Source organism: Paenarthrobacter aromaticivorans (genome assembly GCF_019038615.1).
Lineage (GTDB): Bacteria > Actinomycetota > Actinomycetes > Actinomycetales > Micrococcaceae > Arthrobacter > Arthrobacter aromaticivorans.
Genome location: NZ_JAHOPC010000001.1, coordinates 400,252 through 457,212 on the forward strand (window position 1 = coordinate 400,252; position 56,961 = coordinate 457,212).

Below are 56,961 nucleotides of genomic sequence, written 5' to 3' on the forward strand. Positions count from 1 at the left end.
AGAAGGAGAAGATACGGATGTAGCGGGCACCGAGGGCGTGGGCTGCGTTTGCCGCCCGACGGAGTCGCTCCACCTCGTGTTCCACAGGCAGCGTGACGTCCACCTTGCCGATGGGTGAAGCGATGGCGGACACTCCCATGCCCGCTGCGTCGAGGAGTTTTTTGAGCTCTCCAAGTTGCTCGTCATTGAGGTCCACGATGTTGATACCCCATGCACTGCGGACCTCGATGTGGTTGGCGCCCAAGGCCTGAAGTACCGCGATCTGCAGCACGGGGTCGTCGTCGATTTCGTCACCGAAGCCCGAAAGCGTCCATTCGACTGTTGCTGAACCGGTCATTGCTATTTGACTCCTCCGGCGGTAAGTCCGCCCACTAGGTAACGCTGGAAAATCAGGTACAGGATCACGACCGGAGCTGCGCACACGAGCGAAGCCGCCATCATTTGGCCGTACAGCGGGATGGCCCCACCTTCCTGGGATGCTCCGAAGATCTGCAGTGCGACGGCGGCTGTCTGGCTATCGGGGCGGGTCATGACTGAGGCGAACAGGACATCGTTCCAGCCCAGGAGGAAGGCAAAGATTCCAGAGACCACGATTCCGGGCCAGCTGAGTGGAAGGATGATGCGGACCAGTACGCCAAGGTTGCTGGCGCCGTCGATCCTTGCAGCCTCTTCCAACTCGCGCGGCAAGCCGCGCAGGTACGTGACCATCACCCAGGTTGAGAACGGCATGGCGAAAGTGAGGTAGGTAATGAACAGGCCCCACTGTGTTCCGATGACCTGGACGCCGAGGTAGCTGGCCGCTGACGAGAAGAGAACGAACACCGGCAGAACCATGAGCGTGCCGGGCACGGACTGCAGCGCCAACAGGCCACGCAGGATACTGAGCCTTCCACGGAACTGGTACCTGACCAGCACGTAGGCGATGGAAACGGACATAGCCGCGGATACCACGGCCGTGGCCCCGGCTACGAGCACACTGTTGGTCAGGCCTTTGGCCAGCCCGACGCTGGACCAGATCTTGGTGTAGTTCTCCATGGAAAACGTGGACGGCCAGAACTCGCCGCTGGCCACGCCGATATCCGAGTTAACCGAAGCCAGGAAAATGTAGGCGACAGGGATCAGGACGATCGCACACAGAACGGTGAGGATAATCGCCAGCATCGGCACGGGCAGGAGACGGGTTACTTCATGCTGCCGTTTTGAACCGGGCCGGAACGTGGTTGCTGACGCGCCCCGGCTGGCTGTGCCGCGGACGGAGGTAGTTGACGCGCTCACTTCTTGCCTCCAGGCGTCTCGGCGTCGTCCAGCTTGACGGCGCGCAGATAGATGAACAGCGGAATGGCAATAAGCACCAGGGAGACAAAGGCCATGGCGGCGCTGAGTCCGAAGCGGAAGCTCTGGAAGCTGGTCACGTACGTGAGGATCGGAAGAACCTCGACGTCGGCGGGTGCCGGAACACCGAACAGCACGAACGGCAGGGTGAAGTTGTTGATGTGGTGCAGCATGCCGATCAGGAACGCCAGCGCCAGAGGTCCCTTGAGGTAAGGGAAGATGACGTAGCGCAGCTTGTTCCACCACAGCGCACCATCCAACGCAGAGGCCTCATGGACCTCGTGGTCCACAGACTGCAGGCCGGAAAGTGCCAGGAGATAGATGAATGGCCACGAAGCCCAGATCTGGACCAGGATGAGTGTCCAATAGGTCTGTGGCCCATTAAGCCAAAGCCCGGCATCCATCCCGAACGTTCCCAAGGCAGAGTCCACTACACCGTTGGGCTGGAACATTGTCCGCCAGACAGTGGCCACCACGAACGACGGCAGCACGTAAGGGATCAGGAAGATCGATCGGATCACTGCACGGCCCTTGAACCGGTTCTGCGTTGCCACCGCTGCTGCAATTCCCAGCGGCAAGGTGACAATCATGGCGATCAGCGAGTAGCTGACGCTCAACCACACCGAGTGAAGCAGCGGCGAGTCCGTCAGGGCCTCCACAAAGTTCCCGACGCCGATAAACGGTGCGCTGACCCACTTGCGGAGCGAATACTGGTCCAGGTTGAGGGCGGACATGTAGATGCCAAGAAACAGCGGCAGAACGATGATGACGAACATCAGGAGCCCGCCGGGGATCAGCATCCACAACGGACGGTTGCGCTCGCTCAAACCCTTCCGACGGACGGGTTTCTTCCCGCGTCCAGCTGGCTGGATGGTGCCTGTGCCAGCGCTCGGTGACGTGCCGCCGTCGGGCGCTTGGGCGTTTGTGCCGGACCGGGCCGGCTGCCCTTCGGCAGCCGGGCCGGTCATGGCTTTCATTTCCCTGAAAGAATCAGTGGACATGGGAGATCCTGCCTAGGACTTCGAAGCCCGGTCGAGGGATGCTTGTCCCTTTGCCTGTGCGTCCTTGAGCCGCTGCTCCAGGGCTGCGTCGTCCACGGTGCCCTTGGCCAGCTCCGGAATGGACTGGACGGTGACGTTCAGGAGGCCCAACTGGATGTCTCCCCAGGCGCCGGTGAAGGGCGTGGCCTTTGACTTGCCCGCGGCATCGGCAATCGGCTTGAGCTTCGGGTCCGTCAGCGAGGCCAGTGCGTCAGCGTTGGCGGGAAGTTCCCCGAAGATCTTCTGGTAGTTCAACTGCTCATCCTTTGACGTGATGAGCTCGATGTACGCGAACGCCAGGTCCTTCTGCTGCGAGTAGTCCGCAACCACCACGTTGTCGCCGGAAAGGATGCTGGCGGCTTTGTCGCCGTCGCCCTTCGGTGAAGTTTCACCCGGTGCCGTGGTGGGCATGATCGAGTACGCGTATTTGCCGGCAATGGCGGACTTGTCCAAGGTTGGGACTGAACTCGACGTCGTCATCATCAGGTAGCCGGCCTTACCGGAAGCGAAGGCCGCCACAGCGTTGCTGTTGCTCCAGCCAATCGCTGCCGGATCCACCACTTTGTCCTTGGTCAGCCAGCCGAAGTAGGTCTCGTAGGCCTTCTTGACCGTGGGATCATCCATCTTCAGTTTGTCGCCGTCCACCAAGGGGTTGCCGGCCTGGACGGACATGGCCCAAATGAACTTCCAGGGGTCAAAGTTGTCCTTGTAGCCGGTGGCGAGTCCGAAAGTACCCGTGCTGGCGTTGGTCATCTTCTTGGCTTGCTCTGCGAGTTCGTCCCACGTGGTGGCCGGCTTCTCGATGCCTGCAGCGGCAAGAATGTCCTTGTTATAGGCCATGACGAAGGGGCGGCTGACGAAGGGAATGCCCGCCTGGTGCTCAGGGTCCGGTCCGGAGATGCCCAGTGCGGCCTGATTGAAACGGTCCTTGCCACCCACCTTCTTCCAGTCATCATCGGAGAGAGTCACGAAGGCCTTGGTGGCGTAAGCGGTGGGCGTAAAGGTGGTGCCCAGGCTGTAGACGTCAGGTCCCTGACCGGAAACTACTGACGTTTGGATACGGGTCAGTTCGTCGTTGGCGGACGCGAACGTCTCGAATTCAACATCCGCGCCCGTCTTGGCCTTGAACTTGGCCGCGATGTCCTTGAACCATTCTTTCTGCTGCTCCGGGTACTGGCTGTTGACTCCCGTCAGGACGCTCAGTTTCTTGCCGGCGCCATCCACGGCACCTCCGGAGCTTTCGGAACTGCTGCTGCTTCCCCCGCAGGCCGTCAAAGCCAGCGCAGCCGTTGCGATGACGGCGGCCAGCTTTGCTGATGGTGCAAACCTCATTGTTTCCTCCTTGGATACCAAGCCCGCAGGTGTGGTGTCGTGCGTCACAGGGGCTTCGTTGTCGAGTCTAGGGAGTTGGCAACCAAAGCGGCAAGCGTTTGCCAAAAGTTGCCAAAAGTGCTGCAATTGCCACATGGCAGATGCAAAAGCCCGTGCGACGGCGGCGCCTCCCACCATCCGTGACGTGGCGGAACTAGCGGGAGTCGCAACCTCAACCGTGTCCCGGGCATTGTCCAATCCCGGCAGGGTGAACCGCGTGACCCGCGAGCGCGTTGAGCAAGCGGCGGCCTCGCTGAATTATGTGCCCAGCTCCCAAGCGCGGGGCCTTAGCTCCGGGCGAACCAATGCCATCGCCCTGCTGGTGCCCGACGTCACCAACCCCTTCTACTTCGACATCATCCGGGGCACCCAGAACCAACTCAAAGCCGCTGGCTATACTCAGCTGCTCGTGGACACGGAAGAGTCCGCCGAGATGGAAGCCGATACCCTGCGCAAAATGCAGCGGACGGCGGACGGTTTCATCCTGGCTGCCTCGCGCCTCACGGATGCGCAAATACTCGAAGCAGCCTCCACACAGGCCATCGTCACGATCAACAGGTCCTCAGCCAACGCGCCCACGGTGATGATCGACACCCCCGGCGCAGTGGTTCAGGCGCTGGAACACCTCACTTCGCTGGGACACTCCAAGATCTGCTACGTCGGCGGACCGGCGTCGTCGTGGTCCAACGCCAAACGCTGGAAGACATTCGAAGACGAGAGCCGCGAGCGTGGACTGATCACCTCGCACGTTGGCCCGTTTACGCCCAAGACAACATCAGGCGCCGCGGCTGCTGACGCTGCGGCACGCACTGGCGCCACGGCCTGCATCGTCTTCAACGACCTCCTGGCCATCGGCATGCTGCAGCGGCTTCGCGAGCGGGGCATCCGCGTCCCCGAGGATATGAGCATCGTGGGCTGCGACGATATCTTCGGCGCGGACTTCTGCAATCCACCCCTGACCACGATCGCCTCGCCCATCGAGCAGGCCGGACGCGTTGCCGTCTCCATGCTGCTCGCCCAACTGGATCCGCTGCACGCCGGTTCCACCCGTCGCCTGGCCGTCATGCCCACGCACCTCACGGTCCGCGGCTCCACGGGTCCGGCCCCGTCCTAAGTCCGCGTAATGCGATCCTCTCTCACATCCGGGCCGCTTTTAGGGATCGCTCTCTCACATCCCGGGCGCTTTTAGGGATCGCTACCTCGCGTCCGGCGCCGCGGCGAGATGGCCGCCATGCGCTAAGCCCCGACGTCGGCACTCACCGGGAGTGGCCGACGTCGGGCGGTGCGACCGTAAGGTTCTTTCCGAGAAGGCATGATGGAGCTTCACGTGGCCATGCCGGACGCTGAACTGCTCGCTGGATCTCGTTCACCCGGACGCGCAGGGCCTCCGGGAGCAATCAGATCCAGCGGAGGCCGACTCTAGCTGACATCGGTCACTGCGATGGCCGTCGAAGCTCGGTGGGACGTGAAAGAGCATCGCCCAATAACCCGTGGGATGTGAGAGAACGATCCTAAAAAGCCCGTGGGATGTGAGCGAGGAACCGGGAGGCTATTTCCACCACGTGTCAAAGATGGTTACCGGCACTGTGCGCTTGTGGCGCGTGCGGAGGTACTTCTGCTCGATGAGCTCCGCGACGCCGTCGGGAACTTCGCGGCCTTCAAGGTAGTCGTCGATTTGGTCGTACGTGACTCCGAGTTCGTCTTCATCGGTACGGCCCGGCTTGTCGTCCAGCAGGTCAGCCGTGGGAACCTTCTGCCAAAGTCGCGCGGAAGCGCCCAGCTCAGCCAAGAGCTCGCGGTTCTGGCGCTTGTTCAGACCGAACAGCGGCAGGATGTCCGCACCGCCGTCGCCAAATTTAGTGAAGAACCCCGTAACGGATTCGGCGCCGTGGTCTGTGCCGATCACCAGGTAGTTGTGTTCCCCTGCGATTGCATACTGGGCAATCATGCGGGCGCGGGCCTTGGTGTTGCCTTTGTGGAAGTCGGAAATTTCAGCGCCGATGGTTTTCTCGAACTCTTCCTCGAACCCGTCCACCGCGCGGGAGATGTTGAACGTCCGTTCGGTCTTGGCCTTGATGAAGTCCAAGGCCGCCTGGGCGTCGTCTTCGTCGTGCTGGATACCGTAGGGGAGTCGGACCGCGACAAAGTTCGCATTGACGCCTTCAGCTTCCAGTTCCTCGACTGCCAGCTGCGCCAGTCGGCCGGCCAGAGTGGAATCAAGTCCTCCGGAAATGCCCAGCACAAAGCCGTTTGTGCGCGTGGCTTTCACGTATTCCTTCAGGAACGTGACCCGTTTGCGGACCTCCTCTTGGGGGTTGATCCGGGGCTGGACGCCCATTTCCTCGATGATCTTGGCCTGAAGTTCGCGCATGTGTCCAACACTAGTCAGCCGCATGACAAAGGCTCAACCATATTGCGCCGTGATTCGGCCCCGACCGCGCCGGACATGAGAGAACGATCCTCAGAAACCCGTCGGATGTGCGAGAGGAACCGTAAAAAACCCGTCGGATGTGAGCGAGGATCAGGCGAAGAAGCCGCGCAGCAATGAAGCCGTTCCTTCCAGGTGTTCAATAGTTGCCCGTTCAGCGGCGGGGGCATCGCCGCGCAGGATGGCCTCCGCGATCTCGGTGTGCTGTTCGTTGGCGTGCTCCAGGTTGGTGCTGAGCAAGGGTATCCGGTCCAGGAGTTCGTTGAGCCTTGATCGTGTTTCGGCCACCGCGCCCACCAAGCTTGCGGAGCCGGACAATTCGGCGACTGCGATATGGAACCGGGCATCGCGGGGTCGGTAGCCCACGGCGGGGGAAGCGCTCACTTCGGAGAGACAGACCTGCAGGTGCCTGCGGGCAGCCGCAGAGAGGTCCGCTTTGGCGGCCAAAGAAGCAGCGGCGGGCTCGATGATGGACCTGAAGAGCAGGACGTCCTCCACCTCGGCGGGGTCGAGCGGCCCTTGATCCGGCTGGCGCTGGACTGCTGATGCGGAGACGTACGTTCCCCCATACCTGCCGCGCTGGACTTCCAGATAGCCGGCACTCTGCAACTCCCCCAAGGCATCGCGAAGGGTGGCCCGGGAGACTCCCAATTGTTCGGCCAGTTCTCGCTCGGGCGGCAGTTTTTCGGCCGGGGCGAAGATCCCCAGCTTGATCGTCTGCAGAATGTGTTCGATGGTCTCTTCGAACGCGTTGCCGCCCCTGACTGGGCGCAGCATCGAGAACGACGGGCCAAACGGTGAGTCCGGCACGGCATCTCCTTCCACGGAATGCGGGCTGCGCCAATAAGTGAGGCCGTTCACAGGGCGCTGCTGCCTCCATGCTACCCACGCTGACCAATAAAGGTCATCAAAGAAACCATTGGACACGCCTCCAATTGTGATCCAAGTCATCATGTTTTTGAGAAAAGTCTTGACTCCCGCCGAAGGAGCCTCCAGACTTTGAAGCACACTTTGGACTGAAAACAGTCCTTTAGGATCTGATTGATCCCCCGCTCGACTTTTCCCAGAAGCATTCCTCAGACGATAGGAACACGCATGGAAACAGTGCACCAGCCGCCCGGCGGCGAGGATGAGTATTTGAAGCACCGGCGCCTCAAACGGGGTGCCGCTGGATGGGTTCTCCTCGCGGGGCTCGGAGTGGCCTACGTGATCTCCGGCGATTTCGCGGGCTGGAACCTGGGCCTGGCACAAGGAGGCTGGGGTGGCCTGCTGATCGCTTTCCTGCTCATGGCGGTTATGTACACCTGCATGGTTTTCGGGCTCGCTGAGCTCTCATCAACGCTCCCGACGGCGGGGGCTGGCTATGCATTCGCCCGCCGGGCCCTGGGACCCCTCGGTGGATTCGCGACAGGCATGGCGGTCCTCATCGAATACGCGGTGGCGCCGGCCGCTATTGCCACCTTCATCGGCGGCTACGTAGAGGCCCTTGGCCTCTTTGGCCTCACCAACTCATGGCCGGTCTACCTGGTCACGTATGTCATCTTCATCGGTATTCACATCCGCGGAGTCGGCGAAGCCCTGAAGATCATGTTCGCCATCACCGCGGTGGCCACCATCGCTTTGGCCGCCGCCGTCGTCGGCCTCCTTCCCAAGTTCGATGCCGCCCGGTTGTTCGATATTGTTCCCGACGGATCCGCAGGCTCCAGCGCCTTCCTGCCCATGGGTATCAGCGGCATCCTGGCGGCCCTGGTCTACGGCATTTGGTTCTTCCTGGCAGTGGAGGGCGTTCCGCTCGCGGCCGAAGAAACCTCGAATCCCAAGCGGGACATGCCTCGGGGAATCATTGTGGCCGTCATCATCCTGGTCATTTTTGGCGCTCTCATGCTGGTCCTGGTCCCGGGAGCAGCCGGCTCGCAAGCCATGAGCGGATCCGACAACCCGCTTCCGGAAGCCCTGCGCATTGCTTATGGCGGCAACACCTTCCTCGCGGACTTCATTAACTACGCGGGACTGGCCGGGCTGGTGGCCAGCTTCTTCTCCATCATTTACGCCTACTCACGGCAACTGTTTGCCCTCTCACGGGCCGGATACCTGCCACGCTGGCTCTCCCTGACCGGGAAGCGGCGCACCCCGTACTGGGCCTTGATCGTTCCGGGCACCATTGGATTCCTCCTCGCTGCCATCACCCAGGACGGTGCCTTGCTCATCAACATCGCAGTCTTCGGCGCGACCGTTTCCTACGTCCTGCTGAACCTCTCGCACATCGTCCTTCGCAAGAAGGAACCCAACCTGGAACGCGGCTACAGGACACCGGGCGGGGTCGTCACGACGTCGATTGCCCTGGTCCTGTCCGCGGTGGCAGTCGTGGCGACGTTCGTCGTCGACGTCTTTGCCGCTTCCATTACCGCAGCGATTTTTGCCGCTGCCCTCCTTTACTACTGGCTCTACAGCCGGCACCGGATCGTGGCGGGCGCACCCGAAGAAGAGTTCGCCCAACTCGCCATGGCCGAGGCCGAGCTGAAGTAACAGCCAGCAGAACCTGACATCCACTCACAGAACCACACTGCGGAGACATCATGAATTCCCACATCCAAGAGTCCAGCCGGAACCGGCAGCTCACCGTCGACGAACTGCGCGAATCAGTAGGAAGCGGCGAGATCGATACTGTCATTGTCGCCATCACCGATGCACTGGGTCGCCTCCAGGGCAAGCGTTGCGGTGCACGTTCCTTCCTCGAAGACGTTCTTGATCACGGCGCGGAGGGCTGCAACTACCTGCTCGCCGTGGATGTTGAGATGCAAACCGTGGACGGTTACGCGATGTCGTCCTGGGAAACGGGCTACGGGGACATGGTGATGCTGCCGGACGTTTCGACGCTTCGCCGGGTTCCCTGGCTCGAAGGCACAGCCATTGTGCAGTGCGATGTCCTGTGGACGGACCGGACACCGGTGGCAGCATCACCGCGGCAGATCCTGAAGGCCCAGATCGAGCGGCTCGAAAAGCTGGGCTACCGGGCCCATGTAGGGACCGAGCTTGAATTCCTGATGTTCGATGACTCATACAACCAGGCCTGGCAGAAGAACTACACCGGCCTCGCGCCGTCGACGCAGTACAACGTGGACTACTCGCTCCTTGCCACCGCCCGGCTGGAACCAGTGATCCGCTCCATCCGCAACAACATGGAAGCTGCGGGCTTGGTGGTCGAGTCGTCCAAGGGCGAATGCAATCTCGGTCAGCAGGAAATCACGTTCCGCTTCGATGAAGCCCTCGCCGCCTGCGATAAGCACACGTTTTACAAGAACGGCGCCAAGGAAATCGCGGACCAGCACGGCAAGAGCATCACGTTCATGTCCAAGTTCAATGAGCGTGAAGGCAACTCCTGCCACATCCACTTCAGCCTCACCGACCTGGACGGGAACCCCGTACTGGCGGGCGACGGCGAACACGGCTTTAGTCCCCTGATGGAACGGTTCGTTGCCGGTCAACTCGCGGCGCTGCGCGAACTCGCCTATTTCCTGGCGCCCAACATCAATTCCTACAAACGCTTCGTGGAGGGCAGCTTCGCCCCAACTGCGATCGCTTGGGGCCTGGACAACCGCAGCTGCGCACTCCGCGTGGTGGGCCACGGCCGTGGCCTCCGCACCGAGAACCGTGTGGGCGGCGGCGACGTGAACCCCTACCTGGCGGTGGCTGCAATGATCGCCGCTGTCATCCATGGCATCGAAAACGATCTCCAGTTGCCGGCAATCACCAAGGGCAATGCTTACGAGTCGGACGCGGATCGGCTCCCTACCACGCTGCGGGACGCGCGGGACCTCCTGGCCGAGAGCAGCATTGCGCGCAAGGCTTTCGGCGACGACGTGGTGGATCACTACGTCCACGCCGCCAATGTAGAGCTCACGGCCTATGACAGTGCCATCACAGATTGGGAGCGGGTCCGTGGCTTCGAACGTCTCTGAAACTTACCGGCCGCGAATCGCGCTCACCAGTTACCTTCAGGAGGCCTCCTGGGGAGTGTGGAATACGACGGCGGCAATTCTCCCCGGATCGTACGTGGAGGCCGTGGTCGCTGCCGGAGGAACACCCATCCTGCTCCCTCCGCTGGGCACCGACGAATCCGTGCTGGATCTGGTGGACGGCTTGATCGTGGTGGGAGGTCCCGACGTCGATCCTTCCCTCTACGGTGAGGCGCCCCACCCCGCAACCAAACCACAGCCGCTGCGCGACAGGCACGATTCCGCCCTGATCCGTGCCGCGCTTGAGCGCGAACTCCCGCTGTTCGCGATCTGCCGGGGAGCGCAACTCCTCAACGTCGTACTGGGCGGGACCTTGATCCAGCACATCCCCGACGTCATTCCTGACAGCAAGAGCCAGCCGGCACCTGGTGTTTATGGAGAGGCATCCTTCACCACCACCCCGGGCAGCCTCATCCACCACCTGCTGGGCGGCTCCGCCACGTCCCCCTGCTACCACCACCAAGCCTTGGAGACCATGCCTGAAGCCCTGCGCGTCACGGCCCGCTCCGCGGATGGCCTGGCCCAGGCCGTTGAAGCAACCGAGGGCGGCTGGCTGCTGGGGGTCCAGTTCCATCCGGAACAGAACCCCGAGGATCTCCGGCTGTTCCGCGGCTTTGTGGAAGCTGCCGCCAGCTACCGCTCAGACCAGACCACAACCATGAAAGCGATGTCCCCCGCATGACAGCAACAGTGTTTGATGTGATCAATCCGGCCACGGAGGAGGTCATCCAGACCGTTCCCTTGGCTGGCCCGGCGGAAACGGACGCCGCCATTGCCAAGGCAGCCGCTGCCTACGAGACGTGGCGGGCCGTTGCCCCCGCGGACCGGGCGCTGCTGCTGCGACGGTTCGCTGCCGCCGTCGACAATGACCTGGAGAACCTCGCGCAACTGGAGGTGCGCAACGCCGGGCACACCATTGGCAACGCGCGATGGGAAGCGGGCAACGTCCGCGACGTCCTCAATTACTACTCAGCCGCTCCGGAACGTCACTTCGGTCGCCAGATTCCCGTGGCAGGCGGGGTCAACATGACCTTCCACGAGCCGCTGGGGGTTGTTGGCATCATTGTTCCCTGGAATTTCCCGATGCCGATAGCAGGATGGGGGTTCGCTCCCGCCCTGGCCGCAGGCAATACCGTGGTGCTCAAACCGGCGGAGGTGACACCGCTGACAGCCATCCGCCTTGGTGAACTGGCTCTTGAAGCCGGCCTTCCTGAGGGCGTCTTCCAAGTGATTCCCGGCAAGGGTTCCGTGGTGGGCCAGCGGTTCGTGACGCATCCGGCGGTCAGGAAGGTGGTCTTCACTGGCTCGACCGGCGTGGGCAAGCAGATCATGGCCGGCTGCGCGGACCAGGTGAAGCGCGTGACGCTTGAACTGGGCGGCAAGAGCGCCAACATCGTTTTCGACGACGCCGATCTTGAGATGGCTGCGACCGCCGCCCCCGGTGGCGCTTTCGACAACGCCGGGCAGGACTGCTGCGCACGCTCCAGGATCCTTGTGCAGCGAGGCGTCTACGAACGCTTCCTGGAATTGCTGGAGCCCGAGGTCCTCGGCATGCGCGTCGGAGACCCTGCAGATCCGGCCACAACTATGGGTCCCTTGATTTCGGCCCAGCAACTCAGTACGGTGTCCGCTTTCGTGCCCGACGGCGCACCGGTCGCCTTCCGGGGGAAGGCGCCGGAAGGGCCGGGTTTCTGGTTCCCGCCCACAGTGCTGACGCCGGACCTGAAAGCTCCGTCATTCACGGATGAGATCTTCGGTCCGGTTGTTGCAGTTGTGCCGTTCGACGACGAAGCGGACGCCATCCGCATCGCCAACAACACCGAGTACGGCCTGTCTGGGTCCATCTGGACCTCAAAGGTGGACCGCGCACTGCGTGTAGCCCGGGGAGTCGAATCGGGCAACCTCTCGGTGAACTCCCATTCGTCCGTCCGGTACTCCACCCCGTTTGGCGGCTTCAAACAGTCAGGCCTTGGCCGCGAACTCGGCCCTGACGCGCTGGATGCCTTCAGCGAGGTCAAGAACGTCTTCATTTCCACCCAGTCAGCCTGATCTTTTTCCACTTTTCAAAGGAGAGCACCAATGCAATCAGTAGTTTCCAACCGTCTCGCCGGCCGCAGCGCAGTCATCACTGGCGGTGCCAGCGGCATCGGCCTGGCCACAGCACGCCGGATGGCCGCAGAAGGCGCCAACGTCGTGATCGCCGACATCGAACCGACCTCCGGGATTGCGGCCGCCAGCGAAGTAGGCGGTCTGTTCGTCAAAGTTGACGTGACCAGTGAAGAAGAAGTCCGCAACCTGTATGCCCAGACCAAGGAGACGTATGGCAGCGTGGACATCGCCTTCAACAACGCGGGCATCTCTCCCGCCGACGACGCTTCCATCCTGGACACGGGAATCGACGCCTGGCGCAGGGTGCAGGAAGTGAACCTGACCTCCGTTTACTACTGCTGCAAGTACGCCATTCCCTACATGCAGGAGCAGGGCAAGGGCTCCATCATCAACACGGCATCGTTCGTGGCTGTCATGGGCGCTGCAACTTCCCAGATTTCCTACAGCGCGTCCAAGGGCGGTGTTCTCTCCATGAGCCGGGAACTCGGCGTCGAGTTTGCGCGGCAGGGCATCCGAATCAACGCGCTCTGCCCAGGCCCCGTGAACACTCCCCTGCTGAAGGAACTCTTCGCCAAGGATCCGGAAAAGGCAGCCCGTCGACTGGTCCACGTGCCCCTGGGTCGCTTTGCCGAACCGGAGGAACTGGCCGCGGCAGTCGCGTTCCTCGCCAGCGACGACGCTTCCTTCATTACGGCCTCCACGTTCCTGGTGGATGGCGGTATCTCAGGGGCCTACGTCACTCCCCTTTCGTAACTTCCTGGGAAGCTCGACGGCGGGTGCGGACTTTTTCGTGAAGTCCGCACCCGCCGTCGGGCTTTAACGCTCTCTCACATCCCAACCGTTTCCACCCGATGCTCGATCACATCCCAGCCCTTTCCACCCGATGCTCGCTCACGTCCCGACCGTTTCCACCCGATGCTCGCTCACGTCCCAACCGTTTCCACCCGATGCTCGCTCCCCAAAAACGGCTATTGACGTTCCGATAGTTACCGATATATCGTGAACTATCGCCGATATTCCTTCGGTGAACCACTACCGAAAGGACGATGCTGTTATGAAAGGCATCAACGAACACGACAACAATTTCCCTGAACACGGCCACGGACATCCCGAGCATGGACATGGTCGAGGTCGCTTCAATCGAGGCAAAGGCCGTCGCGGACCGGGCGGCCACGGCGGGGGCGGATTTGGGCCGGGCTTCGGTCCGGGATTCGGACCTGGCGGGTTTGGCCCTGGCGGCTTCGGTCCCCGCGGCTTTGGTCCTGGCGGTCCACGCCGCAACCGCGGCGATGTCCGCGCGGCGATCCTCTCCCTGCTGGCCGAGGCTCCTTCCAACGGCTACGGCCTGATCAAGACCATCGCCGAGAAGACCTCCGGAGCCTGGCGGCCCAGCCCGGGATCCGTCTACCCCACCTTGCAGCAGCTGGTTGATGAAGAGCTCATCACAGCCGTGGGCGAGGGGCGTCGGACGGAATTCACATTGACGGACGACGGCCGCGCCTACGTTGCCGAGCATGAAGAGGAACTCGCCAACGCCTGGAACACCGAGGCTGACGGAAACATGCAGGAGTTCCACCAAAGCATCGGGAAACTCATGGGCGTCGTCCACCAGTTCCGCGGTGCGGCAACCGACGAACAACGCAGGGCGGCAATCGAGAAGCTCGATGAAACCCGGCGCGCGCTGTACCTGATCCTGGCCGACTAATTCCTCCAATCCACGCCCTTGACCTTGACGTAACGTCAACCATTACTGTCAAAGGACAAGCCAGGAACAAAGAGGGCCAGGACGGAGGAGACATGGACTGGTCGATCCAGGAAATCGCCAAGATGGCAGGGACCACCAGCCGCACGCTGCGTCATTACGACGATATTGGGCTGCTCAGGCCAAGCCGGACCGGTCATAACGGCTACCGCTATTACGATGGTCCGGCCTTGGTGCAGCTTCAGCGGATCCTCCTGCTCAGGGAGCTTGGACTTGGTTTGCCTGCGATTGCCGACGTGCTTGCCAGGGAGACCGACACCGTCAAAGCGTTGAGCGGCCACCTGGAATGGCTTGGGCAAGAGCAGGCCCGGCTGGCGCGGCAAATCGCATCGGTGCGGCAAACCATTGACACGTTGAAAGGGGATGGAAAGTACATGGCACAGGACATGTTTGACGGCTTCGACCACACTCAGTACAAGGACGAGGTAGAGGAGCGCTGGGGAAAGGACGCTTACGCCACCAGCGACGCTTGGTGGCGCGGCATGAGCGCCGCAGAAAAGCAGCAATGGAAGGAACGCTCCCGGAAACTGGGGAGCGACTGGATCTCCGCCGCGACGTCCGGAATCGCACCCGACAGCGCTGAAGCACAAGAACTCGCAAGGCGCCACGTCGAATGGCTCCGCGGAATCCCCGGTACACCATCCGCCGCTCCCGGTGGAGACGTCAAGGGCTACGTCACAGGCCTCGGCGAAATGTACGTCGCTGACCCTCGATTTGCCGCGAACTATGGCGGGGAGTCAGGAGCGACGTTCGTCCGGGACGCCCTGCGCGTTTACGCAGAAGGAAACCTGTAGTCGTCCGGGATGCGCTGATCCGGGTTTGGCAATAGTCTGACCGAATGGGTACAAGCACCGCAAAGTCCGGCGAACAGGTTGACAGGCAAGCACGCATTCTCGAGGCTGCCTTGGAACTGTTGTCACGCCACGGCATTTCGGGCATCAACATGCGTGCCGTGTCACGCGAAGCCGGTGTGGCGCTGGGGCTCGTGAACTACTACTACGAGGACAAGTCGAGCTTGATCCGCGCGGTGCTGCACCGGATCGAAGAGCACGACCTCATGCTCGTGGAGCCGGAGCCGGCGTCAACCCCTGAGGAGCAACTCCGGGAGTCACTTCGGCGCGTTGCAGACCCCGATCTCCTGACCACTCCGTATCTGTCCCTCCGCCTCCACCTCTGGGCCCTCGCCCAAGCTCACGAGGACTTTGCACGGATCAACGCGGCGGCCTTCGACCGGTATCTGGACGGGCTTGCCACACTCATAGGGAATGCCAAACCAGAGCTTTCCGCCGATGAGAGCAGGGAGCGCGCAGCAGACATCGTCGTCGTGCAAAACGGCATGTGGCTCACCACGCTCCTGGGCATAGACAAGGCGGCCATCGAGCGTGGCATTGCCCGCACGGAGCAGATCGCTTTCGCCCCTCCGCGTCACAGCGACCGTTGAGACGCGTGCACACCAGTCCACATAATGGGACGTTTTTGCTCGAATAGTGGACGCATCCTCTAGCCTGCACTGTATGGATGATCGTCGGATAACCCCAGCGGACCTTCCGCCCTTTGTTGATGCCGCATGGCTCAAGGCACACCGAACCAACGTTGTCACCGCTGATGTTCGGTGGTACCTCGACGGCGCGTCAGGCCGTGCAGCGTACGACGGCGGGCATCTTCCAGACGCGGTGTTCGTGGACCTGGACTCTTGGCTGTCGGGCAGCTCGGGACCACACGGCCTGAACCCTCTTCCCGACCCCGAAGTGTTCGCACAGGGAATGTCTTCCTTGGGAATCGGCGACTCAACGACCGTCGTCGCGTATGACGACGCGGGAGGAGTCATCGCAGCGCGGCTCGTGTGGATGCTGCGTGCGCTGGGGCATCGGGCGGCGCTGCTCGACGGCGGGATTGCCGCGTGGACAGGACCGCTCGAGACGATACCCGCCAAGCCGACGCCCGCGACTTTCACGCCGTCTCCGTGGCCGAAGGAGCATCTAGCCCGGCTTGAGGACATTAGCGCAGGGGCTGCCGGGATCATTCTCGACGCACGGAATGCCGACCGCTTCGACGGAAGCCTGCAGCTGCCCACCGATCCCCAAGCCGGACACATCCCCGGCGCCGTGAACGTCCCGTGCCGTGGGAACCTCGCCCCGGATGGACGCCTGCGCCCGATCGCCGAGGTCCGACGAGCGTTTGCGAAGGTTGGGATCGAAGATGCGACTGCCGTCATCTCCTACTGTGGATCAGGCGTCACGGCTTGCCACAACCTTCTAGCTCTCGAACATGCAGGACTTGGCCGCGGCCGCCTCTACGCAGGCGGGTGGTCAGAGTACGGAGCCGAGCCCGGCCGCCGGGCCGAGCTTGGCTGACAGTCGCCGTCCATGGAATCGCCGGTGGTTTGCGTAGCAACACTGCACCCAAACCACCCCTGCAGAGCAGCCTCCTTACTCCCCGTCAGGGGCCTATTGACCGCGTATTTGGGCGGGTCTAGCGTTGCGAATGGCAGTGGAATCATCCCCCGCCAATCCCATTGGAGGTCCATTATGGCCATTGCAGTAATCATGGATTTCACCGAAGGCACCCTGGAGGATTATGACAAAGTGGTGCAGCGACTAGGACTCGCTCCGGGCGGACCCGGGGCCCCGGGCGGGCTTTTCCATTGGGTATCGGGGACTGACCATGGCGCCCGGATCGTGGATGTATGGCGGACCCGCGAACAAGCCGATTCCTTCTATCAAAACAAGCTCGGTCCAGTTACAGCCGAACTCGGAATCGCGCAGCCGGAGATCAGCTATTTCGATGTCCACAATTTCCAGACGGCGGGACCTGAGGACTGACAGCCTCGCAGAGTCTGACGCGGGACGCCGGCCCCCGCCGTCCCGGTTTTTGAGCTACACCACCCTAAGGAGAAGTCCATGGCACTGTCCGTTGTTACCCACAAAGTGGCTGATTTTGGCGCATGGCATGACGTCTATAAAAGCGTTGCGGATCTGCAGGCCGCGGGCGGCGTCACACAGGAATCTTTCCACCGGAAGGCGGATGACCCCGACACCGTGCTCGTGCTGCACTATTTTGACTCAGTAGAGAAGGCGCAGGCCTTCTTCGCCAACCCCGAACTCCAGGAAGCCATGAAACGCGGTGGAGTCATCGGAGAGCCAAGAATCGAATTCTACGAATAGCCCCTTCGGACCACGACGGCGCCCTCCGGCAACGGGTAGGGGCGCCGTTGTTGTCTGCCCCGGAATGGCAGTAGCAGTACCTAACGCGCAGCCCGAAAATTTTGAACATTTGTTCATATGTACCCTTGAACAGATGTTCAAGATGCACTAATCTCCAATGTATGACCCAAGCCACATTCTCCGAAACCGCATCCACGCTTTTCATCAACGGCTCGTGGGAGCCGGCTGCGTCCGGTGCGGTCCGCACAATCCACAACCCGGCCGACGGCGAACTGGTCGCCACGGTGTCTGAAGCTGGCCGCGAAGATGCCGAGCGCGCCATTTCTGCCGCTCGGGCAGCCTTTGACTCCGGCGTCTGGTCCTCTGTCCCGGCGCCCGATCGCGGTGCGTTCCTGCTGAAGGTCGCCGCGGAACTGCGCGAACGCCGGGAGAAGTTCGCCCGCGCCGAATCGCTGGACACCGGCAAGCGGATCATCGAAAGCCGTATCGACATTGACGACATCGCTGCCTGCTTCGAATATTTCGGAAGGCTCGCCGGTCAGTCGGCGGGCCGGGTAGTCGACGCCGGGGACAACGCCGTCGCCAGCAAAATCGTCTACGAGCCCGTTGGCGTCTGCGGTTTGATCACGCCGTGGAACTACCCGCTGCTGCAGGCTGCATGGAAGATCGCGCCCGCACTGGCGGCTGGCTGCACCTTCGTCCTCAAGCCGGCCGAGCTGACCCCGTCCACCGCAATCCTTGCCATGCAGCTGCTCAAGGACCTTGGCCTGCCCGACGGCGTCGCCAACCTCGTGACAGGCCCGGGCGCCAAGGCGGGCGCACCCCTGTCGGAGCACCCTGACATTGACCTGGTCTCCTTCACCGGCGGATTGGAAACCGGCAAGCGCATTGCCGCCGCGGCAGCCGGCACGGTTAAGAAGCTGGCGCTTGAGCTCGGCGGCAAGAACCCCAACGTCGTGTTTGCTGACGCTGATTTCGACGCCGCCGTAGACAATGCGCTGAACGGGGCCTTTGTGCACTCAGGCCAGGTCTGCTCCGCCGGGGCACGGCTGGTGGTGGAGGAATCCATCGCCGAGCGCTTCGTCGACGAGCTGGTCCGCAGGGCAAAGGACATCCGCCTCGGTGGCCCGTTCGATGAGTCCGCCGAGACCGGACCGCTGATTTCCGCAGCCCACCGCGACAAGGTGGATGCCTACGTCCAGCGTGGCGTGGCGGAAGGCGCACGGTTGCGGTGTGGTGGCGCAGCGCCTGAAGGAGAGAAGTACGACGCCGGTTATTACTACCAGCCGACCATCCTGGACCGCGTCCAACGCGGGATGTCGGTTGTGGTCGACGAAGCCTTCGGCCCGGTAGTAACGGTGGAAACCTTCCGGACGGAAGACGAAGCCGTGGCCACCGCGAACGACACCATCTACGGACTGGCCGGCGCCGTCTGGACCCAGGATGCAGGCAAGGCTCAGCGGGTAGCAGGCCGCCTGCGCCACGGCACCGTTTGGATCAACGACTACCACCCCTACCTTCCACAGGCCGAATGGGGCGGCTTCGGCCAGTCCGGCGTCGGCCGCGAGCTCGGTCCCACCGGACTCGCTGAATACCAGGAAGCCAAGCACATCTACCAGAACACCAACCCGCAGGTAACGGGCTGGTTCGCTGACCGCAGCAAGGAGAAATAGATGCACACCGACAACATCGAGAACCTCAATGACCGAGGGTTCGACTACGTCGTCATCGGCGGCGGCTCTGCCGGCGCTGCAGTGGCCGCACGACTGAGCGAGGACCCTTCCGTTTCCGTTGCACTGGTTGAAGCTGGTCCGGATGACCGCGGCCTCCCCGAGATTCTGCAGCTTGACCGATGGATGGAACTGCTGGAGTCGGGGTACGACTGGGACTACCCAGTGGAACCGCAGGAGAACGGCAACTCCTTCATGCGCCACGCCCGCGCCAAGGTCATGGGTGGCTGCTCGAGCCATAACTCCTGTATCGCTTTCTGGGCTCCCCGCGAGGACCTGGACGAGTGGGAGTCAAAGTATGGCGCCACTGGCTGGAACGCTGCTGCCGCCTGGCCCTTGTACAAGCGGCTGGAAACCAACGAGGATGCGGGCCCGGATGCTCCCCACCATGGCGGCTCGGGGCCCGTGCACCTGATGAACGTGCCCCCGGCGGATCCCACCGGCGTCGCGCTTCTTGACGCCTGCGAGCAGGCCGGCATCCCCCGCGCAAAGTTCAATGACGGCAGCACCGTGATCAACGGGGCCAATTTCTTCCAGATCAACCGCCGTTCCGATGGGACACGTTCCTCCAGCTCGGTTTCCTACATCCACCCCATCATCGATCGTGAAAATTTCACGCTGCTGACCGGCCTGCGTGCCCGCCAACTGGTGTTCGACGCAGACAAGCGCTGCACCGGCGTCGACGTCGTTGACTCGGCTTTCGGCCGGGCCCACCGGCTCACAGCGCATCGCGAGGTCATCCTGTCCACGGGAGCCATCGACTCTCCCAAGCTCCTCATGCTCTCCGGCATCGGCCCGGCCGAGCATCTCGCAGCACACGGCATCGACGTGGTGGTCGACTCCCCCGGTGTCGGCGAGCACCTGCAGGACCACCCGGAAGGCGTGGTGCAGTTCGAGGCGAAGCAGCCGATGGTGGAGAGTTCCACCCAGTGGTGGGAGATCGGTATCTTCACCCCCACCGAAGAGGGTTTGGATCGCCCCGACCTGATGATGCATTACGGCTCTGTCCCGTTCGACATGAACACCCTTCGGTACGGCTACCCCACCACGGAGAATGGCTTCAGCCTCACCCCGAACGTCACCCACGCCCGTTCCCGCGGAACCGTCCGGCTCCGCAGCCGGGACTTCCGCGACAAGCCGATGGTTGACCCCCGCTACTTCACGGATCCGGAGGGCCACGACATGCGGGTCATGGTTGCCGGCATCCGCAAGGCGCGGGAAATCGCGGCGCAGCCGGCCATGGCCGAATGGGCCGGCCGGGAGCTCTCGCCTGGTATCGAGGCACAGACGGACGAGGAACTGCAGGATTACATCCGCAAAACGCACAACACGGTCTACCACCCCGTCGGCACTGTCCGGATGGGTCCCGTGGACGATGACATGTCCCCGCTGGATCCGGAGTTGCGGGTCAAGGGCGTCACCGGCCTGCGCGTTGCGGATGCCTCCGTCATGCCCGAGCACGTCACCGTCAATCCCAACATCACCGTCATGATGATTGGTGAGCGATGCGCGGACCTCTCAAGGCCAGCCGGACAGATGAAACCACGACGGCGGTGGCGGACTTCAGCTTGACCCCCGCCTGAGCAGGTGGTTGCCACTGAAAACACCGGTGGAGGGTGCACACCCAGCGCCCCCACCGGCGTTTTCCGTGCCCGCGTTTCCGTGCTCACGTTTCCGCGTCCGCGTTTCCGCGTCCAGGGGCGCTATGCCTGAAAAGGCACGACACTATCTTGAACATTTGTTCATAACAAGTCTTGAACGCCTGTTCAATCTGAACTAACCTCTTCTTATGACCCACGCCACACCTATACGGTTGCGGCCTGGCGGGCATGGTCCGGACTTCGACCACATCGAAGGCCCAGCCAGCCCCGTAACAACAAATGGGGGAACAGCCGGAGGCACATAGTGGTGCCCGGCCTTTTGATTTCGACTGCGACCAATGGCGGCCGCAGGTCATCACCATTCGGTGCACGTCTGAGTTAGGAGTTCGAATGTCAGAACCCAGTAAATTAGGACCCAGCAAGAGCGATGCAAGCGGCATGGACGAGTTTGGCTACGCGCAAACCCTTGACCGCAGCATCGGCAAGTTCGCCAGCTTCGCCGCCGGCGTCAGCTACATCTCCATCCTCACCGGCGTTTTTCAACTCTTTTACTTCGGCTTTTCCACGGCCGGACCCGCCTACGCGTGGTCATGGCCCATCGTCTTCGTCGGCCAGCTGATGGTGGCCCTGTGCTTTGCGGAACTGGCAGGCCGCTATCCGGTGGCTGGATCTGTGTACAACTGGGCCAAACGGCTCTCAAGCGGAACGTGGGCCTGGCTGGCCGGCTGGTTGCTCCTGCTTTCCTCGATCATGGCGCTGGGATCAGTTGCCTTGGCCCTTCAAATAACCCTGCCGCAGATCTGGAGCGGCTTCCAGCTTGTGGGCGACGGAACCGGCCCTTACGACTTCGCCGTCAACGGGGTGATCCTTGCCAGCATCATGATCGGTATTTCCACACTCATCAACGCTTTCGGCGTGAAACTCATGACCATGATCAACAGTGTGGGCGTATTCGTAGAACTGGTTGCGGCCGTCCTGCTGATCGCGGCGCTGATTTGGCATTCAGTACGGGGACCGGAAGTCCTCCTGGACACTGCCGGATTCGGCGAAGGACATCCCCTAGGCTTCTTCGGGGTGTTCATGATTGCCGCCATGGCCTCCGGCTACGTCATGTACGGGTTCGACACCGCCAGCTCCCTCGGCGAGGAAACCAAGGACCCCAAGCGCACGGCTCCCAAGGCTATCCTGCGTGCTGTTACGGCGTCCTTCCTCTTGGGCGGACTACTCCTCCTTGGCGGAATCCTGGCCGCACCCGATCTGTCCGATCCCAAGCTGGGAGCTGCCGATGGCGGTTTGCAGTACATCGTTCTTTCGGTGCTGGGCGGCCCCTTCGGCAAGGCCTTCCTGGTCTGCATCGTGGTGGCAGTCGTGGTCTGCACGCTGGCCGTGCATGCAGCAGCTATCCGCATGATGTTCGCCATGGCCAGGGACAACAACCTCCCCTTCAGCCGCCAGCTCAGCAAAGTTCACCCCACCCGCAAAACCCCCACGGTGGCTGCCATCGTTATCGGCACAGTGGCGGTGATCCCGCTGATCGTCAACATCTCCCAGCCGGCCATCTTCACGATTCTTTCCAGCATCAGCATCGTCCTGATCTACCTCTCCTACCTGCTGGTCACCGTGCCAATGCTGCGGCGCCGGTTCCTTAAGAAGTGGCCCCTGAAGGACGACGGATCCGAACCGGGTTTCAGCCTCGGCAAATGGGGGCTGCCCGTGAACATCGTGGCAGTGCTCTGGGGCGGAGCGATGACGTTGAACCTGATCTGGCCACGACCGGAGATTTACAATTCAGTACCGCCCTTCGAGTGGTACCTGCAGTGGGGCGGCGTTATGTTCGTTGCTGCGGTGATCATCGGCGGAACGCTCCTTTACCGCCTCCGTATCAGGCACCGGACAGGGGTTTTGGCCGAGCACGCCGCCGCTGCCCCTTCCCCCGAACCAGCCTCTACGGAGCCAGCCTCCCCGGAGCCAGCCTCGGCAGAGCCTATCCAGGTCCTAACCCGAAGCTAATAGCAGTTTCCAAATGAGGGCATCTCTTCGCCGGCGTTCCACGGGCGAAGAGATGCCCTCATTGTCGATTTAGACGAACGCCGACTTTCCCGTTACCGCCCTGGCCACGATCATGGAGTTGATCTCGTAACTGCCCTCGTAGGTGTACAAGATTTCGGCATCGCCAAAGAGCTTGCCCATCTCGTAATCCGTGGTGATGCCGTTTCCGCCCATCAGGGATCGGCCCATAGCCACGGACGAGCGCGCCAAGCGTGTGGTGGTCGCCTTGCACATCGCGGCCTGCACCATTTCCAGCTTGCCCGCTTGTTGGATACGTGCGAGTTCCACCATCAAGGACAGTGAGGCATTGGCGTTGCCCAGGATGTCCGCAAGTTGCTGCTGGATGAGCTGGAACCTGGCCAATTCCTTGCCGAACTGCTTGCGTTCCAGCGCGTAGGAGCGGGCAATATCGAAGGCCGCCAATTGGATGCCTGCAGCCTGCCAACCAACCCAGGCCCGCGAATCCCGCAGCAGGTCATTGGCCCGCGAAAACGCCGTGGCGCCGGGCAGCATGTTATCCACGGGAATCCGGACGTCGTCCAGCGCGATGTCCGCATTCTGCATGATGCGGAGGCCGATCTTGTTGGTGATCTTGGTGGCCGAGTAGCCTTCCCGGTCCGTCTCCACGATGAAGCCCTTGATCTGGTGATCAGACACATCACGGGCCCACACCAAGGCGAAGTCGGCAATCGTTCCGGCCCCAATCCAGCGCTTGGCACCGTTGATGACCCATTCGCCGCCGTCGCGTCGCGCCGTCGTCGAGAGTCCTCCGGCGATGTCCGAGCCGTGGTCCGGTTCCGTGAGCGCGAAGGCGCCCAACTGGGTAAAGGCCTCCAGCCCCGGCAGCCACTTCCGCTTTTGTTCGGGAGAGCCAAGTTCATGGATCATGCCGACGATGAGTTCGTTATGGATGCCCACCAGCGCGGAAAGCGATACGTCCGCCCGGGCAATCTCGGTGTACATGAGGCCCTTGAACAGCTTGGAGGAGCCGTCGATCTGCAGCCCGCCGAGCCCATATTTGGCCATCTCGGCCAGGAGCCCGAACGGGAACTCTTCTCGGTTCCAGTATTCGATGCTGGCGGCGCGGATCCGCGTTTGGAGGGACTCCCGCACCTCCGCGTACCGCGCCCGCTCCCCCGCAGGAAGCAGGTCTACCACGTGCATCAGGTCCGCCTCCGGATAAGGAGGGAGGACTTTCTGTGTCGGTTCGCCGCTGGTAACGGTGCCGGCAGCTGCTTTTTCGTCGAGCATTTGACCCCTTCGTCATGTCCAACGCAGGCTCTTCCAAACCCTTGGATGTCCTAGTATATTGCAAGGTGATGTGGACCACTAGGCGGGATGCTCCGGCGACGGCGCCGAGGCAGTATTCCCCAGCGAAAGGCGGACTATGACAGTCACAGAAGACTTCCGTGCGGCCCGTGACCGGCTGCTGGAACTGCGCGAGGACTACAAGCAGGCGCACAGTGAATTCGAATGGCCACGTTTTGACGAATTCAACTTCGCCCTGGATTGGTTCGACCAGATTGCTGCGGATCCGGAACGGGGAAACAAACCGGCACTGGTCATCGTGGAGCAGGACGGCAGTTCCACACGGCGCACGTTCGCGGACCTTTCAAAGCGGTCCTCCCAACTTGCCAACTGGCTGCGCAACGAGGGCGTCAAGCGCGGGGACCACATGATCATCATGCTCGGCAACCAGGTGGAGCTCTGGGAGCTCATGCTGGCCGGCATCAAGCTGGGCATCGTCATGATCCCCACTACCACCCTCATGGGTGCACGGGATCTTCAAGACCGCGTAGAACGGGGCGGTGCCAACTGGGTGGCCGTGGGTAGCGCCAACATTGGGAAATTCACCGCTGTGGAGGGCGATTACACGCTGATCGAGATCGGCGGGGAACCGGCCAATGCCGAAGCCAAGCAGTATGCAGATTCATTCTCCGCACCGCAAGAGTTCACGCCCGACGCCCCCACCAAAGCGGACGAGACAATGCTGCTCTACTTCACGTCCGGCACCACTTCGCGGGCCAAGCTCGTGGAGCACACCCACACGTCCTACCCCGTGGGCCACCTTTCCACGATGTACTGGATCGGCCTTGAACCCGGCGACGTGCACCTCAATGTCGCCTCCCCCGGCTGGGCCAAGCACGCCTGGTCCAACGTCTTCACACCCTGGATCGCCGAGGCCTGCGTCTTCATCTACAACTACGAACGCTTCAACGCAGCCGCCCTCATGGACCAAATGGGCCGCGAAGGAGTCACGAGTTTCTGCGCGCCACCCACCGTCTGGCGCATGCTCATCCAGGCAGACCTCACGCAACTGGCCTCGCCGCCCCACAAGGTGGTGTCCGCCGGCGAACCACTGAACGCGGAGGTCATCGGCCAGGTGGAGGAAGCCTGGGGCGTCACCATCCGCGACGGTTTCGGCCAGACCGAATCCACCGTCCAGATCGCGAACACGCCGGCACAGCCGGTGAAGATCGGTTCCATGGGACGCCCGCTGCCCGGGTACGACGTCGTCCTTGTGGACCCGCTCACCGGACAGGAAGCCGACGATGGCGAGCTCTGCCTCCGCTTGGACCCCCGGCCCGTGGGGCTCATGAAGAGTTACTTCGGCGATGAAGCGAAAACAGCAGAAGCGTTCCGCGACGGTTACTACCACACCGGGGATATGGCGAGCCGGGACGCCGACGGCGTCATCACTTATGTCGGCCGGGACGACGACGTCTTCAAATCCTCCGACTACCGTTTGTCGCCCTTCGAACTCGAAAGCGTACTGATCGAACACCCCGCAGTGGCGGAGGCCGCCGTCGTACCTTCGCCTGACCCCGTGAAGCTTTCCGTGCCGAAAGCGTTTGTGGTGCTCGCCGCCGGCTACGAACCCGGACCTGCCGTTGCCGAGGACATCCTGCGATACTGTCGTGAGCACCTGGCGCCCTTCAAACGGATCCGGCGACTCGAATTCGGCGAGCTGCCCAAGACCATTTCAGGCAAGATCAGGCGCGTGGAACTACGCGGCACGGAAGTGGCGCGTCACGGCAGCGGACCGCTGCCGGCCGGTCTCGGCCTGGAGTACACCGAGGAAGAGTTTCCGAATCTGAAAGACTAGCCACCCGAGCAACGAAGGAGGCCCATGGGTACCCCACTCCCCCGCGACCCCATCGCCGACGCCCAACGAAACTGGGAACGGCATGGTTGGGGCGATGTTGCCGCGCCCATGGCTGCCATCACAGCGATCATGCGTACCCAGCAGATCTTGCTTGCACGCATCGAGACGGTCCTCAAACCGTTCGGACTGACGTTCGCACGCTACGAACTCCTCGCGCTGCTGAGTTTCGCCCGCAGCGGCGCACTCCCCATGAACAAGGCGAGCGCGCTCCTGCAGGTGCACCCCACCTCGGTGACCAACGCCGTCGATCGTCTCGAAAAGGCGGGCCTGGTGGCCCGTTCCCCACACCCAACCGACGGACGCACCACGCTGATCGAACTCACCGCAGAAGGCCGCACCCTGGCGAAGAAGGCGACGGCGGCCCTCAACTCTGAAGTTTTCGGCAACTCGGGCTTCGGGCCCGACGACGTCGATCACCTCATCCGCGTCCTGGGCACCTTCCGCAGGGATGCCGGGGATTTCACCGAGGAGTGACTGAAGGCGCTCGCGAGCGTATCCTGAGATTCCATTGCCGCAGTGGGGGTGGAGCATGGCCAAGGACCCGGGACAACGCCGCAGCGTACTTCTGCGCCCTTTCCTGTTGGCCATGCTGGGTTCATCCGCATGGATGGTCTGGCTGGCCGGGCCTTCCGCAGCAGCGACGGACATTGTGCCCGTCATTCCGCCGCTGCCCAGCGGCTCCACCTCGCTCACCCAGACTTTGCAGGCCCCGTCGATCACATCCGTTGAAGACGCTGTTGATTCAGTGGCCTCCAGTCTTGAGCCGATACCCGAGGTTCCGGCACTGCCTGAGGTTCCTGTTGTTCCCACGCTGCCTGCAGTGACCGTCCCGGAAGCTCCCCTCGACGTCGTGGTTCCCGAGGTACAGGGGTTACTTCCAGTGGAGGATGTCCCGGGCCTCCTGCCCGAAGTACCTGACATACTCCCGGTGCCCGCGTTGCCGGGCTTACCCGATGCGCCGGAGTTGCCCGGGCTGACCGGCCCTCCACTTCCTCAGCTGCCAGGCCCGCTACCGGAGCCCCTGCCAAACCAGTTGCCAACCCAGTCGCCAAACCAGCTCGACGGCGTTGCCTCGCCTACGGTGCCGACCTTCGGGGAAGCCACTACCTCGCCGGCAAGCGCCCCCACGCTGCCCCTCGCCGTCGTACTCCAAACCACGCAAGCCGGGGCACCTCTGCTCGGAGGCATCAGTCTCCCCCAGCCTTTTTCGATGCTTGACCCCGTGGGTGTTCCGCCCGCCCTAATGCCAGGCCCCGTGAATCCCGTTCCGGACCCGCCACTTCATCCCGCCTTGACGCCAAGTGCTGCAGGCTCATCCGGAGCACGTGGTCCAAGCACTTCCGCCCCAGGATCGTCCGACATCCCGGACGTCCTCTCACCGCTACCTCCGCCGCGAGCCGGACCTGTGACGGACCGGCAGCGAAGTACAGCACCACAACCTTCGTTCGATCCAGGGTCCCGACCTGACTGATGCGGTGGCTCCTGCTTTGGCAGGCACCACCACCTGCGGCGACCGTCGCAGGCATTTCATCAGCCAGGAGGCACTCATGCTTCGCAAGATCCAGATCCCCGCCCGCAACCACGCAAGGGCATCCGCCAGCCAACGCATCGGCTTTTGGCCCGACTTCGTCGGCAACTGGCCGGATCCAATGAATGCGGAAAGGGGCCGGAAAGTCTGCTGAAGGGCACATCGCCCAAGAAACAACGACGCCGGCCGGACAGTCAATCTGTCCGGCCGGCGTCGTGCTGTCCGAAGTCCGCAGTGGCTGCTAGGGTGCGGTACTGATACTTCAGGAGGAAACACGTGGGCTTTGCCGAAGAACTCAAGCAGGAGTGCATCAACAATTGGGACGCCGCGATCAACCATCCCTTTGTGGATCAGTTGCTCGGCGGGAATCTTTCCGACGATAACCTTCGGCGTTACCTTGTGCAGGATTACCAGTTCTGCGACGCCTTCACGGCGCTCCTGGGGCAAGCAGTTGCCTCCGCGCCGTCGTTATCCTCACGGTTGGTGTTCGCGCGGGTCCTGGGCGCATTCGCGTCGGACGAGAACACGTACTTCCAGGATTGCTTCAATGAACTGGACGTTGCGGAGGCTGACCGGACCGGGCCCGCACTGGGAACCGTCACCCGCGACTTCGATTCCCTCATGCGCACCGCTTTGAGCACCCGCTCCTACCCGGACGTTCTGGCTGTCCTCCTCGTTGCCGAGTGGCTTTACGGGGACTGGGCCGCGCGGGCCGGAGATCCTGCAATATGGCCAGTTGCGCCAAAGCACTCGGAATGGATCCGCCTCCACAACAATCCCGAGTACAACGCCTGGGTGACGTGGCTACGGGAGGAGTTCAACGCCGTCGAGCCTGTAAACCCGGAAGTTCGCGCCCGCGTCACGGAGACGTTCCGCGAGGCTGTGCGCCTGGAGCTTGCGTTCTTTGACGCCGCCCTGGTCCCGTCGGGCGTACCGGCGTAGAGCAAGGTCCACCACCCCGGCCTCCACGCGTTCCGGACTCATTCTGCGCTGCTTGCCTAGTCCTGCTTCTCGCCGCGCGGCTGCGGCATCGACGGACCGTCCGCCCCCGGCGGTTCCTCCTCAACCTGCTCGGGACACGGCTCCGGAAACTCCCCAAGCTGTGTCCAGTGCCAGCCTTCCAGGCAGTCATCGTTATCGCAGAACCCAGCCGTCATTGTGCCCCCACATCGTCGCCAAGCTGTCCCTATTTAAGAGGCGGCAACCACGGGGGCGTGACGGGGAAAGAGTTAGTGAATAGGGAAAGGTGACATGGCTACGGGCGGAGTTCGACGGCGTCGGGCCTGTATGCCCCGAAGCTCGACGTACACCTCGTGAGCACAGTGAGAGCATTGGGGATGGCTATTTTCGATCTTCGCACGCTGCCCGCCGGGCACGTGGAGTTACACGACGCGCGCCGCCAACGCCGATGGTCCGTGCAGCTCGAGGCTTTTGAGATCGGAGCAGTTCCTGTGACCAAGGCACAGTGGGCGAAGGTCTTGGATGATGTTGACGGCCCGGTTGCTCAATGACATCGCGTGGACGTCCGAGGACGATGTAGAAGACCCTCAGGTAGTGGGATCGAAGAGTGCCAACGCTTTTGGATTGCACTACACCCTAGGAAATGTGTGGGAGTGGTGCTGGGATTTTCTTGATCCGGCTCGTTATGGGGACTATCGCGTCTTCCGTGGAGGAGGGTTCGCGGACAAGCCTTGGAGTGTGCGCGCGTCGACTCGGCGGGGAGGCGCACCTGGAATGAGTCACCCTGACGTCGGCCTGCGATTAGCGAGAGGTTCGTTCAGCACAGGGCAGGCAGCGCAAGGGTGGTCAGCAAAGTCGGACATCGAGCGCGGAAGAATAAGCGGAGCGTTGCCTTCGGGGTGGACTCCCCGGCGGCAGTCCTAGCCTTGTTCAGCGTACGCAAACCCCGTGTCATCAAACTGCGGGGACAGTACAGCTAGCCGTCCTCTACTGGGCGTCCCATCGGAACCAGCGGATTCCGATGAAAGAGAACACGACGATGTATCCCAGGCAGGCCAGCAGTGAGTAACCGTCTTGGGCGCTCCATGTGGCTTGGCTCAGCACGCTGGAGAAGAAAGCCATGAGGGCGCCGACTGGTGACCAGTCGCCGATGGTCTTCATAGTGTCACCCAGGATCCCGGACCCACCCAGAAGCCCGAGGAGCAGCAGAATCACGAAAAGGACCCGGCCGATCGCATTGATGGCGGTGGACGATTTCACCACTCCAACCAATGCCTGCCCGATGGCCAGGAACATCGCGGCACCGAGGACGGCAATGGCCAGGATGAGGGCGTACTGGCCCGCGTTGAGCGAGAGGCCGTGGAGGATGGTACCGACGATCACTACGATTGCGGACGCGATCAGATTGGTTGCCACCTGGACCACGAGCCTGCTGGTCATGATCATCCAGGTTGGTGCTGGGGTGACTCGGAGCCTTTGCAGCACGCCCATCTCCCGGTCATGGGCCAGCGTAAGGCTGTAACCCAGCAGGCAGGAGGTGAGCAGCCCAAGGATTAGGGCCAGGCCGATGACGAGGTCCGAGCCGCCAAGGCGTGATTGGGCCTTGCCGAAGGTGGTGACCACCAGGACCACGATCGGCAGCAGGATGCTCAAAACGACCGATACCCGGCTGCGTAGAAGCACGATCGAATCCGCGAGAAGCAGCGATCTCATGGCCAGTGCCAGCGAGGGCCTTGCAGCAGAGTTGCGATCGTCAATCACGGATCTCATCCCCTGTCAGTCCGATGAACACGTCTTCCAATGTGACGGCGCCGTGTGCGACGGCCAGCACCTCAGGATCGTCCTTGTGTTTGTTGATCAGTTCAGCGGGAGTCCCGAGGGTGAGGAGTTTGCCGTGATCGATAATCGCCACCCGATCGCAGACCGCTTGGGCTTCCTCCATGGAATGCGTAGTCAGAACTATGCTGCTGCCGTCGCCACGCAGTTTCTCAATCCTCTTCCACAGAGTGCGCCGAGACTGCGGGTCCAACCCTGCCGTCGGCTCGTCCAACAACAGCAGCAGCGGGTTGTGGATGGTCGCAATGAACAATGCCAGTCGTTGCTGCTGACCGCCGGAAAGATGCTTAAAGCGCTTGCCCAGTTCCTCGCCGAGTCCGAGAGTACGGATGCTCTCGCGGATCTGGGCGCGTGAGAGTCTTACCCCATAAAGGCCCGCGTACAGCTTCACGATCTGCTCAATGCTCAACTCGGCCTGAAAACTGGAGGACTGCAGTTGCACGCCGAGTAGAGCCTCCGCCTCGATCGGGTATCGTTGGACCTCGACGCCGTTCACGACCACACGGCCGGACAGCGGTTTCACCAGACCCTCCAGCGCGCTGAGCGTGGTGGTCTTTCCTGCCCCATTCGGGCCCAGCAAACCGAAGATCTCTCCGCGGTCAACACGAAAAGCCAGCCCATCGACCACCGTCCGGCTGCCATAGGCGACCCGCAAGTCACTTATCTCCAGCACTGGTGGCTCTACCGACTCATTCATTTCACGCATCGGAACGCATTCCCTCAAGACGGACTGTCCGGCGGGCGCCGTGGCACAAGCATAGGGCAACCAGCTGAGAGCCGAGCTAGGTGTCAGCGAGGCTTCGCGCGAACTCAATCTGATCGCCCGCGTATGGGCATGCCACCGGGACATCGCCCAGTTCGGTCCAGTGCCAGCTGTCCGGGCAGTGGTGGTTATCGCAGAATTGCCACGTCATTTCGTTCCTCAGTCGTCGCCCTGTTTGTCCTTATTTAGGACGGCCCCCGGGCGGAATCGTGACGAGGAAAGTATCGTGACCTTCGTCCTACTAGCGGGCCACCGAAAACGAAAAGATAAGAGCCGATACGAGCGCCAGTGCGGCGATACCGTAACCGACAACCAAGGCACCAACTGCAAGAGCCCGTCCGCGTTCTCCACGCTGCTGGATCTGGTTGAGGGCGACGTGACCTGCACCCACAACGAAAACTGCGATGACGGCCATCCCCGCGAAGAACAGCCCCACGAGGGCCAGCACTGCCATCGCTGCTGCCACGATGGCCTGGCGGTTGATCGGTTGGGCGGATGCTTCCGTTTGGCCGGTTTGAACGATCTCCGTTGACATGTTCTCTCCCCATTTGTCGGTGCCAACGAGTCTATCCTCGTGCATGCCAAAACTACGTTGCGGGGCCTGCTTTGCGCGCTACGAGTCGCGTCAAGGGCGCAAAGCAGGCCTCACAACAACAATCAACTACCGGTGCTTGAACTCGGGCTGCCGCTTCTCGCTGAATGCAGCCATGCCTTCCTTCTGGTCCTCGGTGGCGAACAGTGAGTGGAACACCCGCCGTTCGAAGAGCACTCCCTGTGCCAGACCCATTTCAAACGCAGCATTGACGGCTTCCTTGGCCACCATGGCTGTGGGCTTGGACTTGGAAGCAATGACCTCGGCGGCTTTCACGGCCTCGTCAATGACTTCAGCTGCGGGGACAATCCGGGAAACAAGTCCTGAGCGTTCAGCTTCCTCAGCGTCCATGAACCGGCCGGTGAGGACCATGTCCATCGCCTTGGCCTTGCCAACGGCCCGCGTTAGCCGCTGGGAGCCGCCCATTCCGGGGATAACGCCCAGGTTGATTTCCGGCTGGCCAAATTTTGCGTTGTCCCCGGCAATGATGAAGTCCGCCATCATGGCTAATTCGCAGCCCCCGCCCAGCGCAAAGCCGGAGACCGCTGCAATGACGGGGATGCGGAGTCGCGTGAGGTCCTCCCAGCGGCGGAACCAATCGGCCGCATACATCTCCATATAGCTCTTGGAGGACATCTCCTTGATGTCGGCGCCTGCCGCGAATGCCTTGGCGGATCCGGTGATGACCACGGCGCCGATGTCAGGATCGGTGTCCATTGCGGTGACTGCGTCCACAAGTTCGTTCATGAGTGCTGTGTTCAGCGCATTCAACGCCTGCGGTCGGTTCAAGGTCACCAAACCAACGCGGCCCCGGCGTTCCACCAGGATGTTCCCGTACTGCTCCGTCATTCTTTCCCTCTCACCCAACATCATGTACAGAAACCCTCACACAGACTTGTCGCGTATGTCCGTGATGATGCCGGAGAAGTCACGTCCGGCACCCTCGCCCGCGGCAAAGGCATCGTAGATCCGGGATGCCAACGGTCCCATTTCCGCTGCAACTCCAGTGCTTTCCAACGCATTTACGGCCAGCCGAAGATCCTTGGCCATCAGTGCCCCGGCAAATCCGGGCTGATAGTCGCGGTTGGCCGGGCTGGTGGGGACGGGACCGGGAACAGGACAGTTGGTGGTCAGGGCCCAGCACTGTCCGGAAGCGTTGGAAGCGACGTCGAACAGTGCCTGATGCGTGAGTCCAAGTTTCTCGCCGAGCACGAAGGCCTCCGCGACAGCAATCATGGACACACCCAGGATCATGTTGTTGCAGACCTTGGCTGCTTGCCCGGCACCGTGATCCCCGCAATGCACGATCCTCTTGCCCATGAGTTCCAGGATGGGTTTGACTGTCTCGAAATCCTCCGGCAAAGCGCCGACCATAAAAGTCAGGGTGCCGGCTTCGGCACCCACGACGCCGCCGGAAACCGGGGCATCCACGGAGCGGTGCCCCGCTTCAAGAGCAATGACGGCTGCCTGCCGGGCCTCGTCGACGTTGATAGTGGAACAATCCAGGAACAAGGTATCCGGCGCGGCCACGGACAGCAGCCCCGGCCCGTCAACACCACGGTACGCGTCCAGCACGTGCTTGCCGCTGGGCAACATGGTCAACACCACGGCCGCGCCGTCCACGGCCTCGTCCGCCGTGGATGCCATAGGAATCCCGTGGGCCTTGGCTGCCTCAACGGCCGCGGGCACGGGGTCATAACCAATCACCTCATGCCCTGCCTTGATCAGGTTGGCTGCCATGGGCCCGCCCATATGGCCGAGTCCGAGGAAAGCGATGAGTCCCGTTGCCGATGCTGCGTTCTCTGTCATGTCGTCTCCTTCAACTGGCTAACAAACTGGCTGAACCCGCGGGTGGTCATGTGGCGTCAACACCCAAGGCGGCGAGCCCCAACTCCCGCTCCCCGAGCGGCGCAAAGTAGCCCTCGACGTCGGACTCGCGCACCTCCGCCAACGTGGGGGGCTTCCACTGCGGGTTCCGGTCCTTGTCCACTACCTGCGCGCGGATCCCTTCCCGAAAATCGGGCCCGGCCAGGCAGCGAAGTCCCACCCGGTACTCCTGATCCAGCGCTTCCTCCAGCGACATCCCCCTCACGCGCCGCAAAGATGCCAACGTGACCTTCACGGACGTGGGCGACTTCGCCTCAATGGTGTCAGCCGCGGTAGCTGCCTCCGGCGAAGTTTCCCCCAGGGAACGCAAACTCCGTACGATCTCCTCCGCGTCGTCCTGCGCGTAGGCGGCGTTGATCCACTCCTGCTGGGCCGCCAAAGCCGAGTCCGGCGCCGCTTGGACAAAGCGCCCGACGGCGGCCTCCGCCGTCGAGCTTTCCAGCGCTTCCGCCAGTGCGGGCAGGCTTTCGGATGGTACAAAGTGATCCGCGAGGCCGAGGAACAAGGCGTCCGCCCCGGTGAGGTGGGCGCCCGTCAGGGCCGCATGGGTTCCCGCCTCCCCCGGGGAACGTGACAGCAAAAGGGTGCCGCCGACGTCGGGCACGAACCCAATGGTGGTCTCAGGCATGCCTGTGCGCGTCCGCTCAGTAACAATGCGCACCGAGCCGTGCGCCGAAACCCCCACGCCGCCGCCAAGCACCAACCCGTCCATGAACGCGACATAGGGCTTGGGGTAACGGGCAATGAGCGAGTTCAGCCGGTACTCGTCGGCCCAGAACTCCGCCGTTTCCGTTCCGCCCTGCAACATGTCCTTATAGATGGCCACAATGTCTCCGCCGGCGCACAGCCCGCGGTCGCCAGCGCCGCGCACCAGGACGGTTGCTACGGCGTCGTCGTCAGCCCAAGCAGCCAACTGCTGGAGCATGGCTTTCACCATTCCCGCGCTGAGGGCGTTGACTGCCTGGGGCCGGTTGAGCGTCACTATGCCAAGGTGGCCGCGGCGCTCAAAAAGAACTTCTTCGGTGTCCAAAGCCCCCATCAGCTGCCTGCCGGCATGATGAAGCTGGCGCCCTGACGAATACCGGAGGGCCACCGCGACGTCACGGTCTTGGTCTTGGTGTAGAAGCGGAAGGCGTCGGCTCCGTGCTGGTTGAGGTCGCCGAAACCGGAAGCCTTCCAGCCGCCGAAGGTGTAGTACGCGATCGGCACCGGAATGGGCACGTTGATGCCCACCATGCCTACTTCGACGCGGCTGGCGAAGTCACGGGCGGAATCGCCGTCGCGGGTAAAGATTGCGACGCCGTTGCCAAACTCGTGCTCGCTGCAGAGCCTGAGCGCTTCGTCATAGTCAGCCGCGCGCAACACGCTGAGAACCGGGCCGAAGATCTCTTCCTTGTAGATCTTCATGTCCTTGGTGACGTTGTCGAAGAGCGTGGGACCAACCCAGAAGCCGCCGTCGTAACCTTCCACAGTGAGCCCCCGGCCGTCGGTGACCAGGGTGGCGCCTTCGTCGACGCCGGACTGGATGTAGCCTTCGATTCTTTCCTTCGCGGAGGCAGCAACCACGGGGCCGAAGTCCGAATCTTTCGCCAGGCTGTGGCCCACCTTGAGGTCCTTCACACGCTCGGTCAGCTTGGCCACCAACGCGTCCGCGGTTTCCTGGCCAACAGGCACGGCAACCGAGATCGCCATGCACCGTTCGCCAGCGGAGCCGTAGCCGGCGCCAATCAGGGCGTCGGCAGCCATGTCCAGATCGGCGTCGGGCATGATCACCATGTGGTTCTTCGCCCCGCCGAAGCATTGGGCGCGCTTGCCGTGCGCCGCCGCCGTGGCGTAGATGTACTGGGCGATCGGTGTGGATCCAACGAAGCCAATGGCCTTGACCCGCGGATCCTCAAGCAGGGCGTCAACGGCTTCTTTGTCGCCGTTGATCACGTTGAAGACGCCGTTCGGGACACCGGCCTCGCTGTACAGCTCGGCGAGCCGCAGCGGAACGGAGGGATCCCGTTCGGAGGGCTTAAGGATGAAAGCGTTGCCGGCTGCGAGCGCTGGGCCCGACTTCCAGAGAGGGATCATGGCGGGGAAGTTGAACGGCGTAATGCCGGCAACCACGCCAAGCGGTTGGCGCAGGGAGTGCACGTCAATGCCCTGCCCTGCGTTGTCCGAGAACTCACCCTTGAGCAGGTGCGGCGCCCCCGCGGAGAATTCGACTACCTCGATGCCGCGCTGGATGTCTCCCTTGGCGTCGGCCAACGTTTTGCCGTGTTCGGAGGACAGGAGCTTGGCGAGTTCGTCCATGTTCTCGTTTACCAAGTCCACAAACTTCAGCAAGATGCGTCCCCGCCGTTGCGGGTTCATGGCCGCCCATTCGAGCTGGCCCTTCTCGGCATTTGCGATCGCGTTGCGGACCTCGTCTGCGCTTGCCAGCGGAAGCCGCGCCTGCACTTCGCCCGTGCAGGGATCGTAGACGTCGCTGAACCGACCGGACGTGCCGTCGATCCTCTGGCCGTCTACGTAGTGTGAAAGCTCGCGCACCATGGTGGAATGCTCCTTTGCATCGTGAATGACTGCCGTGCGGCTGGTTCCAGTAATCGGCAGGAACGCCTCAGCGACTGTGAGCCAGGTCATCTCTGAACCGAATATACTCGGACTTCCTACTAATTTCCAGAGGAGGTTTTTCCACCCCTATTCATCAGCGGGAAGTAGCTAGTGCACCTCTTTGAGTTCCTTGTAGGCGGCCAGGGCATCCTGCCGGGTGGTCTTGAGATCCACGATTTCCTCCGGGTAATCCGGCGTGCCGAACTCCGGGATCCAGCGGGCTATGTACTTTCCCTGGGGATCGAACTTGATGCGCTGGGCCTCTGGATTGAAGATCCTGAAGAACGGCGAAGCGTCCGCCCCTGAGCCAGCCACCCACTGCCAGTTGGCAGGGTTGGACGCCGGGTCAGCGTCCACCAGCGTGTCCCAGAACCACTGCTCGCCGAGTTGCCAATGGATGCCCAGGTTCTTCACCAGGAAGCTGGCCGCGATCATCCTGACCCGGTTATGCATCCACCCCACTTGCCAGAGCTGTCGCTGCCCGGCGTCGACCAGTGGGAAACCCGTACGACCTCGCTGCCAGGCCCGAAGCTCCTCGACGGCAGTCTCGTGACCTTCACTATCCGGCCAAGCCCAAGGGAAGCGGTCAAACTCCTTGCGCAGGTTCGCCGTCGCAAGATCCGGGTTGTGGAAGTACTGGTGCCAACAGAATTCGCGCCAGCCAAGCTCAGACGCGAAAATACTTGTGCTTTCCGATCTGTTGGAAGCCAGCGTGTGCCATACCTCAAAGGGGCTGAGCTCACCCCACCGCAGATAAGGCGAGAGGCAACTGCTGCCATCGATATCGGGGCGGTTTCGGCCTTCGTCGTAATTAGTGAGTCCACCCGCCACGAATTCCTTGAGCCGCTGGTGTCCGGCAGCCGATCCGGGCGTCCAAGCCTCCCGCAACCCTGCGGACCAGTCCGGCGTGGTGGGCAGCAGGTGCCATGACTCCAGCTCGTCATTGGCCGGCAACGTGCCAGCGTAGCCTCGTCCCTCGTCCGGCACAGCCAACGGATCCCGAAAGTCCTGGGCTAAGACAGTCCGCCAGAATGGGGTGAAAACTTTGTACTGCCCGCCCGTCTTGGGGGTTACTTCCCACGGCTCATGAAGCAGGGACGCTTGAAAACTCTCCACGTGCATGCCGGCGTCGCGCGCCCAAGTCTTGATGCCGGCGTCGACGGTCCGCTCTGCCACGCCGTACCGGCGGTTCCAGAACAGCGCGCCGGCGCCGATCGCCGTCGTGATTTCCTGAACGATAGGAGCAGCGGATCCACGGCGAAATAGCAGCGGTACTCCGAGCGCAGCAAGATCGTCCTGAAGGGCGGTCAGCGAGTGGTGCAGCCACCACCGCGCGGCACCGCCGAGAGGCCGGATGCCGGGCGATTCTTCGTCCAGGATGTACAGGGCCACCGCCGCACCATCATCGACGGCGGCACGCAAGGCAGGGTTGTCCCTGATCCTCAGGTCGTCGCGGAACCAGACGATGGACGGCTTCAAATTACTACCCTCTTTCGAGTTTCTATACAGCTGATGCCCCTAGGAAGGCATCCTAAGGGCATCAGCTAACAACAAACTCGGAACTCAGAGCACTTAACTCAGGGAAGGAACCGAGCGTTCGTCTATTTGGGTCAAGTCGGTCACGCTGGCCTCAGTTTCAGTCCAGACGGGAACGCTGTTCATCACGTAGTCCCTGGCTGCGGGCCCCACCATGTTTAGTCCGGGGTAGATGCGCTGGCCATGATCTTTCCTGTCACGCAGTCCTTCAAGTTCAAGGGCGGTCCTGAAAGCGGAATCAGGAATGGGTACTTTGCGTCCGAGGACGCACCAACTGATATAGAGGCCGTAGAGGGTGTCAAAGTCCAAGCCCTCCTCGGTGTCGTCATCAAACACCACACAGTCACTCAGAAAACTACTGATTTGGGTGTCGGTCATTGCGGGGCCTCCGGTGGCGGAAGAAAAAAGGGGCCGCCGGGCTGCATCAGCGAATGTCCTGTTCCCTCACTATAGCCCTCCTGAGGTTCTCCCGTACCGGAAAGTAGGTTAACTCTGGATTGCATTCTGCGGCGACACGGTCAAACGGACCTTCGGGCCTCTGGTGCCCACCGCCGCATCGGCGTAGCTTCGGATACGTCCACACATAACGTCTTTGCGCGGCTCCAGGCGAGCCTGGCAAACGGTTTGCGGGGGCATCGTTCCGCCCTGATTGGAGGCACAGACGTGGCTGGATGGAATGCCGATACTGCCGCCGGGCCCCTTGGTTCCGGCACGGTCACGCTGGTGGAAGGCTCGTCATTCTGCATTTCTGCTGCCAACGGAGACATCCGCCCGGAGCTACCGCAGGGTGTCTTCCATCTCGACACCCGGATCCTGTCCAAATGGGAATTGACGGTCAACGGACAACCGCTTGAGCCACTGGCCGCGGAGACCAAGGAACCCTACCGGGCGCTCTTTGCCTGCCGGGTGCCCCGTTCCGATGGATATGCGGACAGTCCGCTGCTGGTGGAGCGGCTGCGCGAGGTCGGGGCCGGAATCCTGGAGAAGATCACAGTCCGGAATTACTCCACCAAAGCGGCGGATTGCCGAATCTTGCTGACGGTCGAGTCTGATTTCGCGGACCTCTTTGAGGTGAAGGAAGCCCGGATCACCCGTCAATGGACAGAGACCCGGCTGCCGGAAGGCAACTCCTTGGAAATTCGCGGCAAATGGGAGGGGATTCGAAAAAGCGTCGTGATCCAGGCCGAAGGTGCCGGCGCGGGCGCAAAGGCTTTGGGCTTCACCGCGAAGATTCCACCCTTCGGGAGCTGGAGTACCCGCGTGAGCGTAGTGCCCACCGTTGATGGGGCCGGGACGCCGGTGCCCTTCACGCATCCAAGCCAGGGCGAGCTCTCCCCCAGCGACAGGCGGAGACAGGAGTGGGTGGCCAGGATCCCTGCGTTGCAGATCAGCAACCACTCCATCGAAGGCACGCTGCGCCGAAGCTATGAAGACCTCGGCGCCCTCCGGATCCAGGACCCGGAACATCCCGACAGGGTGGTGGTGGCGGCCGGCGCCCCCTGGTTCATGACGTTGTTTGGCCGTGACTCGCTCTGGGCTTCAGAAATGGCCCTGCCAGTGGACCCATCACTGGCTTTGGGTACGCTCCGGACCTTGGCTGACCGGCAAGGCAGCGTGGTGAATACGGAAACCGAAGAAGAGCCGGGGAAGATCCTGCACGAAGTCCGGCTCGACGTCACCAGCGGCTTGGCCATGGGCGGCCAGTCAGCGTACTACGGCAGCGTTGATGCCACACCGCTGTTTGTGATTGTCCTGGGTTCGGTCAGCCGTTGGGGCTTCGGCAAGGAAACCATTTCCGCCCTGCTTCCAAATGCGGACCGCGCTCTTGCCTGGATCCGCGACTACGGTGACCGGGATGGGGACGGCTTTGTTGAGTACGCCCGGCCTAACGAACACGGGCTGATCAACCAGGGTTGGAAGGATTCCTGGGACGGCATCAACTTCGCAGACGGCACCATCGCCGAACCGCCGCTTGCGCTCTGCGAGGTCCAGGCCTACGTGCACGGCGCCTATGTGGCACGGTCCTGGATCGCGTACGACGACGGAGACTTCACCTTGGCCGAGGAAATGCGCGAACGCGCCGATGACCTGAAACGGAGGTTCAACGAGCAATTCTGGCTTCCTGACAAGGGCTATTACGCCGTGGCACTGGATCGCGATAAGCGGCCGGTGGATGCCTGCGCCTCCAATATGGGGCACTGCCTGTGGTTTGGCCTGCTTGACGAGGACAAGGTCCCCTCTGTGGTGGAACACCTGATGTCTCCCGAGATGTTCAGCGGCTGGGGAGTGCGGACACTGGCAAGCAACATGGGCGCGTACAACCCTGCCAGCTACCACAATGGCTCGGTCTGGCCGCATGACAACGCCATCATCATGTCCGGCCTCCTCCGCTACGGTTACATAGAGGAAGCACAGCGCATCGCAACCGCGTTGCTGGAAGCGGCGGAGTATTCCGGTGGCAGGCTCCCCGAGTTGTTCTGCGGCTTTGATCGCTCACAGTTCACAGAACCAGTCCCCTATCCAACCGCCTGCTCACCCCAGGCATGGGCTGCCACTACCCCCATCCACCTGGTGACAAGCCTGATGCGCTACGACACACACATCTCCTTGGGCGGTATTTGGCTTGACCCCGTGCTGCCGTCGTCCTTCGGGGACCTCCACATCAGCAACGCCCCCATGGGAAATGCACGGATCACGATTGATGCCTCAGGAACGGATGCCGCTGTCCACGGCATTCCGGAAGGTCTCACGGTTCATCGCCGGCAGCGGCCATGGCTCACCGACCTCATAGAAGAGGCGCACCTTAGGAAGCCGGATAACTGAGCCCAAAAAAGGAGCCGCCCGGAAAAGTACCCCTTGAGGGGTATCTTCCGGGCGACGACCGTTATTGGGCTGAAGGCCTTACTGGATGGCTGCTTTGAGTTCCTTGGCGGCCAGTTCCGGATCAAGGGCGCTGTAGATGGCGCTACCGGCCACGGCTACGTCGGCACCGGCCAACTGCACGGCCTGGATGGTGGAGGCGTTGACGCCGCCTGCAACCGAGAACGGTACGCGGGCTTGTTCGCCAGCGTTAAGGAGGCCGCGAAGGTCGAAGCCAGGCTGGGCTTGCTCGTCCAGGCCAGCGTGGAACTCGATGAACTTGGCCCCGAGAGCGCGGGCTTCCTTTGCACGGGTGACCTTGTCAGCAACGCCGATCAGGTCAACAACGATGCCCTTGTTGTGCGTCTGGGCTGCCTTGACGGCACCTGCAATGGTGGAGTCGTCCGCCGTTCCGAGCACTGAGACGAGGTCGGCGCCGGCCTTGAAGGCGATGTCGGCTTCGAGTTCTCCAGCGTCCATGGTCTTCATGTCGGCGAAGACGATCTTGCTGGGGTGTGCTTCCTTGATCGCGGTCACTGCGGACAGGCCCTCTGCCTTGATCAGCGGCGTGCCCAGCTCGATGATGTCGACGTGCTCGGCTACTTTGCCGGCCAGTTCCAGGGCTGCCTCGGTGGTGAGGAGGTCCAGTGCGACTTGAAGTTTCATAGTGTTGTTCTTACTTTCTTTGTGGGTTGTTGGTGAGTTGGTGCGGTCTCAAGTAGGTAGCGGTTGGGCTTACTCGAGGTTGGCGTGACGCAGCCAGAGCTGTTCGGCGGGTTCGTCGGCGGCGTCCCAAAGGGTCTGGAAAACCGACTCCGTGGCAAGGAACAGCGCCTGCTCAAAGAGGCTGCCGGAGTACTGGCGCGAAATGTTTGAACCGTGGTCCGTCTTTTGGGCCGCCGGGATAATCACCACGGCGTCGGCCAGCCCCGCCAAGGGCGAGGAGGCATTGGTGGTGATGGCAGCAACCTGTGCACCTGCTTCAAGTGCGGTTTGGGCAGCTTTGACCACACCGGACGTCGTACCTGAACCGGACGCGACCACCAGAAGGTCTCCGGAACTGATGGCTGGCGTGGTGGTGTCCCCGGCAACGTGGACGGTCAGGCCGAGGTGCATCAGCCTCATTGCCGCCATCCTGAGGACCAGGCCGCTACGCCCGGCTCCTGCAAGGAACACACGCCCAGCCCCCTTGATCCTGTCCGCAAGATGGGCCAACTGAGCGTAGTCAATGCCGGAGGTAGTGTCAGCGACTTCGCCGAGGATCAGGGATACATTGCCGGCTACGTCCGCGCTCGTGGCAGTTGCTGTTTCTGCGGTGACGTTCACATTCACTCCTTCGTGGATAGGTGCTCAAGCCTTTCGGGCCTATAGACAAGTCTTCCGGGCAGTTCGGGTAGGGGGAACGCCGAAAACGAGCAGTTCATACCACCCTTTTGGGTAGTTAACGTGGCGTCACTTCGTTTAGGCTGCATCCATGACCCAGCTGACAGAGAGCAAACGCCGCCCGGATACCGGGGCCCTTCCGTGGCAACTTCTGGACGCCATCGCAGACATCGCGCAGGCGCCCTTGATGCGCATTGCAGAAAGCCTGCGTACTGCCCTTGCACCCTTCATCAAGTGCAGTGCCCTGGTGATATTTACCGAGGACTGCACAGGCCGGCCACAAAAGAAGGCGGGCGAGGAAAGCATTGTCAGCAGGGTTTCCATCCCGGAACTGGACCGCGTAAGGGCCGCGATTCCAGGCGGGGACCCGTGGCGGGCCAAGGCTGTTATCGCAGGGAAAGAGCGGGAGGTACTGGCCTTGGGCTACGCGCCGAGCAACGCACTTCTGGTCCTCACCGATCCTGCGGAAGGGCAGTCAGAAGATTCGGAGCGTGTCCTCTCCTACCTTTGGCGACTCACAGCGGCCCGTATCCAGGAGAAGGTCTCTGACGCGCCGCCGTCGTACCTTCTGGAATCCCGCGCCGCATCAGCGGAGCGGATCCGCGTAACCGCAGAGTTGGTGGATCAGCACTCCACCACATTGGAAACTGTGCTCGCGGCGTTGAGGTCCAACTCCATGGACGACCACGCAGCCCGTACGGCCGTCACGGACATGACCGTCAAGGCCCTGATCAGCCTGCGGACCTTGAACGACCGCACCAGCGATCTTGTGGAGGAACCGGTCAGCACGGCGTTCGAAAGGCTTCGCGAGGACCTCCGGCCGCTGATGCACTTCAGCAACATCGATATCCAGTTCATCGAACCGCCTGCGAACGGCAGGGCATTGCCGGGGGAAGTAGCCCACGCCGCCCGCGCCGTGGTTCGGGGCCTGGTCCTGGCCATCGCCGAGCAACCTGACGTGCATCGTGTCCGGGCACAGTGGGACTGCGATGGCGAGAACCTGCTCATCAACGTCCGTGACGATGGCAGGGGCGAGCTATCCCCCGAGGCTCCCAACATCGAACGCCTGCGCCAACGAGTGCAAGCCGTTAACGGAAGGATGAGCCTGGACGTCATGCAGGGCTGGGGAGCCGACATTTCGGTGGTGTTGCCGCTGGATCCGCCTTCGGCACCGGCAGGGGATGTGGCGGCTTGGGGCCTTGCGGCAAGGGAACTGGAAGTCCTGCAATTACTGGCGGCCGGCCAACGTAACCGGGCCATCGCCGCTGAACTCAATGTCAGCGAAAATACTGTGAAATTCCATATCCGGAACCTCTTCCGGAAGCTCGACGTCCGGTCCCGCACTGAGGCCATCGCGTTGGCGCACAGTGCGGGACTCCGCTAGTCGGCCGCTTAGTCCTGCTTTAAAGGGGCCAGCGTCTCGCGCTCGGCTCCGATGGTGGTGTTGTCCCCATGCCCGGTGCGCACCACCGTGTGGGCGGGAAGGGTCAGCAGCCGTTCCCGGATGGATGCCAGGATGGTGGGGTAATCGCTGTAGGACCGCCCGGTTGCTCCCGGACCACCGTTGAACAGGGTGTCTCCGGTGAAGACCGTGTCCTGTTCCTCCAGCAGGAAGCACGTGGACCCGGGCGAGTGGCCCGGTGTGTGGATGGCCCGCAATTCAGCTCCCGCCACGGTGAAAACGTCGCCGTCGCTGAGGTACTTGTCCGGTGTGGTGTCCGGATAGACCTGCTCCCACAACACCAGGTCTTCGGGATGCAGGTAGATGGGTGCTTGAACGGCGTCAGCAACCTCCCGCACGGCCCCAATATGGTCGTTGTGGGCGTGGGTCAGCAGGATGGCCAGGACTTTGCGGCCCTGCACCTGCTCGATGATTGCCCGGGCATCGTGCGGGGCATCGATGATGACGCATTCCTGCTCATCCCCAACAATCCAGACGTTGTTGTCCACGTCCCAGGTGCCGCCGTCGAGCGAAAACGTTCCGGAGGTGACGCGGTTCTGTACGGTGACGGCCATCAGAGCGCCACCGCCGGCTCGATTTCCACGACGGAGCGAAGGACTTTGCCCTCTTGCATCCGTGCGAAGGCTTCCTCGACCTGGTCGATCGTGATGCGTTCTGTCACGAAGGCGTCCAGGTTCAGGTTGCCTTGCTTGTAGTGCTCCACCAGCATCGGGAAGTCGCGGGAAGGCAGGCAGTCGCCGTACCAGGAGGACTTCAAGGAACCGCCGCGCCCGAAGACGTCCAGCAGCGGCAGCTCCAGTGTGGCGGTGGGCGAAGGGACGCCAACCAGGACAACGCGGCCTGCGAGGTCGCGGGCATAGAAAGCCTGCTTGTACGTTTCGGGACGTCCGACGGCGTCAATCACCAGGTCTGCGCCGTTGCCTCCCGTCAGGGCCCGGATAGCTTCTACGGGATCCTCGATGCTGGAGTTCACTCCGTGGGTGGCTCCCAGGGACTTGGCCATGTCCACCTTGTTGGCATCGATATCCACGGCAATGATCGTGGTCGCACCGGCCAGCTTGGCGCCGGCGATCGCGGCAATGCCTACGCCACCGCACCCGATGACGGCCACGGACTCGCCGCGCTTGACCTCACCGGTATTGATGGCCGCACCGATGCCGGCCATCACGCCGCATCCCAGCAGACCTACTGCAGCAGGATCCACCGAATCATCTACCTTGGTGCATTGACCCGCGGCCACGAGGGTCTTCTCGGCGAAGGCGCCAATTCCCAGTGCGGGCGAAAGCTCGGTGCCATCCTCCAGCGTCATCTTCTGCGTGGCGTTGTGGGTGTTGAAGCAGTACTGCGGCTGGCCCTTGGCACAGGCACGACATTGACCGCACACCGCACGCCAGTTCAGGATGACCCTGTCGCCGGGGGCGACGTCCGTGACATCCGGGCCCACCGCGCTGACCACGCCTGTGGCCTCGTGGCCGAGAAGGAACGGGAAATCGTCCGAGATGCCGCCCTGCTGGTAGTGCAGATCCGTGTGGCACACACCGCAGGTGAGGATATCCACCAGCGCCTCACCCGGCCCTGGATCCGGTACCAGGATGGTCTCCAAAGTAACCGGAGCGTTCTTTTCCTTCGCGATGACAGCTTTTACTTTATGAACCACAATCGGTTCCTTTCTCGGGTCGCAGAGAACTGACAGTAGTTTGGATCAGGCAAGGACGACAATCATCACACCCAGACCTGATAACCGGTTGACTTATCGAACAGCCTCCTTGTGGATGCACCGGCAGCTGCGATCCAAAGGACGGAGTCGTCGTCGGACGCCTGCTCCACCACGCCGGTCATGACAAGGTCGTCCGAGAGCCAGACCTCCACTGTATGGCCTGTTAACTGTGCCCAGTCCTTGCGCAGGCCGCGCCCGGTGATTGTCCTGTCCGGCTTCGCCCCCAACATCGCACGTCACCAGCCGCGTTCTGCCAGGCGGTGGGGCTGCGGGATTTCGTCGACGTTGATGCCGACCATGGCTTCGCCCAGGCCGCGGGAGACCTTGGCGATGACGTCGGGATCGTCGTAGTAGGCGGTGGCCTTGACGACGGCGGCAGCGCGCTCTGCAGGGTTGCCGGATTTGAAGATACCCGAACCAACGAACACGCCATCAGCGCCGAGCTGCATCATCATCGCAGCGTCAGCCGGGGTCGCGATGCCACCAGCGGTGAACAGCACCACGGGGAGCTTGCCGGTGGCGGCTACTTCCTTGACGAGTTCGTACGGGGCCTGCAGTTCCTTGGCCGCAACATACAGCTCGTCCTCGGGAAGGGCTGCGAGCTTGGCGATCTCCGCGCGGATCTTGCGCATGTGCCCGGTGGCGTTGGAAACATCACCGGTGCCTGCCTCGCCCTTGGAACGGATCATCGCCGCGCCTTCGTTGATGCGGCGCAGGGCTTCACCAAGGTTCGTGGCGCCGCAGACGAACGGGACGGTGAAGTTCCATTTGTCGATGTGGTTCACGTAGTCGGCCGGGGTCAGGACCTCGGACTCGTCGATGTAGTCCACGCCGAGGGACTGCAGGACCTGCGCTTCGACAAAGTGGCCGATGCGGGCCTTGGCCATCACCGGGATGGACACGGCGGCGATGATCTGATCGATCATGTCCGGATCGGACATGCGGGACACGCCGCCCTGGGCGCGGATATCGGCGGGTACGCGCTCGAGCGCCATGACGGCGACGGCACCGGCGTCCTCGGCGATGCGGGCCTGCTCGGCATTGACGACGTCCATGATGACGCCGCCCTTGAGCATCTCCGCCATACCCCGCTTAACGCGGCCGGAGCCAGTGAGCGTGATGGGTTCGAAAGGGCGTGGTCTAAAGGTCACGTGATACTCCAAGGGACTGAAGCCTGCGATTTCATCACAAGCGCCCGGAACTGTACGCCCGGCCATGAGCCAGGAGACGCCTGATATCCGGGTGATATATTAGTTAGAGTTCAGTATGCAATCGCCGAAGCGGGGAGTCAATCCCGCCATAATGCGAGGTAAATTCCTAGGCGGCGAAGAGTGCCGTGCGGACGGCGTGCTCAAAGCCCGTGACGTGCTCCTTTGCCAACTCCGCGGCTTTTTCCTCGTCACCATCAATGACCGCGCGCAGGAGGTCCAGGTGTTCGCGGACGTGATGCTCAAGATCCGGCAGTCGATCCAGGACCATGCACCAAATTCGGGTGGCCAGGTTGTCATAGCGGATCAGGACATCCTCGAGATGAGGGTTTGCGGCGGCCGCGTAGATGCCCTGATGGACACTGGCGTCCAGGCGCAGGGTTTCCACAACCGACGCGCCGGCCACGTCAAACGCCTCCACGGCCTTCATGACGTCCCGCAGGTGCTCCCTCGTGGCCGCAGAAGCCACCCGCGCCGCGCGTGCTGCCGCCAGCGGCTCCAGTTGCGTGCGGATCTCGGAAATAAAGGCCAAGTCCGTTACCTCAACCCGGGTGGCAAATGTTCCACGGCGCGGATAGGTGACCACCAGGCGGTCCAGTTCCAACCGCTTCAAGGCTTCGCGCACCGGAGTGCGCCCGATCCCGAGGTCCTTCGCCAGCTGTTCATCATTGAGGAGGTCCCCGGGCTTGATCTCCAGCATCAAAAGCCGATCGCGCAAGCGCTCATACGCGACGTCGGCCAAGGATTTCCTACTGGTGTCCTCCGCGATTGCCAGAGTTCCGAATGCCACAGTGCCAGCCCCTTCCGCAGTTCCCGAAAAACCTATTGACCTGTCCTTGAGACCAGTATACGCTGTTTCTCAATCCTAATATATCAGTACAGGACCCAAGAATATATCTAAAGGAGGAGACATGACCCTCGTGGCGACAGACTCACCAACAAGCATCCTGCCGCAGCCCGCGGAGCTCAATGACGAGCAAGCACAGAAGTTCGTACTCACATTGTCGTGCGTCGAACGCGCCGGAATCGTGCAGGCGGTCACAACCTTCCTGTTTGAGCGCGGCTTCAACATTGACGAACACCAGCAGTTCGACGACGGCATCCGCCAGACGCTGCACCTTCGCACCGCCTTTTCCGGCTCCCCCGAATACTCGGCGGACCGGCTTGAGGAAGAGTTCAGTGCAATAGCTGACCGCTTCGACATGAAATTCAGCTTCCATGACCAGACCAAGAAGCGCGTGCTGGTCATGGTGTCCAAGTTTGGACACTGCCTTAACGATCTCATCTTCCGGTGGCGCGGCGGCAGCCTGGGTGGAGACATCGTGGCTGTCGTTTCCAACCACGAAACCCACCGCGCCATGGCCGAGGCAGCCGGACTGCCCTTCATCCACATCCCGGTCACCCCTGATACCAAGGCCGAGGCGGAGCAAAAGCTCCTGGAACTCGTGGATGAATACAAGGCCGACCTGGTGGTGCTCGCCCGCTACATGCAGGTACTCTCCGATAACCTGTGCCGCTCCCTCGAGGGCCGGGCCATCAATATCCATCACTCGTTCCTGCCTGGATTCAAGGGCGCCCGCCCCTACCACCAGGCCTATGACCGTGGCGTGAAGCTCGTTGGAGCAACCGCGCACTACGTCACCGCGGACCTCGACGAGGGCCCGATCATCGAGCAGGAGGTCATCCGCGTGGACCACAGCTACGGCCCCAACGCACTCTCAACAGTGGGCCAGGATGCCGAAGCACTGGCACTGTCCAGGGCAGTCCGCTGGCACTGCGAACACCGCGTGCTGCTGGATCAGACCAGCACAGTGGTTTTCCGGTAAGCCACCCTCCCCACCGTCCACACACACGAACTTCAGCAGGAGAAAACTTTCATGACATCGACGCCTCGCATTGTCATCATCGGCGCTGGGATTGTCGGCACCAACCTCGCCGACGAACTGGTCACCCGCGGTTGGAACAACATCACCGTCCTGGATCAGGGGCCGCTGAACATGCCCGGAGGGTCCACGTCCCACGCACCGGGCCTGGTCTTCCAGACGAACCCTTCCAAGTCCATGGCCCTGTTCGCCAAGTACACGGTGGAAAAGCTGCTCTCCCTCACCGAAGATGGCCAGAGCTGCTTCAACCAGGTGGGAGGCCTGGAAGTCGCCACTACGGAAACCCGCCTGGCTGACCTGAAGCGCAAGCTCGGCTACGCACAGTCGTGGGGCATCGACGGCAAGATCCTCTCCCGCGAGGAATGCAAGGAGCTCTACCCCCTGATCAACGAGGAAGACATCCTTGGTGGCCTTCACGTTCCCACAGATGGCCTGGCGCTTGCAGCCCGCGCGGTGCAGTTGCTCATCAAGCGCACTGAAGCCGCCGGCGTGAAGTACATCGGCAACACCGAGGTGACTGGAATCGAGCAGTCAAACCGCCGCGTGACCGGCGTCGAGACCGCCGATGGCGTCATCCCCGCGGACATCGTGGTCTCCTGCGCCGGCTTCTGGGGCGCCAAGGTCGGCGAATTGATCGGCATGTCCGTACCGCTCCTGCCGCTGGCTCACCAATACGTAAAGACGACGCCGGTTCCCGCCCAGAAGGGCAAGAACGAACTTCCCAACGGCGCCCAGCTGCCGATCCTGCGCCATCAGGACCAGGACCTCTACTACCGCGAGCACGGTGACCGTTACGGTATTGGCTCCTACGCCCACCGCCCCATGCCCGTGGATCTTGATGAACTCGGCAAGTACGAGCCCTCCAGCATCAGCGAACACAACATGCCCTCCCGCCTCGACTTCACGCTCGAGGACTTCCTGCCGGCGTGGGAAGCCACCAAGCAGATCCTTCCCGCCCTGCGTGAGAGCGAAATCGAAGACGGCTTCAACGGCATCTTCTCCTTCACCCCGGACGGCGGCTCCCTGGTGGGCGAATCCAAGGAAGTTGACGGCTTCTTCGTTGCCGAGGCCGTGTGGGTCACCCACTCTGCCGGCATCGCCCGCGCCGTTGCCGAGGTACTGGTTGACGGCAAGTCGCAGATCGACCTGGGAGACTGCGACATCCACCGCTTCGAAGAAGTCCAGCTGACGCCTGAATACGTCAGCGAAACTTCGCAGCAGAACTTCGTGGAAATCTACGATGTCCTGCACCCGCTCCAGCCCAAGCTCTCCCCCCGCAACCTTCGCGTCAGCCCCTTCCATGCCCGGCACAAGCAGTTGGGTGGCTACTTCCTTGAGGGTGGCGGATGGGAGCGCCCGTACTGGTTCGAGGCCAACGCTGAACTTTTGAAGGAAATGCCTGACGAGTGGCAGCCGCCTGCCCGCGACGCCTGGTCCGGGATGTTCAGCTCCCCCATCGCCGCAGCCGAGGCGTGGAAGACCCGTACCGCAGTTGCCATGTATGACATGACTCCCCTCAAGCGCCTTGAGGTATCCGGTCCCGGTGCCCTGAAGTTGCTGCAGGAACTGACCACGGGTGATCTGGCCAAGAAGCCCGGCGCGGTCACCTACACGCTGCTCCTGGATGAGGCCGGTGGAATCCGAAGCGATATCACCGTAGCCCGCCTGAGTGAGGACACGTTCCAGTTGGGTGCCAATGGCAACATTGACACCGCCTACTTTGAGCGCGCTGCCCGTCACCAGACTGAAAACGGCAGCGCCGGCGATTGGGTCCAGGTTCGGGACACCACCGGTGGCACTTGCTGCATCGGCCTGTGGGGTCCGCTGGCCCGCGACCTCATGAGCAACGCCAGCAGCGACGACTTCACTAATGACGGCCTGAAGTACTTCCGCTCCAAGCAGGTCACCATCGGCGGCGTCACCGTTACCGCCATGCGGCTTTCCTACGTTGGTGAACTGGGCTGGGAGCTTTACACCAGCGCGGACAACGGCCAGCGCCTGTGGGATGCGCTCTGGAAGGCCGGCCAGCCGTTCGGCGTCATTGCCGCAGGACGCGCCGCCTTTAGCGCACTGCGCCTCGAAAAGGGCTACCGCTCGTGGGGCAGTGACATGACCACGGAGCACGACCCCTTCGAAGCAGGCCTCGGCTTCGCAGTAAAGATGGCCAAGGAGAACTTCGTCGGCAAAGCCGCCCTTGAGGGACGCACTGAGGAAAGCTCTGCGCGGCGCTTGCGTTGCTTGACGGTCGACGACGGCCGCAGCCTGGTGCTGGGCAAGGAACCTGTGTTCTACAAGGACCAAGCGGTCGGCTACGTCACCAGCGCCGCCTACGGCTACTCGGTGAAAAAGCCAATTGCGTACGCGTACCTTCCTGCCGCTGTTTCGATTGGTGATTCCGTGGAGATCGAATACTTCGGACGCCGTATCCAGGCGACAGTCACCCAGGACCCGCTGTACGACCCCACCATGAGCAGGCTCCGCGGCTAAGGCCTGACGGAGGCTTTAGTTGGCCAGCGGCCCGGACTCATCCCCTCGCAACGGTGTCCGGGCCGCTGTCTTACCCCGTTCTACTTCAGCCCGGCCTTACTTCGTCAACCAGCCCAGGAAGACACATGATCAGTTCAGAAACCATCAACGACTACCTTGCCAGGCTCGCTTCGCGGCAGCCCACCCCCGGCGGAGGAGCCGCCGCCGCCCTTCACGCTGCCCAGGGCGCAGCCTTGGTGGCCATGGTCGCCAGGTACACCACGGGTGAAAAGTATGCGCAGCATGCAGAACCCGTTGCCCGCATCACCAGCGCTGCAGACCATTTGATTGTCGAAGCGCTGCGCCTTGCAGACGCCGATGAGCACGCCTTCCAACGAGTTATTGATTCGTACAAACTCCCGACCGGGACCGAGGAACTCAAGGCCATGCGCGCCGCAGGCATCCAGGATGCCCTGGTCCAGGCCGCCCATACACCTGCCCAGCTGATCAAGCTGGCCGGTGAGGTGGTGGAACTCGCCACGGAACTCTTTGATATGGCCAACCCCAATGTCATCAGCGACGTCGCGGCAGCAGCCGATGCTGCACGTGCCGCAGCCACGACTGCCCGTGTCAACATCGACATCAACGTAGTGGCCATCAAAGATGGCGACGCCCGCTCACGCTTGGCAGAACAGACGGACGGCCTTGAGGAAAAGGTGGTCCTCGCAGCTGATTCCCTCGTTAAGCGCGTACGCGAAAGGATCCTCGCGTGAGTACTGAAGTCCTTTCCGGAAAAGGGTTGGCCGCCCTCATCCAGCAGCGTGCGCAGGATGAGGCCCGCCTCCTCGAGTATGAGGGCCAGCGCCCGTCCTTGGCCGTTGTGGTGGCCACCGACGACGAGTCCACGCACTGGTACGTCCGGTCCATTGAGCGCGCCGCGGAGCGCGCCGGAATAGGCTGCCGGATCCTGGACCTTGGGCATGATGCCACGGAGCAGGTGCTGGCGAGCGTGTTGAAAGACCTCAGTGCGGAGCCAACCGTCAACGGCATTATTCTTCAAACTCCGCTGCCCGCGGGCGTTCGAACAGACGGACTCGTGGGGCTGATCGCTCCCGAAAAGGACATCGACGGCGCCAACCCGCTCAGCCTTGGCCGTCTGGCTGTGGGTCAGCCCGCTTTCGCCCCTGCAACCGCACAGGCAGTGGTGGAACTGCTTGAGCATTTCCAGGTTCCGCTCGCGGGACGGAACGTCGCCGTCGTCGGGCGTTCCGCTGTGGTGGGAAAGCCGCTGTCCCTGCTGCTGCTCGAAAAGGACGCCACGGTCACCATCTGCCACTCCAAGTCAGGGGCGCTTGAGCGCTACACCCGGCCCGCCGACGTCGTGGTTGTAGCCGCAGGGCGGACCGGACTGCTGACCGGCAGCCACGTTTCGCCGGCGTCTGTAGTGATCGACGTCGGTACGAACGTCCTTCCCGACGGTTCCCTGGTGGGAGACGTGGACGAAGCCAGTGTCACCGGTGTGGCCGCTGCCCTGACGCCGGTGCCGGGCGGGGTGGGCTCAGTGACCACGGCGTTGCTGCTCCTCCACACCGCTGAAGCGGCCCGGGCACAAGCACGGCTCCTGGAGAAGCCGGCCTTGGTTTCAGGAACCGCTGGCTAGCCATGGAAACGGCGATCCGCCTGGAGGTGAGTCCCTCCGCTGACCTTGCCCGGCAACTGCCTCGCGCCTACGCGGCGCCGGGGACGGTCAGCGTGACCTGCCTGCCGCATCACGGTCCGGCCAGGACGGTCGCTGCCTCGATTGAGCTTGCCCGGCTGGGCTACCGCGTGGTCCCCCACCTGGCAGCCCGGAGCATCGCCAGCCAGGCAGAGCTGCACCTGTTCCTGCAGCAATTGCGCGATGAGGGCGTCCGGGAGCTTTTCCTCATTGCCGGGGACCGCGGTGCGCCTGCCGGCCCGTATTCCTGGAGCGGCCAACTCATGGAAGACGTCAAGGCTTTCTCGGAAGAATTCTCCCTTGGCATCGCCGGCTATCCGGAAGGCCACCCACAACTGAGCGCAGAACAGTTGCGGAGCGGCTTGGCCGGCAAGTCACCCCTGGCGTCCTCCATGGTCACGCAAATGTGCTTTTCGACGGAATCCATCAGCTCATACCTGCAGGAGCTGCACCAGGCCGGGTCACGGCTTCCGGTGTGGGTGGGCGTTCCCGGGCCCGTGTCAGTGCAGAAGCTGCTGGCCATGGGTGCACGATTGGGTGTGGGACGCTCACTCAAGCTGGCCCGCGGCACAGGGATGGCCAAGGCACTCCTGCGCGGTGGTGATGTCATGCGCTATGACAGCTCCGGCCTGATCCGGGAAGTTCACCAGGCCCTCGACGGCCATCCGCTGTTTGCCGGCATCCACGTCTACAGCTTCAACGACCTCAGCCGCCTACCGAGATTTGAAGGGAAGATCGCATGGCTTCCAAAGCCCCCCGTGAAAACATCGACGAGTCAAAGCTGACCGTCACCAAACCCAAGACAAAGGCTGTCGGCATTCCAGCCGTTGCCAACGCACTGAAGATCTCGCTGGAGCAAATGGGCCCGGTGCGAAGCGTGCAAACGCTGCTGGCAGTCAACCAGCTCGATGGATTCGACTGCATGGGCTGCGCATGGCCGGAACACGAGAAGCGGAACGCAGCAGAGTTCTGCGAAAACGGAGCCAAGGCCGTCGCCGAGGAAGCTACCCGGCGCCGCGTCACGCCAGAGTTCTTTGCCCAGCACTCCATTGCTGAATTGAAGACCCGCGATGACTACTGGCTGGGCCAGCAGGGCCGGCTGACCCACCCCATGTTCCTCGATGAAGGCGCCACCCACTACACGCCCATCGAATGGGACAAGGCCTATGACCTCATGGCCGAGGAACTCCGGGGCATGGACCATCCCGATCAGGCCGTCTTCTACACCTCTGGCCGCACTTCGAACGAGGCAGCCTTCGTCTACCAACTCCTTGTCCGCGGCCTTGGCACCAACAACCTGCCGGACTGCTCCAACATGTGCCACGAGTCCTCAGGCTCCGCGCTGGTGGAAACCATCGGCATCGGCAAGGGTTCGGTAAGCCTGACCGACCTGGAGACGGCGTCACTCATCTTCGTAGCCGGTCAGAATCCAGGTACCAACCATCCGCGCATGCTCAGCGCCTTGGAGAAAGCCAAGAAGAATGGCGCGATCATCGTGTCCGTCAATCCACTTCCCGAAGCCGGACTCCTGCACTTTGAAAACCCCCAGCACGTGGCAGGCATGGTGGTGGGAACCCAGCTGACGGATGACTTCCTGCAGATCCGTGCCGGCGGCGATCAAGCCCTCTTCCAGGGCCTGGGTAAGTACCTCCTGGAGGCCGAAGCCGCCGGTCGCAAGACTCCGGGCCTGGAAACCGTCCTTGACCACAAGTTCATCGAGGACCACACCGTGGGCATCGACGAATACCTGCGTTTCCTGGAGAAGGTGGAGTGGGACGACATCGTGGAAGCAACAGGTCTCACCCTGGAGCAGATCCACGCCACAGGCGAACGGCTCCTGGCCTCGAACGCCACCATCGTGTGCTGGGCCATGGGACTGACCCAGCACAAACACTCGGTACCCACGCTCCGTGACGTCGTAAACGTCCTGCTGCTTCAGGGAAACATCGGCAAGCCCGGCGCTGGAGTTTGCCCGGTCCGCGGCCACTCGAACGTCCAGGGCGACCGCACCATGGGCATCTTCGAGAAGATGCCGGAGAAATTCCATGACCGGCTGGACAACGAGTTCGCGTTCCTGTCACCACGGGAGCACGGCTATGACACTGTTGCCGCCATCCGCGCAATGAGGGACGGAAAAGTCCGCTTCTTCATGGGGATGGGTGGAAACTTTGTTCGTGCCGCCCCTGACTCGGAGGTTACGGAACAAGCGCTCGCCAACACCGGGTTGAGCGTCCAGATCTCCACAAAGTTGAACCACTCGCATCTATCCACGGGTCGTCGGGCTTTGATTCTCCCAACACTCGGACGCACGGAGAAGGACACCCAGCGGACCGGTGACCAGAGGGTCACGGTGGAAGACTCCATGAGCGCGGTCCACGCATCCCGGGGACGCCTCAAGCCCGCCAGCGAGCACCTCCACTCGGAAGTTGCCATTGTCTGCAATCTTGCCCACCGGCTCTTCACCGACGGTACCGTGCGCCTGCCCAACGCCCCCAAGGCCGCGTGGCTGTCGATGCGTGATGACTACTCGCTGATCCGCAAACACATCGAGGCCGTCTTCGATGGCTTCGAGAACTTCGAAGAGCGGATCCAGCACCCGGGCGGCTTCGTGTTGCCGCACCCGCCGCGCGATGCCAGGAAGTTCGATACCGCGTCAGGCAAAGCACACTTCACAGGCAACGAGCTTGAATACATCAAGGTCCCGCCTGGCCGGCTGGTGCTCCAAACGCTGCGGTCGCACGACCAGTACAACACCACCATCTACGGCAAGGACGATCGCTACCGCGGCATCCACGGCGGGCGGAGGGTGGTCCTCATTAACGAGTCCGATATCGCCGAGCTGGGCTTTGCTGATGGTGAGATGGTCCACCTGATTTCAGAATTCCAAGGAGTTGAGCGCAAGGCAGAAGACTTCCGCATCGTTTCGTACTCCACTCCCAAGGGGTGCGCCGCTGCCTACTACCCGGAGACCAACGTCCTTGTACCGCTGGACTCGGTTGCGGATACCAGTGGAACGCCGACGTCCAAATCCGTCATCGTGCGACTCGAACGGGCTTGAAAGAGTCTGGACACGGTGTGATACATGCCATAGTATGTGACTGATATATCTTTCCTATCGAGTCAAAGATATTAGGAGACCTGGCGCCTAAAGCCCGCGCCCACCAAGAGCAATTTGCCCTCATGAAGACATCTATCAATGGAGAAACAATGTCTGATATCACCCAAGTCCAAGCAGATGCCGTACTAGCCGCGGCCCGCGACGCCGCACGCGGAACCGAGACAGCAATGAACATCGCCGTGGTGGACGCCGGAGGCAACCTCAAGGCCTTCACCCGCATGGACGGGGCTTGGCTCGGCAGCATCGATATCTCCATCAAGAAAGCACGCACAGCCCGCTACTTCGACATGCCCACGGGCGCAATCGGCGAGCTTTCGCAGCCGGGGGGACCCTTGTACAACATCGAGGTCTCCAATGGCGGACTCATTACGTTCCCGGGTGGCCTCCCCCTGCGAGGGGAGGACGGCACCGTAATCGGGGCGATCGGCGTCAGTGGCAGCACGGTGGAGAACGACCACACCGTGGCGTCCGCAGGAGCAGCAGTAGAGCTTCAGGGCGCGGCCCGGCCGTAAGCAAAGAAAAACCAATTGTCCGTGAATGGTGCTTCGGTGGCCTGAAACCTGGGGAGGTATTTCCTCATCGAAGCACCGCTCTCGGGCAATTGGGCAGCATTCATTTTCCGTATCACCACATGTCCAAGGAGTGTCCATGTCTGGAAACCGAGCAGTCGCCTACAAGGAACCCGGTGTCGTCGAAATCATCAACACCGACTACCCGACGTTCGAACTCAAGGACGGACCGGGCGTAAACCCGGCCAACGTCGGCCGGAAGGTACCGCATGGCGCGATCCTCCGCACTGTGACAACCAACATCTGCGGTTCGGACCAGCACATGGTCCGTGGCCGCACCACAGCCCCACAGAACCTGGTGCTCGGCCACGAAATCACCGGTGAAGTGGTGGAGGTGGGTCCCGACGTCGAGTTCATCAAGGTGGGCGACATCGTCTCGGTGCCGTTCAACATTTCCTGTGGCCGCTGCCGGAACTGCAAAGAGCAAAAAACCGGTATCTGCCTCAACGTCAACCCTGACCGCCCGGGCAGCGCTTATGGGTATGTGGACATGGGCGGCTGGGTAGGCGGACAGGCAGAGTACGTGCTGGTCCCCTACGCCGACTGGAACCTGCTCCGCTTCCCGGACCGCGACCAGGCCCTGGAAAAGATCATGGACCTGACCATGCTCTCGGACATCTTCCCCACTGGCTTCCACGGCGCCGTTACAGCCGGAGTGGGCGTAGGCTCCACGGTGTACGTCGCTGGTGCCGGCCCGGTGGGTCTGGCTGCCGCCGTTGGCGCCCAGTTGCTTGGCGCCGCCGTCGTGATTGTGGGCGACATGAACGAAGACCGGCTGGCACAGGCGCGCTCGTTCGGCTGTGAAACCGTCAACGTCTCCAACGGCGACCCGAAGGAGCAGATCGCGCAGATCCTCGGGGTGCCGGAAGTGGATTGCGGCGTGGACGCCGTTGGTTTTGAAGCCCGCGGACACGGAAGGGACGCCTCGCACGAGGCTCCAGCCACCGTGCTGAACTCCCTTATGGACATCACCGCCGCCGGCGGCTCCTTGGGTATCCCCGGCCTCTACGTCACGGGCGATCCGGGTGGAATCGATGAAGCAGCCAAGCACGGCTCCCTCTCGCTCTCCCTGGGCACCGGCTGGGCAAAGTCCCTGTCCTTCACCACAGGC

General features: G+C 62.3%; 56 protein-coding genes (2 of these 56 cut by a window edge). 32 read left to right on the forward strand and 24 right to left on the reverse strand.

Features of this window, described 5'->3' with window-relative positions; translation table 11 throughout:
- The 4 genes in view from KSW38_RS01885 to KSW38_RS01900 are tightly spaced (at most 12 nt apart) and all read right to left on the reverse strand, a layout consistent with a single transcriptional unit that may run on beyond the window.
- On the reverse strand, nucleotides 1-337 hold the beginning of the coding sequence (locus tag KSW38_RS01885) for a sugar phosphate isomerase/epimerase family protein (protein WP_216922150.1). 512 nt of this gene lie to the left of the window's left edge; 337 of the gene's 849 nt are visible here — the first part of the coding sequence; the start codon lies at nucleotides 335-337; its stop codon lies beyond the left edge, outside the window.
- A 2-nt stretch (nucleotides 338-339) separates the two neighbouring features.
- Entirely contained in the window at nucleotides 340-1,275 is a 936-nt protein-coding gene (locus tag KSW38_RS01890; RefSeq protein ID WP_216922153.1) for a carbohydrate ABC transporter permease, read from the reverse strand.
- The gene (locus KSW38_RS01895) at nucleotides 1,272-2,333 is read right to left on the reverse strand and encodes a carbohydrate ABC transporter permease (protein WP_216922156.1); all 1,062 of its coding nucleotides are present in this window, start codon (nucleotides 2,331-2,333) and stop codon (nucleotides 1,272-1,274) included. Before KSW38_RS01895 ends, KSW38_RS01890 begins: the two co-directional genes overlap by 4 nt.
- 12 nt (nucleotides 2,334-2,345) lie before the next feature.
- Nucleotides 2,346-3,704: an ABC transporter substrate-binding protein gene (locus tag KSW38_RS01900; protein WP_216922158.1), complete on the reverse strand. Its 1,359-nt coding sequence runs from the start codon at nucleotides 3,702-3,704 to the stop codon at nucleotides 2,346-2,348.
- Nucleotides 3,705-3,837: 133 nt separating this feature from the next.
- On the opposite strand from KSW38_RS01900, the gene KSW38_RS01905 reads away from it, so the two are divergent.
- Complete coding sequence (locus tag KSW38_RS01905) at nucleotides 3,838-4,857, forward strand: LacI family DNA-binding transcriptional regulator (protein WP_216922161.1); 1,020 nt, start codon at nucleotides 3,838-3,840, stop codon at nucleotides 4,855-4,857.
- A gap of 435 nt (nucleotides 4,858-5,292) precedes the next feature.
- On the opposite strand, the gene nadE is transcribed toward KSW38_RS01905, so the two are convergent.
- Nucleotides 5,293-6,114, reverse strand: a complete 822-nt coding sequence (nadE, locus tag KSW38_RS01910) for an NAD(+) synthase (protein ID WP_216922171.1) — start codon at nucleotides 6,112-6,114, stop codon at nucleotides 5,293-5,295.
- A gap of 150 nt (nucleotides 6,115-6,264) precedes the next feature.
- Nucleotides 6,265-6,981, reverse strand: a complete 717-nt coding sequence (locus KSW38_RS01915) for a FadR/GntR family transcriptional regulator (RefSeq protein ID WP_308169272.1) — start codon at nucleotides 6,979-6,981, stop codon at nucleotides 6,265-6,267.
- A gap of 285 nt (nucleotides 6,982-7,266) precedes the next feature.
- Here KSW38_RS01915 and eat point away from each other — a divergent pair, with 285 nt between their 5' ends.
- From eat to KSW38_RS01985, 14 genes are all read left to right on the forward strand, one after another.
- Complete coding sequence (eat, locus tag KSW38_RS01920) at nucleotides 7,267-8,697, forward strand: ethanolamine permease (RefSeq protein WP_216922172.1); 1,431 nt, start codon at nucleotides 7,267-7,269, stop codon at nucleotides 8,695-8,697.
- A gap of 50 nt (nucleotides 8,698-8,747) precedes the next feature.
- Complete coding sequence (locus KSW38_RS01925; protein WP_216922173.1) at nucleotides 8,748-10,130, forward strand: glutamine synthetase family protein; 1,383 nt, start codon at nucleotides 8,748-8,750, stop codon at nucleotides 10,128-10,130.
- Nucleotides 10,111-10,869: a gamma-glutamyl-gamma-aminobutyrate hydrolase family protein gene (locus KSW38_RS01930; RefSeq protein WP_216922175.1), complete on the forward strand. Its 759-nt coding sequence runs from the start codon at nucleotides 10,111-10,113 to the stop codon at nucleotides 10,867-10,869. The genes KSW38_RS01925 and KSW38_RS01930 overlap by 20 nt, the downstream gene beginning before the upstream one ends.
- Nucleotides 10,866-12,236, forward strand: coding sequence for an aldehyde dehydrogenase family protein (locus KSW38_RS01935; RefSeq protein ID WP_216922176.1), 1,371 nt, complete (start codon nucleotides 10,866-10,868; stop codon nucleotides 12,234-12,236). The genes KSW38_RS01930 and KSW38_RS01935 overlap by 4 nt, the downstream gene beginning before the upstream one ends.
- Before the next feature lie 30 nt (nucleotides 12,237-12,266).
- Nucleotides 12,267-13,049: a 3-oxoacyl-ACP reductase gene (locus KSW38_RS01940; protein WP_216922177.1), complete on the forward strand. Its 783-nt coding sequence runs from the start codon at nucleotides 12,267-12,269 to the stop codon at nucleotides 13,047-13,049.
- Between the two features lie 301 nt (nucleotides 13,050-13,350).
- Entirely contained in the window at nucleotides 13,351-14,001 is a 651-nt protein-coding gene (locus KSW38_RS01945; protein ID WP_216922178.1) for a PadR family transcriptional regulator, read from the forward strand.
- A 92-nt stretch (nucleotides 14,002-14,093) separates the two neighbouring features.
- Nucleotides 14,094-14,852 carry a MerR family transcriptional regulator gene (locus KSW38_RS01950; protein ID WP_216922179.1) on the forward strand — a complete coding sequence of 253 codons (759 nt, stop codon included), beginning with the start codon at nucleotides 14,094-14,096 and terminating at the stop codon, nucleotides 14,850-14,852.
- A gap of 44 nt (nucleotides 14,853-14,896) precedes the next feature.
- The gene (locus KSW38_RS01955; RefSeq protein ID WP_216922180.1) at nucleotides 14,897-15,499 is read left to right on the forward strand and encodes a TetR/AcrR family transcriptional regulator; all 603 of its coding nucleotides are present in this window, start codon (nucleotides 14,897-14,899) and stop codon (nucleotides 15,497-15,499) included.
- A gap of 73 nt (nucleotides 15,500-15,572) precedes the next feature.
- A complete protein-coding gene (locus KSW38_RS01960) occupies nucleotides 15,573-16,412 on the forward strand; it encodes a sulfurtransferase (protein ID WP_216922181.1) in 840 nt (279 codons plus the stop codon).
- 174 nt (nucleotides 16,413-16,586) lie between these two features.
- Nucleotides 16,587-16,880, forward strand: coding sequence for a hypothetical protein (locus KSW38_RS01965; RefSeq protein WP_216922182.1), 294 nt, complete (start codon nucleotides 16,587-16,589; stop codon nucleotides 16,878-16,880).
- A 78-nt stretch (nucleotides 16,881-16,958) separates the two neighbouring features.
- Nucleotides 16,959-17,222 carry an antibiotic biosynthesis monooxygenase family protein gene (locus KSW38_RS01970; RefSeq protein ID WP_216922184.1) on the forward strand — a complete coding sequence of 88 codons (264 nt, stop codon included), beginning with the start codon at nucleotides 16,959-16,961 and terminating at the stop codon, nucleotides 17,220-17,222.
- Between the two features lie 161 nt (nucleotides 17,223-17,383).
- Entirely contained in the window at nucleotides 17,384-18,895 is a 1,512-nt protein-coding gene (locus tag KSW38_RS01975) for an aldehyde dehydrogenase family protein (RefSeq protein ID WP_216922185.1), read from the forward strand.
- Complete coding sequence (locus KSW38_RS01980; RefSeq protein WP_216922186.1) at nucleotides 18,896-20,524, forward strand: GMC family oxidoreductase; 1,629 nt, start codon at nucleotides 18,896-18,898, stop codon at nucleotides 20,522-20,524.
- A 419-nt stretch (nucleotides 20,525-20,943) separates the two neighbouring features.
- Nucleotides 20,944-22,563, forward strand: coding sequence for an APC family permease (locus KSW38_RS01985; RefSeq protein WP_254185956.1), 1,620 nt, complete (start codon nucleotides 20,944-20,946; stop codon nucleotides 22,561-22,563).
- 69 nt (nucleotides 22,564-22,632) lie between these two features.
- Here the strand turns inward: KSW38_RS01985 and KSW38_RS01990 are convergent, their stop codons facing one another.
- The gene (locus tag KSW38_RS01990) at nucleotides 22,633-23,853 is read right to left on the reverse strand and encodes an acyl-CoA dehydrogenase family protein (protein WP_216922187.1); all 1,221 of its coding nucleotides are present in this window, start codon (nucleotides 23,851-23,853) and stop codon (nucleotides 22,633-22,635) included.
- A gap of 136 nt (nucleotides 23,854-23,989) precedes the next feature.
- On the opposite strand from KSW38_RS01990, the gene KSW38_RS01995 reads away from it, so the two are divergent.
- From KSW38_RS01995 to KSW38_RS02020, 7 genes are all read left to right on the forward strand, one after another.
- Nucleotides 23,990-25,708 (forward strand): AMP-binding protein, encoded by a 1,719-nt coding sequence (locus tag KSW38_RS01995; RefSeq protein WP_216922188.1) that lies wholly within the window; start codon nucleotides 23,990-23,992, stop codon nucleotides 25,706-25,708.
- A gap of 24 nt (nucleotides 25,709-25,732) precedes the next feature.
- Nucleotides 25,733-26,242, forward strand: a complete 510-nt coding sequence (locus KSW38_RS02000) for a MarR family winged helix-turn-helix transcriptional regulator (RefSeq protein WP_216922189.1) — start codon at nucleotides 25,733-25,735, stop codon at nucleotides 26,240-26,242.
- A 55-nt stretch (nucleotides 26,243-26,297) separates the two neighbouring features.
- Nucleotides 26,298-27,239, forward strand: a complete 942-nt coding sequence (locus KSW38_RS02005) for a hypothetical protein (protein ID WP_216922190.1) — start codon at nucleotides 26,298-26,300, stop codon at nucleotides 27,237-27,239.
- A 4-nt stretch (nucleotides 27,240-27,243) separates the two neighbouring features.
- Entirely contained in the window at nucleotides 27,244-27,450 is a 207-nt protein-coding gene (locus tag KSW38_RS02010; RefSeq protein WP_216922192.1) for a hypothetical protein, read from the forward strand.
- 122 nt (nucleotides 27,451-27,572) lie between these two features.
- Nucleotides 27,573-28,238: a TenA family protein gene (locus KSW38_RS02015; RefSeq protein ID WP_216922194.1), complete on the forward strand. Its 666-nt coding sequence runs from the start codon at nucleotides 27,573-27,575 to the stop codon at nucleotides 28,236-28,238.
- A gap of 371 nt (nucleotides 28,239-28,609) precedes the next feature.
- The gene (locus KSW38_RS23685) at nucleotides 28,610-28,807 is read left to right on the forward strand and encodes a hypothetical protein (protein ID WP_308169273.1); all 198 of its coding nucleotides are present in this window, start codon (nucleotides 28,610-28,612) and stop codon (nucleotides 28,805-28,807) included.
- Nucleotides 28,782-29,180, forward strand: a complete 399-nt coding sequence (locus tag KSW38_RS02020; protein WP_308169280.1) for a formylglycine-generating enzyme family protein — start codon at nucleotides 28,782-28,784, stop codon at nucleotides 29,178-29,180. The genes KSW38_RS23685 and KSW38_RS02020 overlap by 26 nt, the downstream gene beginning before the upstream one ends.
- A gap of 63 nt (nucleotides 29,181-29,243) precedes the next feature.
- Here KSW38_RS02020 and KSW38_RS02025 read toward each other — a convergent pair whose 3' ends face one another.
- The 10 genes from KSW38_RS02025 to KSW38_RS02065 form a co-directional block, all read right to left on the reverse strand.
- Nucleotides 29,244-30,017, reverse strand: a complete 774-nt coding sequence (locus tag KSW38_RS02025; protein WP_216922196.1) for an ABC transporter permease — start codon at nucleotides 30,015-30,017, stop codon at nucleotides 29,244-29,246.
- Complete coding sequence (locus tag KSW38_RS02030; RefSeq protein ID WP_216922198.1) at nucleotides 30,010-30,798, reverse strand: ABC transporter ATP-binding protein; 789 nt, start codon at nucleotides 30,796-30,798, stop codon at nucleotides 30,010-30,012. Before KSW38_RS02030 ends, KSW38_RS02025 begins: the two co-directional genes overlap by 8 nt.
- Before the next feature lie 76 nt (nucleotides 30,799-30,874).
- Entirely contained in the window at nucleotides 30,875-31,006 is a 132-nt protein-coding gene (locus tag KSW38_RS23605; RefSeq protein ID WP_256449674.1) for a hypothetical protein, read from the reverse strand.
- Between the two features lie 90 nt (nucleotides 31,007-31,096).
- Complete coding sequence (locus tag KSW38_RS02035; protein WP_216922199.1) at nucleotides 31,097-31,390, reverse strand: DUF4190 domain-containing protein; 294 nt, start codon at nucleotides 31,388-31,390, stop codon at nucleotides 31,097-31,099.
- A 126-nt stretch (nucleotides 31,391-31,516) separates the two neighbouring features.
- On the reverse strand, nucleotides 31,517-32,296 hold the full coding sequence (locus KSW38_RS02040) for an enoyl-CoA hydratase (protein ID WP_216922200.1): 780 nt from the start codon (nucleotides 32,294-32,296) through the stop codon (nucleotides 31,517-31,519).
- Between the two features lie 36 nt (nucleotides 32,297-32,332).
- Nucleotides 32,333-33,256, reverse strand: coding sequence for a 3-hydroxyisobutyrate dehydrogenase (gene mmsB / locus KSW38_RS02045; protein WP_216922201.1), 924 nt, complete (start codon nucleotides 33,254-33,256; stop codon nucleotides 32,333-32,335).
- 46 nt (nucleotides 33,257-33,302) lie between these two features.
- Nucleotides 33,303-34,373 (reverse strand): enoyl-CoA hydratase/isomerase family protein, encoded by a 1,071-nt coding sequence (locus tag KSW38_RS02050; RefSeq protein WP_216922202.1) that lies wholly within the window; start codon nucleotides 34,371-34,373, stop codon nucleotides 33,303-33,305.
- Complete coding sequence (locus KSW38_RS02055; protein ID WP_216922823.1) at nucleotides 34,373-35,872, reverse strand: CoA-acylating methylmalonate-semialdehyde dehydrogenase; 1,500 nt, start codon at nucleotides 35,870-35,872, stop codon at nucleotides 34,373-34,375. The genes KSW38_RS02050 and KSW38_RS02055 overlap by 1 nt, the downstream gene beginning before the upstream one ends.
- 168 nt (nucleotides 35,873-36,040) lie before the next feature.
- Nucleotides 36,041-37,411, reverse strand: a complete 1,371-nt coding sequence (locus KSW38_RS02060) for a cryptochrome/photolyase family protein (RefSeq protein ID WP_216922203.1) — start codon at nucleotides 37,409-37,411, stop codon at nucleotides 36,041-36,043.
- 93 nt (nucleotides 37,412-37,504) lie between these two features.
- Nucleotides 37,505-37,846, reverse strand: coding sequence for a hypothetical protein (locus KSW38_RS02065; protein ID WP_216922204.1), 342 nt, complete (start codon nucleotides 37,844-37,846; stop codon nucleotides 37,505-37,507).
- 285 nt (nucleotides 37,847-38,131) lie between these two features.
- Here KSW38_RS02065 and KSW38_RS02070 point away from each other — a divergent pair, with 285 nt between their 5' ends.
- Nucleotides 38,132-40,291: an amylo-alpha-1,6-glucosidase gene (locus tag KSW38_RS02070; protein ID WP_216922206.1), complete on the forward strand. Its 2,160-nt coding sequence runs from the start codon at nucleotides 38,132-38,134 to the stop codon at nucleotides 40,289-40,291.
- A 78-nt stretch (nucleotides 40,292-40,369) separates the two neighbouring features.
- On the opposite strand, the gene hxlA is transcribed toward KSW38_RS02070, so the two are convergent.
- Both hxlA and hxlB read right to left on the reverse strand, forming a co-directional pair.
- Entirely contained in the window at nucleotides 40,370-40,993 is a 624-nt protein-coding gene (hxlA, locus tag KSW38_RS02075; protein WP_216922209.1) for a 3-hexulose-6-phosphate synthase, read from the reverse strand.
- Nucleotides 40,994-41,062: 69 nt separating this feature from the next.
- A complete protein-coding gene (hxlB, locus tag KSW38_RS02080; protein ID WP_216922211.1) occupies nucleotides 41,063-41,653 on the reverse strand; it encodes a 6-phospho-3-hexuloisomerase in 591 nt (196 codons plus the stop codon).
- Nucleotides 41,654-41,801: 148 nt separating this feature from the next.
- Between hxlB and KSW38_RS02085 the strand changes: the two genes are divergently transcribed.
- A complete protein-coding gene (locus tag KSW38_RS02085; RefSeq protein ID WP_216922213.1) occupies nucleotides 41,802-43,094 on the forward strand; it encodes a helix-turn-helix transcriptional regulator in 1,293 nt (430 codons plus the stop codon).
- Nucleotides 43,095-43,102: 8 nt separating this feature from the next.
- Here KSW38_RS02085 and KSW38_RS02090 read toward each other — a convergent pair whose 3' ends face one another.
- The 5 genes from KSW38_RS02090 to KSW38_RS02110 all read right to left on the reverse strand — a co-directional run bounded on the left by KSW38_RS02090 (nucleotide 43,103) and on the right by KSW38_RS02110 (nucleotide 46,887).
- The gene (locus KSW38_RS02090; RefSeq protein ID WP_216922215.1) at nucleotides 43,103-43,726 is read right to left on the reverse strand and encodes an MBL fold metallo-hydrolase; all 624 of its coding nucleotides are present in this window, start codon (nucleotides 43,724-43,726) and stop codon (nucleotides 43,103-43,105) included.
- Complete coding sequence (locus KSW38_RS02095) at nucleotides 43,726-44,829, reverse strand: S-(hydroxymethyl)mycothiol dehydrogenase (protein ID WP_216922217.1); 1,104 nt, start codon at nucleotides 44,827-44,829, stop codon at nucleotides 43,726-43,728. The genes KSW38_RS02090 and KSW38_RS02095 overlap by 1 nt, the downstream gene beginning before the upstream one ends.
- Before the next feature lie 65 nt (nucleotides 44,830-44,894).
- Nucleotides 44,895-45,119: a hypothetical protein gene (locus tag KSW38_RS02100; protein ID WP_216922220.1), complete on the reverse strand. Its 225-nt coding sequence runs from the start codon at nucleotides 45,117-45,119 to the stop codon at nucleotides 44,895-44,897.
- Between the two features lie 6 nt (nucleotides 45,120-45,125).
- Nucleotides 45,126-46,040 carry a pyridoxal 5'-phosphate synthase lyase subunit PdxS gene (gene pdxS, locus KSW38_RS02105; protein ID WP_308169274.1) on the reverse strand — a complete coding sequence of 305 codons (915 nt, stop codon included), beginning with the start codon at nucleotides 46,038-46,040 and terminating at the stop codon, nucleotides 45,126-45,128.
- A 166-nt stretch (nucleotides 46,041-46,206) separates the two neighbouring features.
- Complete coding sequence (locus tag KSW38_RS02110) at nucleotides 46,207-46,887, reverse strand: GntR family transcriptional regulator (protein WP_216922223.1); 681 nt, start codon at nucleotides 46,885-46,887, stop codon at nucleotides 46,207-46,209.
- 121 nt (nucleotides 46,888-47,008) lie between these two features.
- Here KSW38_RS02110 and purU point away from each other — a divergent pair, with 121 nt between their 5' ends.
- From purU to fdhA, 8 genes are all read left to right on the forward strand, one after another.
- Nucleotides 47,009-47,923 (forward strand): formyltetrahydrofolate deformylase, encoded by a 915-nt coding sequence (gene purU / locus KSW38_RS02115; RefSeq protein ID WP_216922225.1) that lies wholly within the window; start codon nucleotides 47,009-47,011, stop codon nucleotides 47,921-47,923.
- A 51-nt stretch (nucleotides 47,924-47,974) separates the two neighbouring features.
- Entirely contained in the window at nucleotides 47,975-50,467 is a 2,493-nt protein-coding gene (locus tag KSW38_RS02120) for a GcvT family protein (RefSeq protein ID WP_216922227.1), read from the forward strand.
- A gap of 125 nt (nucleotides 50,468-50,592) precedes the next feature.
- Nucleotides 50,593-51,219, forward strand: coding sequence for a cyclodeaminase/cyclohydrolase family protein (locus KSW38_RS02125; RefSeq protein WP_216922229.1), 627 nt, complete (start codon nucleotides 50,593-50,595; stop codon nucleotides 51,217-51,219).
- Complete coding sequence (locus tag KSW38_RS02130; protein WP_216922231.1) at nucleotides 51,216-52,106, forward strand: bifunctional 5,10-methylenetetrahydrofolate dehydrogenase/5,10-methenyltetrahydrofolate cyclohydrolase; 891 nt, start codon at nucleotides 51,216-51,218, stop codon at nucleotides 52,104-52,106. The genes KSW38_RS02125 and KSW38_RS02130 overlap by 4 nt, the downstream gene beginning before the upstream one ends.
- A 2-nt stretch (nucleotides 52,107-52,108) precedes the next feature.
- Nucleotides 52,109-52,948, forward strand: coding sequence for a methylenetetrahydrofolate reductase (locus tag KSW38_RS02135; protein WP_216922233.1), 840 nt, complete (start codon nucleotides 52,109-52,111; stop codon nucleotides 52,946-52,948).
- Nucleotides 52,903-55,221, forward strand: coding sequence for an FdhF/YdeP family oxidoreductase (locus KSW38_RS02140; RefSeq protein ID WP_216922235.1), 2,319 nt, complete (start codon nucleotides 52,903-52,905; stop codon nucleotides 55,219-55,221). The genes KSW38_RS02135 and KSW38_RS02140 overlap by 46 nt, the downstream gene beginning before the upstream one ends.
- A 149-nt stretch (nucleotides 55,222-55,370) precedes the next feature.
- Complete coding sequence (locus tag KSW38_RS02145; RefSeq protein ID WP_216922237.1) at nucleotides 55,371-55,793, forward strand: GlcG/HbpS family heme-binding protein; 423 nt, start codon at nucleotides 55,371-55,373, stop codon at nucleotides 55,791-55,793.
- A 136-nt stretch (nucleotides 55,794-55,929) separates the two neighbouring features.
- Nucleotides 55,930-56,961 carry the 5' portion of a formaldehyde dehydrogenase, glutathione-independent gene (fdhA, locus tag KSW38_RS02150; RefSeq protein ID WP_216922239.1) on the forward strand. The gene runs 186 nt beyond the window's last position, so only the first 1,032 of its 1,218 coding nucleotides appear in the window; its start codon is at nucleotides 55,930-55,932; its stop codon lies beyond the right edge, outside the window.

Bases quoted from the DNA above. Each gene is read 5' to 3' on its own strand.
- eat (WP_216922172.1), top strand. From the start codon at position 7,267: ATGGAAACAGTGCACCAGCCGCCCGGCGGCGAGGATGAGTATTTGAAG.
- KSW38_RS02090 (WP_216922215.1), bottom strand. From the start codon at position 43,726: ATGGCCGTCACCGTACAGAACCGCGTCACCTCCGGAACGTTTTCGCTC.
- KSW38_RS01940 (WP_216922177.1), top strand. From the start codon at position 12,267: ATGCAATCAGTAGTTTCCAACCGTCTCGCCGGCCGCAGCGCAGTCATC.
- KSW38_RS02100 (WP_216922220.1), bottom strand. From the start codon at position 45,119: ATGTTGGGGGCGAAGCCGGACAGGACAATCACCGGGCGCGGCCTGCGC.
- KSW38_RS02085 (WP_216922213.1), top strand. From the start codon at position 41,802: ATGACCCAGCTGACAGAGAGCAAACGCCGCCCGGATACCGGGGCCCTT.
- KSW38_RS01945 (WP_216922178.1), top strand. From the start codon at position 13,351: ATGAAAGGCATCAACGAACACGACAACAATTTCCCTGAACACGGCCAC.
- KSW38_RS01925 (WP_216922173.1), top strand. From the start codon at position 8,748: ATGAATTCCCACATCCAAGAGTCCAGCCGGAACCGGCAGCTCACCGTC.
- KSW38_RS02050 (WP_216922202.1), bottom strand. From the start codon at position 34,373: ATGGGGGCTTTGGACACCGAAGAAGTTCTTTTTGAGCGCCGCGGCCAC.
- KSW38_RS23605 (WP_256449674.1), bottom strand. From the start codon at position 31,006: ATGACGTGGCAATTCTGCGATAACCACCACTGCCCGGACAGCTGGCAC.
- hxlA (WP_216922209.1), bottom strand. From the start codon at position 40,993: ATGAAACTTCAAGTCGCACTGGACCTCCTCACCACCGAGGCAGCCCTG.
- KSW38_RS01990 (WP_216922187.1), bottom strand. From the start codon at position 23,853: ATGCTCGACGAAAAAGCAGCTGCCGGCACCGTTACCAGCGGCGAACCG.
- KSW38_RS02125 (WP_216922229.1), top strand. From the start codon at position 50,593: ATGATCAGTTCAGAAACCATCAACGACTACCTTGCCAGGCTCGCTTCG.
- KSW38_RS02000 (WP_216922189.1), top strand. From the start codon at position 25,733: ATGGGTACCCCACTCCCCCGCGACCCCATCGCCGACGCCCAACGAAAC.
- KSW38_RS01900 (WP_216922158.1), bottom strand. From the start codon at position 3,704: ATGAGGTTTGCACCATCAGCAAAGCTGGCCGCCGTCATCGCAACGGCT.
- purU (WP_216922225.1), top strand. From the start codon at position 47,009: ATGACCCTCGTGGCGACAGACTCACCAACAAGCATCCTGCCGCAGCCC.
- KSW38_RS02120 (WP_216922227.1), top strand. From the start codon at position 47,975: ATGACATCGACGCCTCGCATTGTCATCATCGGCGCTGGGATTGTCGGC.
- KSW38_RS02135 (WP_216922233.1), top strand. From the start codon at position 52,109: ATGGAAACGGCGATCCGCCTGGAGGTGAGTCCCTCCGCTGACCTTGCC.
- nadE (WP_216922171.1), bottom strand. From the start codon at position 6,114: ATGCGCGAACTTCAGGCCAAGATCATCGAGGAAATGGGCGTCCAGCCC.
- mmsB (WP_216922201.1), bottom strand. From the start codon at position 33,256: ATGACAGAGAACGCAGCATCGGCAACGGGACTCATCGCTTTCCTCGGA.
- KSW38_RS01960 (WP_216922181.1), top strand. From the start codon at position 15,573: ATGGATGATCGTCGGATAACCCCAGCGGACCTTCCGCCCTTTGTTGAT.
- KSW38_RS01975 (WP_216922185.1), top strand. From the start codon at position 17,384: ATGACCCAAGCCACATTCTCCGAAACCGCATCCACGCTTTTCATCAAC.
- KSW38_RS02040 (WP_216922200.1), bottom strand. From the start codon at position 32,296: ATGACGGAGCAGTACGGGAACATCCTGGTGGAACGCCGGGGCCGCGTT.
- KSW38_RS02055 (WP_216922823.1), bottom strand. From the start codon at position 35,872: ATGGTGCGCGAGCTTTCACACTACGTAGACGGCCAGAGGATCGACGGC.
- KSW38_RS01905 (WP_216922161.1), top strand. From the start codon at position 3,838: ATGGCAGATGCAAAAGCCCGTGCGACGGCGGCGCCTCCCACCATCCGT.
- KSW38_RS01950 (WP_216922179.1), top strand. From the start codon at position 14,094: ATGGACTGGTCGATCCAGGAAATCGCCAAGATGGCAGGGACCACCAGC.
- KSW38_RS01935 (WP_216922176.1), top strand. From the start codon at position 10,866: ATGACAGCAACAGTGTTTGATGTGATCAATCCGGCCACGGAGGAGGTC.
- KSW38_RS01955 (WP_216922180.1), top strand. From the start codon at position 14,897: ATGGGTACAAGCACCGCAAAGTCCGGCGAACAGGTTGACAGGCAAGCA.
- KSW38_RS02035 (WP_216922199.1), bottom strand. From the start codon at position 31,390: ATGTCAACGGAGATCGTTCAAACCGGCCAAACGGAAGCATCCGCCCAA.
- KSW38_RS02145 (WP_216922237.1), top strand. From the start codon at position 55,371: ATGTCTGATATCACCCAAGTCCAAGCAGATGCCGTACTAGCCGCGGCC.
- KSW38_RS01995 (WP_216922188.1), top strand. From the start codon at position 23,990: ATGACAGTCACAGAAGACTTCCGTGCGGCCCGTGACCGGCTGCTGGAA.
- KSW38_RS01970 (WP_216922184.1), top strand. From the start codon at position 16,959: ATGGCACTGTCCGTTGTTACCCACAAAGTGGCTGATTTTGGCGCATGG.
- KSW38_RS02030 (WP_216922198.1), bottom strand. From the start codon at position 30,798: ATGCGTGAAATGAATGAGTCGGTAGAGCCACCAGTGCTGGAGATAAGT.
- KSW38_RS02140 (WP_216922235.1), top strand. From the start codon at position 52,903: ATGGCTTCCAAAGCCCCCCGTGAAAACATCGACGAGTCAAAGCTGACC.
- KSW38_RS02065 (WP_216922204.1), bottom strand. From the start codon at position 37,846: ATGACCGACACCCAAATCAGTAGTTTTCTGAGTGACTGTGTGGTGTTT.
- KSW38_RS01985 (WP_254185956.1), top strand. From the start codon at position 20,944: ATGTCAGAACCCAGTAAATTAGGACCCAGCAAGAGCGATGCAAGCGGC.
- KSW38_RS02005 (WP_216922190.1), top strand. From the start codon at position 26,298: ATGGCCAAGGACCCGGGACAACGCCGCAGCGTACTTCTGCGCCCTTTC.
- KSW38_RS01965 (WP_216922182.1), top strand. From the start codon at position 16,587: ATGGCCATTGCAGTAATCATGGATTTCACCGAAGGCACCCTGGAGGAT.
- KSW38_RS01895 (WP_216922156.1), bottom strand. From the start codon at position 2,333: ATGTCCACTGATTCTTTCAGGGAAATGAAAGCCATGACCGGCCCGGCT.
- KSW38_RS01980 (WP_216922186.1), top strand. From the start codon at position 18,896: ATGCACACCGACAACATCGAGAACCTCAATGACCGAGGGTTCGACTAC.
- KSW38_RS02020 (WP_308169280.1), top strand. From the start codon at position 28,782: ATGTTGACGGCCCGGTTGCTCAATGACATCGCGTGGACGTCCGAGGAC.